The organism is Actinomyces sp. 2119 (genome assembly GCF_003591215.1).
GTDB classification, from domain to species: domain Bacteria; phylum Actinomycetota; class Actinomycetes; order Actinomycetales; family Actinomycetaceae; genus Actinomyces; species Actinomyces lilanjuaniae.
This window is the reverse complement of record NZ_QYRR01000004.1, coordinates 171,600-228,121: the sequence shown is the minus strand read 5'-3', so window position 1 is coordinate 228,121 and position 56,522 is coordinate 171,600. Positions and strand designations below refer to the sequence as shown.

Below are 56,522 nucleotides of genomic sequence, written 5' to 3'. Positions count from 1 at the left end.
GCGTCGCCCCCCGGAGGGTGTGGCACGCTTTGTGTGACGAGACACAGCGAAGTGACGCGGAACGGTGGGTGCTGCGTGACGACTCCCGGAGGCGGTCCCGCTTCTATGACGAGACTCTGTGACGCGTTGACACGCCGGTCTGGGACGCCTCGTAGTCGAACACGTGTTCGGGTACTCTTCTCCACAGACGACGCTGCTGCTTCATGGCTCCACAGGATGTCCAGGGGCAGCCTTACGTGTCAGTGGTCAGGCATACCGTCGTCTGCGAGCCCCGGCGAGGGGACCTCAGCAATGACCAGCCATGCCCGCCGCGGCTGAGAGCCGCCCGACTACCCGAGGTAGAGCACATGCCAGCAGCCACCCAGACCCAGGACCGTTCCAAGGCCCTGGCCACCGCACTCGCACAGATCGACAAGTCCTTCGGCAAAGGCTCCGTCATGCGCCTGGGCGACGACACGCGTCCACCGGTGTCCGTCATTCCCACCGGCTCGGTCGCCCTGGACGTGGCACTGGGTGTGGGGGGGCTTCCCCGGGGCCGTATTATCGAGGTCTACGGGCCTGAGTCCTCGGGGAAGACGACCGTAGCCCTCCACGCCGTGGCCAGCGCGCAGGCTGCCGGTGGCAACGCGGCCTTCATCGACGCCGAGCACGCCCTGGACCCGGTCTACGCCCAGGCCCTGGGGGTGGACATCGACAACCTCCTGGTCTCCCAGCCTGACACTGGTGAGCAGGCCCTGGAGATCACCGACATGCTGGTGCGCTCGGGAGGACTGGACATTATTGTCATCGACTCCGTGGCCGCCCTGGTGCCCAAGGCTGAGATCGAGGGGGAGATGGGGGACTCCCACGTCGGTCTGCAGGCCCGGCTGATGAGCCAGGCACTGCGCAAGATCACCGGAGCGCTGTCCTCGACAGGCACCACGGCGATCTTTATCAACCAGCTGCGGGAGAAGATCGGCGTCTTCTTCGGTAACCCGGAGACCACCACCGGTGGTAAGGCGCTGAAGTTCTACTCCTCGGTGCGCCTGGACGTGCGCCGTACCCAGACCCTCAAGGACGGTGACCAGCCCGTGGGCAACCGGACCCGGGTCAAGGTTGTCAAGAACAAGATGGCCCCGCCCTTCAAGCAGGCTGAGTTCGACATCCTCTACGGCCAGGGGATCTCCCGGGAGGGGAGCTTGCTGGACCTGGGGGTCGAGCACGCGGTAGTGCGCAAGTCCGGTGCCTGGTTTACCTATGGGGAAGACCAGCTGGGGCAGGGCAAGGAGAATGCGCGAGCCTTTCTCAAGGATAACCCCCAGCTCGCTGCGGAGATCGAGGAGAAGATCCTGGCTGCCCTGGGCATTGGCGAGCCCGGGCGCCGGGCTCGTGAGGAGGCCGCCCAGGAGGAGGCACAGGCCGCCCTTCAGGCCGCGGGCGGGGGTGCAGCCGTCTCGCCCCAGACTGACCCACCCGCTGAGACGGCGCGAGCGCGGGGGCGGGGCAGGAAGACCTCGCGGGAGCCCGCAGGACGGGCCAAGGGTCCTGCCACCAGAGGCGGTGGCAGACAGGCCACGGAGGCTGTGACGGCAGCAGCCGCCAAGCCCTCCACGGGCCCCGCAGAGGCCACAGAGACCATCTTCGGCGAGGACGCGGGCGGCTTCTGATGCCGTGGCTTACTGCGGACCCCCGTACCGAGGAGGTCGAGGCCGCCCGTGATATCGTCCTGCGCCGCCTCGATCGCAGCGCGGTGCCCCGGGCCGCCCTGGCCTCCCTGCTGGAGCGCAAGGACGTGGACCCCTCTGTCGCCGCAGAGGTCCTGGACCGGCTGGAGGCGGCGGGAGTTGTTGACGACCAGGCCTATGCCGCCACCCTGGCTCGCACGCGGTTCGCAGAGAAAGGCGTGGCAAGGCGGGCTGTCGCCGAGGAGCTGCGGCGCAAGGGTGTAGAGGAGGCGGCCGTCTCCTGCGCCCTGGAGCAGATCACGCCTGAGGACGAGGAGGCGGCAGCGCTGCGCCTGGCACGCAGGCGTGCGGCCACCATGACCGATCTTCCGACTGCCGTGTGTAGGCGGCGTCTCATCGCCTACCTGGGACGCAAGGGGTACGGCCGCGAGTTGAGCCTGCGTGCCGTCGCCCTGGCGGTTCCGGAGGCCGGAGACGACTCTGAGGAGGAGCTCGCGTAAGGGTGCCCTGAGATGCATTCGCCCCGGTGCCCCTTTTTCAGGGGCTACCGGGGCGAGCTGCATGCTGCCTCTCGCGTGAGCACCGTGGCGGTGCCCAGTGGTGGCGTCAGGTGCAGTCCGGCTGTCGGCTACCCCTCGTCCTCGTGCGTGGAGGTCTCGAAGAGCAGGTTCACCTGCTCGTTGTACCCGGTGAGGGAGGAGGCCGGGACCCCGTTGGCCCACACGTCCTCCATCGCGGGCGTCATGATCGCGGTGACGTCGGAGCCAAAGTAGGTCAGGGGGAAGAAGAAGGTGGTGCCTTCCTCCACGTGCTGGGTGAAGGGCTGCGTGGGCAGGCCCGTCTCCTCGAACACGGCCACAGCCTTCTGGGTGGACGAGGCGATCGCCGGGAAGACCACGCCCTGGGCGGCGATAATGTCCTGCGCTTCAGCGGTGCCCAGGAACGCCACCCACTTGGAGGCGGCCTCGATCTTCGTGGACTGCTTGACGATCGAGTCTCCCAGCCCGTTGAACAGGGAGGCGGAGGTGCCGCTGGGTCCCCTGGGGGTCGTGGTGATCCCGATACTGACGTCCAGGCCCGCGAAGGTGTTGAACATCCAGGCGCCGTGGATCGCCAGGGCCACCTTTCCCGAGCCGATCTGGACATCGGTGCCAGTGGCGTCGGAGAAGGCGCCGTTGGGATTCATGTATCCCTTGCGCACCAGGCCGAAGTACCAGTCGATGGTCTTCTGGAACTCGGGGTCGTCATAGCGGTAGCGGGTGCCCCAGGTCTCCTGGTCGGTGTACATCCAGCTCCCCAGGGAACCGGTGAAGGGGCTCCACTGGGTCTGGCCGTCAGAGCCGCCGGAGTCCTGGATACCGATGCCGTAGGTGGCGACATGTGCAGGGTCGAAGCCTTCCTCGTCCCCGCGCACGCCGTTGCGGTCCACGGTGAGCCTGGCCAGGACCTTCTCGAAGGTGCCCCCGTCATCAGGGTTCCATTCCCAGGTCGCCAGGTCCTCCTCGGTCAGGCCGGCCTCGGCCACCATGTCCTTGTTGTAGAAGACGGCCTCGGTGTCCCAGTCCTTGGGGCAGCCGTACTGGTGGCCGTCCTCGCCCTTCCACAGGTCGATCAGACCCTCCTGGAAGGCCGACTCGTCAACCTCGGCCCAGGCGGGCTGCTCCTCCAGGGGGACCAGGACGTCCAGGTCCGCGAGCTGGGCGAACCGGGCGATGTGGTCGGTGAAGACGTCCGGGGCGGTTCCCGCCAGGAGGCCTGCGGTCAGCTTGGTCCAGTAGTCGTCCCAGCCGAGCTGGGTGATGCGCACCCTGATCCCGGTCTTCTCCTCGAAGACGTCTGCGCACTGCTGGTATCCGGGCAGCTGGCTGGCGTCCCAGAGCCAGTAGTCGATCGTGCTGGAGTCGGTGCTGGCTCCTGTGCTGGAAGATCCCTGGGCGCAGGCGCCCAGGGTCAGGGCGGTGGCGGAGGCGGCCAGGGCTGACAGTGCGGTGCGCCGGGTCAGCAGAAGGCGCGACGGTGTTGCGGCGCTGCCGGAGGCGTCGGTGCGTGCGAAGCCAGTGTGTCTGAAGAATGTGGAGGTCATCGTTGTTCCTCACTTGATCCCGGTGAAGCCGATGGAGTTGACGATGCGCCTGGCCGCAGCCATGAACAGCAGCAGCATGGGCAGGGCTGCCACCAGGGTGGCTGCCATGAGGCCGGACCAGTCGGGACCGGTCTGGGGGGTCTGGGACTTGAAGACGGCCACGGCAACGGTCAGCACCTGGGAGGAGTCGGTGTAGGACACCAGCAGGGGCCAGAAGTAGTCGTTCCAGGCGGTGATGTAGGTCAGGATCGCCAGCGTGGTGATCGGGGCCCTTGCCATGGGAAGGATCAGCTGGAAGAACACGCGGATCTTTGAGGCGCCGTCCAGCAGGGCAGCCTCCTCCAGCTCACGGGGGATGTTCATGAAGAACTGCTTGAGGAAGAAGACCGCAAAAGGGGTCATGAACATCGTCGGCATGGCCACACCCAGCAGGGTGTCGATGAGTCCCAGCTGCCTGACGAGCACGAAGTTCGGCAGGAGGGTGAAGATCGAGGGAACCATGAGCGCGGCCAGGAAGACTGAGAAGACGGTGTCGCGGCCCGGCCAGCGCAGGCGAGCGAAGGAGTAGGCCGCCATGGCAGAGAAGAAGACCTGGCAGACGGTGACCAGGGTGGCCACGATGACGGAGTTGCGCAAGTAGAGCCAGAAGTTCATCGAGGCGCCCGAGCCGCCGTCAGCAATGGCCTCCTCAGTGGACTGCATGCCGAAGACCCGGGCGAACCCGCGCAGATTGGTGTCCACCGGCAGCACGGAGGTGGGGTCCGAGGCCAGCCCGGTGTTGGAGGACAGGGCGGTGCGCAGTACCCAGTAGAAGGGCAGGATCGTCATAATGATGATCAGGGACATGGCGACCCAGGCCAGTGCGCGTCCCAGGTTGAGGCGCCGCTGCTGGGCGGCGACGGTGCCAGGTGCTGCGGCCTGCGAGGTGCGGCGCTCCCGGCTGCCGCTGGAGGCCTCGGCCACGGTGGTGGTGCTGGTGGTGCTGGTGCTCATCGTCGTGCCCCTCTCAGTCCAGGTCCGTCTCGTTGGCGCGGGTCATGCGGTACTGCGCGACCGTGATGACGGCCAGGACCACCAGCAGCCCCACGGCCATGGCGGAGGCGTAGCCGAACTGGAAGCGGTCGAAGGCCATGTCGTAGATGTAGTACTGCAGCACTCGGCTGGCATTGACCGGGCCTCCCTGGGTGGTCACTGACACCGTGTCGAAGACCTGGAAGGAGCCGATCATCGTCATGATGAGCACCAGGGCCAAGATGGGGCGCAGCAGCGGGACCGTGATGCGCCAGAACATGGTCCACTCGCTGGCGCCGTCCACCTTGCCCGCCTCGTAGACGGTGCCCGGGATCGACTGCAGCCCGGCAAAGATGAGCAGGGCGGTGTAGCCCACGTGGCGCCACACGTTAATGACGGCGATGGTGGGGATGGCCAGGGCCGAGGAGAAGAAGTTCACCCGCTCACCGGTCAGGCCCTGGATGAGCTCGTTAGAGATCCCTAGCGTGTTGTCGAGGATCCACAGCCACAGCATGGCAACGACCACGTTGGAGACCAGGTAGGGGGTCAGCACGATGGAGCGCACCAGCGTGGACTGGGTCAGGCGCTGCATGAGCACGGCGATGGCCAGGGCCAGGACCGTCTGGAGCCCGATGTTGATGACGACGTACTCCAGAGTCACCCACACGGCGTTCCAGAAGGTCGAGTCGGAGGCCATGCGCTGGTAGTTGGACAGTCCCGTGAACTCCTCGGGGGTGAGCAGGTTGTACTCGGTGAAGGAGAGCCAGATACCGCGGGCCAGCGGCCAGAGGAAGAAGGCGACCAGGCCGATCGTCGCGGGGACGATGAAGGCCAGGCCCAGCCTGAGGTCGGAGCGGGGACGGCGACTGGCTTGTCGCGCGACCGGGGTCGAGATTGACATCGGGTCTCCAAATCGACGGTGATTATGGACAGACTGTGGACGGGGGCGGTGGTGCGGAAAGAGTGTGGACGGGTGCTCAGGGCCGGGACGGCGCGTGCGGGAGGGTCAGTAGGTCCAGTGGTGTCGGCGGGCTCAGTCCACGGCGGTGGCGCGCACCAGGACCAGGTGGTCGGGGTGGAGGACGGGAAGGGCCAGGCCCGTGGTGGTCAGGAACGAGCCCGGCAGGACGACGCCGTCCTCGCCCATCCACCCGGCCTGCCTCTCCAGCTCTGGGTAGGGGGGCGCGGCTAGGCGGACGTGGTAGCGACGCCGCGGGTCCAGGCCGGGAAGCGGCCGTGGCGCCGTGGGCCATGTCAGGGGCTGGGCCAGGCAGGCGATCTCGAACAGGGCCTGGGAGCCGTCGTCGGCGACAACGCCCTCGATACGCAGGGCCTCGTCCTGGTCGAGGTCGGCGTGGACCGTCCGCCCGGAGTGGAGGACTCCGCGCAGCTCCTTGTGCAGCGCGATGACAGCGGCCAGGCGCTCGCGCGTGGGCTCGTCGGCGGCGGTGAGGTCCCACTCCACGCCCATGTGGCCCCACAGGGCCGTGCCAGCCCGGAAGTCGAGGTCGAGGTCGCGCAGCGTAGTGTGGGCGCGGCCGGAGCCCACATGGGTCCCCACGAGCTCGGGAGGCAGCAGGAGCGAGGTGCCCCGCTGGATGTCATGGCGGTCGTGGGCGTCGATGCAGTCCGAGGCCCACACACGCTGGACCCGCTCTGCCACACCCAGGTCCACGCGCCCGCCCCCGCCCGCGCAGGACTCGATCTCCAGCTCCGGGAAGCGCTCGCGCAGGGCGTCCAGGAGACGGTAGTAGGCCAGGGTCTGGTCGTGCACCGCCGCGGCCCCCGGCCGGGTTCCCAGCTCGGGGTTGGACGTCATGTGTCCCGTGGCCAGGAGGGGGGAGTTGTGGTCCCACTTGATGTAGGCGATGCCCAGGCGCTCCACCAGGGAGGAGATCGCTTCCAGGAGGTAGTCCCAGGCGCCCGGGGCGGTCAGGTCCAGGACCCGCTGGTGACGGTGCTCGGGGGCGCCCCCGGCACCGTCGGAGAGGATCCACTCAGGGTGTGCCCGGGCCAGGTCGGAGTCGGTGCTGACCATCTCCGGCTCGAACCACAGACCGAGCTCCATGCCCAGGCGGTGCACGTGCTCCGCCAGCGGCTCCAGCCCCTGGGGCCAGGCCTGGGCGGAGACCTGCCAGTCACCCAGGCCGGAGGTGTCGTCGCGACGGGAGCCGAACCACCCGTCGTCCAGGACGTAGCGCTCGATACCGACCTGGGCGGCGGCGTCGGCGAGCTCCTTGAGCGTGTCGAGGTCGTGGTCGAAGTAGACCGCCTCCCAGGTGTTGAGCAGCACGGGGCGGGGACGCTGAGGGTGGGAAGGCAGGGACCTCAGCCAGTCGTGGCTGCGGTGGGACAGGGCGTCCAGTCCCTCCCCCCAGGAGAAGTACAGCCACGGCGTGGTGTAGGTCTCTCCCGGCCCCAGAATCACCTCTCCGGGCAGGAGCAGTTCCCCGGCACCGAGCAGCTTGGGGCCTGCGGTGGTGTTCAGTGCCAGGTGGCGGCTGTTACCGGACCAGCCCAGGTGGACCGCGTGGACCCGCCCGCTGCGCCAGCCGAACCCCTGGGAGCCTGCCGCCAGCCAGGTAGCGGCGTCGTGGCCGGGTCGCCCCTCCCAGGACTCGCGGACCCGCGCGCCGGGGGAGAAGGGCGTGCGCACTAGCTGGCGTTCCAGAAGGTGGTGCCCGCTGGTGTCCAGGAGCTCCACCGCTGCGTCGGGCACGGGCATGACCGGGGTGAGCTCGGCGACTACCAGGTCCGCTCCTGTGGTACCGGCAGGGCGGTCGTCGCTGTCTTCGCGGTCGTCACTGACCCAGGCCCGCAGGCGCACCAGGCCGGAGGGCTCCAGCCGCAGCTCGGTGCCCAGGGTGAGGAGGTGGACTGGATCGGTGGCGAGGGAGCGCACCACGTCGGTAGTGCCAGCAGGCCCGTCCTGCCGGGAGTGCTCGTGGGCGACACCGGTGGGGTGGGGGGAGAAGGCATCGCCGTCGGTGCGGGACAGCCCTACTGCCGGACGGGCGGACCAGCCCAGGTGGGGCAGGGGAAGGACCGGCAGGTCGTTGAGTATCCAGTGGGTGTTGCTGCCCAGGCTGGTACGTGAGGCCGCGGCCGCGTCGGCCAGGTCGCCGCCCTCGACGTCGCCGAGGTCCGGCCCCCAGTGGCGCACCACCGGGAGACGGTCCTCGGGGAGGTCCAGGACCAGGGAGGTGCCCGCACTGCGCAGGTGGAGGGTCATCGTTGTCCTTCCAGAGGGGTGGTGGGAACCAGTTTCTTGTAAGCTGAAAAGAAAGGCTAGCACCTCGATGCCTTGGGTCACTCTGTGAGATCAGCCATGCTTGGGGGCAGTGTTCGGGGTGCTGGGCCTGCGGGACGTTGACGGCTATTGTTGCGGGCAGCGTCAGGCAGTGACCAGGGTTCGCGTGAGGTGAGGTGTGAGGTCTCGTGAGGTCTATGGCAGGTAGCGGACGTACGCTGGGGGCGCGGGTCCTGGTGGCCCTAGTGGCGGCCGGCCCTCTCAGCCGCACCGAGCTCGGTGAGCGCCTGGGGCTGTCGGCGGCCACGACGACCCGCACGGTGCGCCCGCTGCTGGAGGCCGGGAAGGTGGCCGAGCGGCCTCCTCAGGAGCAGACAGGTCCGGGTCGACCGACCCGGACCCTGGCCGTGGTGGAGGACTGCGCCACCTTTCTGGGAGTCAAGCTCACGGCCGACCGGCTCTACGCGGTGCTGACCTCGCCGGTAGGGGCCGTCCTGGAGCAGGAGGCTGTCCCTCTGGAGCGCACGGATCCCGAGGCCGTGGTGGCACTGGTGGCCTCGGTGGCTGCGAGTCTGGGAGCCAGGCGGGGGCGGATGCCTGACACCATCGGGATATCACTGGGTGCTGCCGTCGCGGGTGACAGCGTCGTCAAGGTGGCGGCCTTCCTGGGGTGGCGTGACGTCCCTCTGGCTGAGCTGGTCTCGGCGGCCACCGGAGTCGCCTGCACGGTCGCCAACGACGTGCGGGCCTTTGCCTACGCCGAGGCCTGGTTCGGCGTCGGTCGAGGTGCCGACCCCTTCGCCCTGGTGACGCTCGGTGAGGGGATCGGCTGCGGCCTGGTGGTGGGTGGTGAGGTGGTCTCTGGGGCACACGGTGCGGCGGGCAGCATTGGACACCTTCCCGTCGCCGTTCCCGAAGGCCCGACCGGCAGCCTTCACGCCAGCTCTCCCGGTGCCACGGACATACGGTGCGAGGTCGGGCACGTGGGTTGCGCCAGGGCCGTGGCGTCGACGTCGGGCATCACCAGGGCAGTGGCCACTCGACTCGGCCGTGAACTCACCATGGCGGAGGTTCTGGACCCTAGGACGGCGCGCCAGTCGGAGGTCCGGGAGATCCTGCGCACCGCCGCGCGTGCCGCCGGCCGCCTGGTCGGCTCTCTCGTCGCCTTCCTCGACCCTGCCCTCACGGTGGTGTCGGGGGAGGGGGTCGCGGTGCTCCAGGCCCACCGGGACGTCTTTGAGGCGGAGGTCGCCCGGCTGCGGCACTGGTCGGCCTCCCCGGCGGCGGTGCAGCTGCGTCCCTTCGAGTTCGAGGAGTGGGCGCGGGGGGCGGCCGCGCTGGCCGTGGACCGCTGGGCCGACCTGGTAGGTGCCCGGTGACGGGGCCAGGGACGGCCTCCCCACGCTCGGTGCCGTGCTTGTCCTGGCCCGGTGTACCGCTCCTGCGCCCCGGGTCGTCATGGTCGGGGGCGGCTGCATCCGCTTCTGTGGCGGGAACCACGGCAGGGTCGACTGGTCTCGCCTCGCCAAGAAGTAAGGCTACCCTTATAGTCGGGGCGTGAGTCGCACCACTCCTACCACCCTCGCGCTGTCCGCCGTCGGCCTCCTCACGGCAGGTGCCGCGCTCGCCCTGGCCCTACGCCCCAACCGCCCGGTGGTGGCGGGCCAGCCTGCTCCCCGGGGCGGCCTCCGCCCTCCCCGGGTCGTTATCGCCGGGGGCGGGTACGTCGGCTTCTGTACCGCCCGGGCGCTGCGCGCCCGGCTGGGTACCGACCAGGTGGAGGTCGCCGTAGTGGACCCCCGGCCGTACATGACCTACCAGCCCTTCCTTCCGGAGGTCGCCGCCGGCTCCATCCAGCCCCGCCACGTCATCGCCGCCCACCGTCGCTCCCTATCTGGGTGCACCATCCTCACCGGCTCGGTCACGGCCATCGATCACGCCTCCCGCAGGCTTACCGTCACCCCTCCCGTCCCGGAGAGCTCCCAGGAGGCGCCCCAGCCCTACGAGATCAGCTACGACCACCTCGTCCTGGCGCTCGGCGCCGAGGCGCGCACCCTGCCCATCCCCGGTCTGGCCGAGCAGGCGCTGGGCTTCAAGCAGGTCGAGGAGGCCCTGGCCCTGCGCAACCGCGTGTTGTCGCGCATCGAGGACGCCGCCTCCACCTGGGACGCCCAGCGTCGCAGGCGCCTGCTCACCTTCGTGTTCGTGGGCGGGGGCTTTGCCGGGGTGGAGGCCATCGCCGAGCTGGAGGACATGGCCCGTGCCCTGGTGCGCACCATCGACTCGGTGGCGCAGGAGGACGTCCGTTTCATCCTCGTGGAGGGGTCGCGCCGTATCCTGCCCGAGCTGACCGAGGAGCTCTCCGGCTACGGGCTGGAGCAGCTGCGGGAGCGCGACATTGACGTACGCCTCAACACCTTCCTGTCCTCCTGCGTGGACGGGCACGTGGTCCTGTCCGACGGCACCGAGCTCGACGCGGACACCATCGTGTGGACCGCCGGGGTCAAGGCTGCCCCCGTCCTGGCTGACTCCGACCTGCCGGTGGACGCCCGCGGGCGTGTCACCACCCTGCCCACGCTCCAGGTGGCCCGTGAAGGTTGTGTGGTGCCCGAGGCCTGGGCGGCGGGCGACTGCGCGGCCGTGCCGGACGTGACCAGCGAGGACCCGGAGGCGACCTGCGCGCCCACCGCCCAGCACGCCGTGCGCCAGGCCAGGCTCCTGGCCGACAACCTGGTGGCCGTGCTTACCGCCGCGCCCGGCCAGGATCCCCCGCTGGCCTCCTACGCCCACGAGAACCTCGGGACCGTGGCCTCCCTGGGGATAGGCAAGGGGGTGGCGCGCATCCTCGGACACAACTTGCGCGGGTTCCTGGCCTGGACGGCGCACCGTGGCTACCACGTCTACGCCGTGCCCACCCTGAACCGGAAGGTGCGCATCATGATGGACTGGTTCGCCGCCGTGGTGTTCCGTCGTGACCTGGCCTCCTTCGGCTCCGTGGCGGTGCCGGGGGCGGCCTTCGCCCAGGCCACCGCCAACGACGCCCGGATCGCCTCCCGGCGCCAGCAGCCGGGCTGAGACCGGGAGGCGGGAGAAGGCAGCGGCAGGGCGGGTTCCGGTCCCGCTGCGGCTGAGGAGACCAGGCTCAGGTAGCCGCTAGGTCCTCGACAGGGCGCCGACGTGACGCTGCGTATGCGGGCAGGAGGGCGGCGAGCGTGCCGGCGGTGGTGGCCCCAGCCAAGATGGCGGCCAGCTGCCCCCACGGTACGTGCAGGGTCATGTCGACCTCTGATGCTGACTGCCCGAGTGTGGTGATGCCAGCCCATCCGAGGAGGACCCCGGTCACAAGGCCGAGCGCGGTCGACACGATGGCCGTCAGCCCGGCCTCGGTGCAGATCATGGCCATGAGCTGTCCTCGTCCTAGGCCTACTGTGCGAAGGAGCGCGGACTCCCGGCGCCGTTCGATCACTGACAGTGCGGCTGTGTTGCCGATACCGACGAAGGCGATGACGACCGCGACAGCCAGGAGGCCGAGCACCACCATGAGCATGGTGTCAAGGATCTGGTTGTAGTAGGCACGTTCCTGGGCGCCTCCGGAGACGTTGATGCCCTCGTCGAGGGAGGAGATGTCAGTCATGACTGACTGGATGTCGGTGGAGCTCATCCCGTCCTCCAGCCGGAGCTGCAGTCGAGTGACATCTGGGCTGGAGTCGATGTCTACGAGCTCAGACGACGCGACGTGCACGATGCCTTCAGGCACGTTCTCATCCACGACGACCTCCAGCGTCGTCTCACCGCTAGCGCCGCGCGCGGTGATGTGCTGGCTGTCGTACCGGGCGGCCGGGTCGTTCGGGCTCACGTGGACGCTGCCTGCCTGCGGAACGGAGACCTCTGAGTGGGCGACACTGCTCGTGGCCTGCTGGTCCACGCCTTCTGCTACGGCCTGCTGCACAACGCTCGAGGCGCTCTCCAGGTCCACGGCCCCTGTGAGGACCTCCGCGCTGGCGACGACGCCTGGCACATGTGTGATGGCTGCGATCGTCTCTGTGTCCATCGCCTGGCCGGGTGCTGTCTCAGCGATGATGTCAATCGGGCGCCGGTCGTCGATCTGGGCGACCACGGACTCACGTACCGAGCTGACGCCCGTTGTCAGCATCGCGAGCAGGATGCTGCCAATAAGGAGGGCGGCCCCGGTCGTGGCGGTGCGTCGCCTGTTGCGGTTGACGTTTGCTGCGGCCAGCTGCATGGGCGCGGACACGGGCGAGATGAGCATCCCCAGGAGCCTCGTGACCACTGGGAGCAGGACCGACGAGGCCACGAGGACTCCCAGGCCGGCGAGGAGGCCACCAGCCACGGCCACAGTAATTGATCCCCGTCTTGCCGCGTACACCATTGCGACTGCGCCAAGAGCTGTCAGCCCTGGTCCGATGACGGCCGCCGCAGTCGATACCCGTCTCGCGGAGACAGCCTCAAGAGGCCGCAGGGCGACGATGGGGCGTACCTTGGTGGCATTGCGGGCCGGTCCCAGTGCAAAGACCGTGGTCACGACGGTGCCGCATGCGATCGACCCGACCACCATCAACGGTGGTACGGACAAGGCCGACAGCGGTAGTCCGGTGCCGCCCGAGGCGCTTACTGACACCAGTGCTGCTGCGGTACCAATGCCGATGGCGGCACCAGCGGCCGAGAAGACCAGCCCTACAATGCCTGCCTCCAGCAGGATCAAGCGGTACACCTGGGCAACGCCTGCCCCGATGCACCGAAGGAGGGCAAGCTCTCCAGTCCGCTGGGCGACGAGCACACGGAACGTGTTGGCGATGACGAACCCGGACACGAGCAGTGACACCGCCCCGAACACGAGCACCATGCTGGTCAGCAGCGTGCTGGTGCCCGACAGCTGGGCAACCTGGTGCTCGACAGCCTCCTCACGCGTGAAGACTGACAGGGATGAGCCGACATCGACGTGCTCGGCGACACGGGCCGACAGCGTCCCGGGCGAGACCCCCTCCGAGGCGCTCACAAGTATCCCCGTGGTCACAGCCAGCAGCCCAAGCGCCTCGAACGTCGTCTCAGTCGTGATCAGCGTCGGGGTCCCCTGGCTGAAACCAGCGTTGGCCGTCGAGGTGAGCCCCACGACGGCAAGGTCAGAGGAGTCGCCGTCGCCGACCACGTCCGTCACACGGAGGGTGTCGCCCACTGTGACGCCCAGGGCCTCAGCGCTGACCTCGTCCATCGTCACCTCCCCACGGGCACTCGGCCAGTCTCCCCACGACAGCTCCTGCCACCGGTTCTGCGCTGACAGCAGCGGCTCCACGCTCGCGTTGGCGCGTCGCGCGCCGGAAGCGACCTGCACGTAGGACGACCGCTGCGCGTCTGCCGCCGCAACCCCCGCCAGGCTGTCCAGACCCTCCAGAGCGGTAGCGACCTGCTCGTCGATATCAGCAGTCTCAGCGTCGTCGTCGGTGACCGCGACCTGGAGGTCCGCCTGGTCCATCTGGGCTGTGAGGCCGTCAACCATCGTCTGCCTGTAGGACGAGGACAGGAGCAGAGTCGTCACGACGAAGGCAACAGACAGCGTGACCGCGATACCAGTCGCAATCAGCCGACCGACGTGTGCCCGAACAGAGGAGAACAGTACCTGGTTCATGAGGTGTGCTCCTCGTCGCCAGAGTCGTCAGGCTCCAGCCTGCTGAGCGCCTCAAGCACGGCACGCTGCGTCGGCTCCTGTATGGTCTCGCGCGTCTTGCCGTCTGCAAGAATGAGGACCTCATCGGCGTATGAGGCGACCTTGGGGTCGTGCGTCACCATGATCACTGTCTGGCCGAGCTCGGAGACCATGTTTCGCAGCAGCTGCAGGATTCGCGTGCCAGAGTTGGAGTCCAGGTTTCCCGTAGGCTCGTCGGCAAAAACAACGGCTGGTTGTGTCATGACCGCCCTCGCGATGGCGACGCGCTGCTGCTGCCCGCCGGAGAGCTCGTGCGGCCTGTGACTCAGACGGTCCCTGATACCGAGTTCCTTGACAATCAGCGACACCCAGTCCTTGTCCTGCTTCTGGCGCGCGATCTTGAGCGGGAGGAGGATGTTCTGCTCGGCGGTGAGTGTGGGGATGAGATTGAATGACTGGAAGATGAAGCCAATGCGGTCCCGGCGCATCCTCGTCAGTTGACGGTCACGCAATCGCGTGATATTGGTTCCCTCGATCCAGACCTCGCCCGCGTCAAGCGAGTCCAGCCCGGCCATGGTCTGCATGAGCGTGGACTTTCCGGAACCAGATGGCCCCATAACCGCCAGAAAACTGCCGTGAGCGACCTCGAGGTCTACTCCGCCCAAGGCTGTCACCGCCGCCTCGCCCGAACCGTACATCTTCCGGAGATTGACCGCTCGTACTGCTGCCTCGCTTGGCTGCATACTAGTTCTCCCTCGTGTTCTTGAGATCGACGCAGGGCGGCGATCGTTTTGTGTGTTAGTGTTCAGGGTGCTCCTACTGAAGCCGCGCATCATCGGCCGTGGGTACCACGTCTCACTTTCAGGCTCGTCCTCCCGGAGGACCTGAAGGCCATCCTCCAGGACGAGCCGTCGAGGGCTCGCTGCCGGTGCCATCATCTGGTCGCGCCCCGTCCGACATCGATTCTTTGCTGCTGGACCGCAGGTACAGCTCGCTATAGGCGCCGCCTTTTTCAATCAGTTCCCGGTGGCTACCCCGTTCCACCACCCTCCCGTTCTCGATAACGAAGATGATGTCTGCATCAATCACCGTTGACAGCCGATGGGCAATCACCACGCGAGTCGCTGAGAGTTCGTTGAACAATGCAGTCGGCCTGAGACGGACGGGCTGGCGCAGCAGGACAGGGCAGGTTCAGGCCCTGCGGGTACTGGCGGTCAGAAGCAAGGCGAGGAAGCATCCCACGACGGTGCAGGCAGTTTCAGGGCTGTTGACAGGCTCCTCGAAGAGTGTCGAGCCAGGTGGGACCGGCACCAGAGCATCAATGCTCGCAAATGGAAGCAGGCGCGTCACGCCCTCCAGAGTCCCGCCGACCTGCCTGGCAAGAGTCCTCACCGCTGTCTCCGCCACGAACGGTACAGTCAGTATCAGGGTGATTGCCGCAGTCTGTGATCGGGTAGTGAGTACCGTACAGGTGCCAACGACGCCCCAGGCGACTACTGCTGCCGAGCGTCCGAGTATCAGCACGGTCAGTCCTGGAACCCAGAGCCTGCCGTCAAGAAGGCCGGTGCTGACAAGAATTCCCCAGGCTCCGAGGCTGCCGACAAGCGCGACTGCTGCTGAGACAACGGCGGCCCCGAAAACCTTGGACATCACAAAGGTAGTGCGGGACCCGGCCATCATGATCACCATAGTACGGCCGGAATGGGTGTACTCCTGACCTGCGCACATTCGTCGTCGGAGGTGCGTAAGACATGTGCTCCTCTCCGCACGAGCTGTTCCTGGAGGTCCGATGCCCGGCTGCAGGCTACCCGATGTGTCAGTGGTCCTGCAGACAGCTTGAAGTCGTGCATCGGCTCGTCGGTGATGAGCCTGCCAGCGTCAATGAGAAGGACGCGCTGAGCAAGGTGATCGAGCTGGGAGAGGTGGTGGGAGGACAGCAGCACGGCGCCTCCATGAGCTGCGAAATCGATGATGACGGAGTTAATCCAGCGTATCCCGAGGGGGTCCAGGCCGTTGGTTGGCTCATCAAGGACCAGTAGTCGCGGCTGCGGGGCAAGAGCCATGGCAAGGGCAAGCCGCTGCCGCATGCCCAGCGACAGCTGCCCCACCCGCCGACCTTCTAGCGTGCTCAGGCCGACAGTCTCCAGCAGCTCGTCAACGCGCCTTTGTGGCAGACCAAGGCTTTGACACCAGGATGCAAGCAGGTAGCGTGCCCGCAGATCAGGGTGGCTGTCAGGCTGTCCAGGACAGCGCCGACTCGATGAGGACTCGGAGCCCGGTTGCTGCCCCGGTACCCGGCGACCCAGGCTGTGCCGGGACCTGGCAGTGCCCCAAGAAGCCGGTGGAAGAGGGTCGTCTTCCCGGCACCGTTGGTACCAAGGACGCCGACAACCTCGTGCGGCTGCACCTCGAAGGAGACATCGAACAGACGCTGCTGGGAGCCGTAGACGGCTCCCAGCCTGTGTGCTCGCACGGTCACACCCATTGGCTTACTCCTTCTTTTCCTTCTCTGTCGCCCTTGGCGCGGGCAGCCGAAGCGTCGTGGTCGGCTGGAACCCGTCTGGGCTGCCGTGGGCGGCGACGACGACCAGCCTGCCCTCCTCGCGCCACTGGCACATCTCCCGGTTGAGCTCCGCGCGCGCCTGATCGTCCAGGGCGATAAAGGGCTCGTCCAGCATGACGACGTCGAAGTTCCCCAGGGTGCACATGAGGAGCCACAGCTTGCGCTCAGTACCCGAGGAGAGCTCGTCGGCGCGCGTGTCAAGCCAGTCCGCGAGCCGGTAGCGGCCTGCGCGCTCCAGTACGCCGTGGAGCCGGGATCCCGCCAGCTGGCTGGAGAAGGCCAGGTGGTCGTAGACGCTCATCGCCGGGTAGAGGGCGGGCCTGGTCCGCACCACCCTGCGCCAGGGGCGGGCCCTGGGGCTGGAGGCGTCGTGTCCGCACACCAGGACGCGTCCGGCCCCCGGCCTGAGGTAGCCGCTGACCAGCTCGACGAGTGTCGACTTGCCGGAGCCGTTGGGGGCCTGCAAGGCTACGAGCCCCTCGCGCGGGAACCTCATGGAGAGGTCGGTGAAGACCGGCGGGTCGTCCTCTGAGTAGGCAAAAGTCACACGATCGAGAACGACGCGTTCCGGATGACCATGAGGGACACCCACGGCAGACCTCCAAGCAGGACGATGGTGGCGGTGACGGGCAGCGCGGCGGCTGAGGGGGTCAGGACCGAGTAGAGGTGGGGTCCCAGCAGGCCCATGCCCGCCAGCGCCCCAGCCAGGGAGGACCGGCAGCGCCCGTCCGGCAGCTGCGGTGCGGGCACGAGCGCGCTGCCCAGGGGGCCGGCCAGCGAGGCCCCCACTGGCAGCAGGAGCACCGCCGCCGTGGGCGGGACGGCCAGGGCGAAGCAGGTCAGGCCGACGGCGCTAGAGATGAGGAGGCCGTCAAGAAGATGGGCTAGGGTGCTTCCGACGGCCAGCCCGTAGCCACAGGCACCCGCTTCCCAGGCAGCCCGGAGTTGGTAGCACCGGCTGCGCACGCCGTACCAGCTGACGCCTGCCTCCGTGATCGTCAGGGCGGGCAGCACTGCTCCGAGTGCCACGACGCGAGCCGCAGCCTCACCGTTGCGTGCCACCACCGTGCCGATGTCAGGGACGCTCGCTCTGGCGGCGACCAGGACCACGCACAGCAGCAGGGCGAGCGTCAGGGAGCGAACCAGCAGCGCCCGCACCGGAGGCACCCAGCACCCCAGCCGCAGCACCACCAGCGTCCGTACCGCCACAGGCGTCCGTGCGGACAGGGGTGTGCGGCGGCGTCGGCGCCGTGCACGGACCGGTACCCAGGTAGTGCCCGCTACCGTCCGCAGCTCTGCGGCGGCCAGGCCGGTGAGTGCAGTACAGGCACCGGCAAGCCCGAGCTGGCTGGGAAGCATGCTCGGGGCGAGGGCGAGGGCGCCCACAAGGCAGAGCAGCACGGCGGTGAGCAGCTGACGAGGACCGCGCTGGTGCGTCATGAGCTGGGCCATGAGGCCGAGCTCAGCAGCCGTGCCCGCAGCGATGACGAGAAGGGACGGGGCGGCCCAGGTGCTGTCCGCCCCGCTGCCCACGAGCAGGCCGCTGGCTGCCAGCACGGTGAAGGCGCCCTTGACCACCGCTGGTACCGTGAACCGGACCAGGAACCACTGGGGCATCCCCAGGTCCACTGCCCGCATGAATGGTGCCAGCACCGGTGCCGTCAGCTCCTCCCGCTTCTGGGAGAGCGCTGTGTGCGCCAGCTGCCAGACAGCCCAGGCGGCGGCCAGGGCAGGCCAGGGTGGGGTCAGGTCAACGGCGGCGCAGAGCCGACCGACCAGTAGCGCCAGCGCAAGCACCGGCACCACTGCCAGCACGGTCAGCCCGGTGACGACGGCGAGGAGCGTCCTGGGCCTCCATCTCAGGCCGAATCGTGTGGCCGCGTCATAGGCCCACAGGAGCGCCGCCGCTGTCACGGGGGTGGCCGTCATGACAGGCTGCCCCTGCTCAGAAGCTCCTGCTGGGGCGGCTCGCCTCAGCCCGCTCAGCCCAGGTCATGACGGCGAGAACAGCCAGCAGGCCGGAGGCGATGATGCCTACCCAGGCGCTCGGGGTGGGCGGCACCGTCTCAAGAGTGTGCGTGTAGCGCAGCGTCCCGGTGACGGCAAGCATGGTGGCACCGATGAAGATCAGCCACACACCCACCGCGCGCTCGTGGAGCCTGGTCAGCAGCGACACTAGGACCAGCGAGGCACCGGCTCCCGCGACAGCCAGGGGTATTCCGCCCGTGGAGCCCAGGAGCGCCGTGCCGCAGCCGCAGACGGCACTGACTGCGGTCAGTACGAGCATGAGGCGGCGTAGTGGGCGTCCAGCTGTAGGTCCTGTCGTGCGTCGTGCCATGGTGCCTTCTAGAGTGCGACCGGAAACAACGTCATGAGCACCGTAACAGACACGTGTCCCTCGGGTCGAGGAGGTGACGAGCCGCTTCTGGGAGGCCTGGTGTCTAGGACGACCCCGGCCCCTTAGTCACTCCAGTCACTCCCGCCTCCCGGCGCAGCAGGCCGTGGGCGCCCAGGCCGCAGGGGGTGAGCACCGCCAGGTCGGCCGCATCGCCATGGTTGGCGGGCAGCGCGGCAGCGGCGCCGGTGATCGTGTGCCACAGGTCCTCAGCGTCCTCCCAGCCGCAGAACAGCTCGAAGCCGTCCTGGCCGTGGCGCCTGGTGCGGGCCAGGAGCACCGAGTGCCCCGCGGCCGTGGCGCGCACGATGGCGCAGCAGCGCAGGCGCGCCACGATGCCCGTCCCGCACAGGACGTCGGGGACGTCCCCGCCCGGCTCGGTCTGGCCGGGTGCTGGACCCAGGGCCGCAGGGATGCCCGGGCCGGAGCCCACGACGTGGCACAGCACCTCCGGTGCGCGTGGCCCCAAGACCGCGATAAGAGCGGTGTCTAGGGACAGGTCGGTGACACGGGCCCCAGTGCCCGCGCAGCGCAGGACCAGTTCCGCCGCCACGCGCTCGCGGCTGGCGGCACTGGTGACCAGGAGGAACTCCTCCTCGCCGACGTGGTGGACCACGACCTCGTCCAGGACGCCGTCGATGACACCGCCATCAGGACCCGCGATCGCCGAGCAGCCCGATCTGCCCACTGCCAGGGTGGAGACGCGGTCGGCCAGGACCCCGTCCAGCGCTGCTGCCGCTCCTGGTCCCTCCACCCTGACCTCCCCCGTGTGGGACAGGTCCAGGATCCCGGCCGAGTGACGGGCCGCCCGGTGCTCTGCCTGCTCGCCGACGTAGGACCAGGGCATGGCCCAGCCGCTGACAGTGCGCAGACGGGCTCCCAGGCGGTCGTGGGTGCGGTGCAGCGGTGTCTGGCACAGTGAGCTGCTCGACGGCGCGATCATGGTGCGCATGGGCTCTCCTCGGGTCCTCCTGGTTCCATCCCGGGTCCTCCCCGGTCTGTCTGTCCCGTGCCTGGTCCTGGCAGTCTGGACCTGGTGCTGACTGGCGGGTCACACCCGCCCATATCTACGATACCTCGCTGTCGGCTGAGGCTCGTGCCCCCATGCTCTGTCGGAATGCTCTGCCGGAGGTGACGCAGCGGCGAGCACTTCCCATCTGCTGACTGTCACTGCCTGTCTACTACCCATCTGCTGCCGACCCGCTGTCTATCTACCCTCTGTCCGCCGTAGACTCGATGCCGATGACCACGGCAGACACCTCTACCTCCGTTGCCCCCGCCCCGTCCGCCCCGGCCCTGGACGCCCGGGGCGCCAGCACTGCGCCGCGCACCTACCACGTGCGCACGCTGGGCTGCCAGATGAACGTCCACGACTCCGAGCACATGGCCGGCCTCCTGGAGGGGGCCGGCTACCGGCGCGCCCAGGACGTTCCGCAGGCTGCGGCGCGGGCCACCCCTGCCGGTGACGGCGGGGCCGACGTCGTCATCCTCAACACCTGCTCGGTGCGGGAGAACGCCGCGAACCGCCTGTTTGGCAACCTTGGCCAGCTGGCGGAGGTCAAGCGCCAGCGCCCCGGCATGCAGATCGCCGTCGCCGGGTGCCTGGCCCAGCAGATGGGGGAGAGGATTGTCGAGCGGGCGCCGTGGGTGGACGTCGTCTTCGGTACCCACAACCTGGACGTGCTGCCCGCCCTGCTAGAGCGTGCCCGGCACAACCGGGCCGCCGCCGTGGAGCTGGAGGAGTCCCTCAAGGTCTTTCCCTCTACCCTGCCTACCCGCAGGGAGTCGCCCTACGCGGCCTGGGTGTCGGTGGCCGTGGGCTGCAACAACACCTGCACCTTCTGCATCGTGCCCTCACTGCGGGGCAGGCAGCGCGACCGCCGTCCCGGTGACGTCCTGGCCGAGGTTGAGGCCGTGGCCGCCCAGGGGGCCATTGAGGTGACCCTCCTGGGACAGAACGTCAACTCCTACGGAGTGGGCTTCGGGGAGCGGGGAGCCTTCGCCAGGCTGCTGCGGGCTGTGGGCCAGGTCGAGGGCATTGAGCGGGTGCGCTTCACCAGTCCCCACCCTGCGGCTTTCACCGACGACGTCATCGACGCCATGGCCTCCACCCCCACCGTCATGCCTAGCCTGCACATGCCCCTACAGTCCGGCTCGGACACGGTGCTGCGCGCCATGCGGCGCTCCTACCGCTCCCGGCGCTTCCTGGACCTGCTGGAGAAGGTGCGTACCCGTATGCCGCAGGCCGCCATCACCACCGACATCATCGTGGGCTTCCCCGGGGAGACCGAGGAAGACTTCCAGGCCACCCTGGAGGTGGTCGAGGCCGCCAGATTCGCCTCCGCCTTCACCTTCGAGTACTCCCCCCGCCCGGGCACGCCCGCGGCGGACCGTGAGGACCAGGTGCCCACCGAGGTGGTCAAGGAGCGTTACCAGCGCCTGGACGCCCTGGTGCGCCGCATCACCCACGAGGAGAACGCCGCCCAGGAGGGGCGTGTCCTGGAGGTGCTCGTGGCCGAGGGGGAGGGGCGCCGTGACGCCTCTACCTCCCGGGTCTCAGGGCGTGCCGCAGACAACCGGCTGGTGCACCTGGCGCTGCCCGCGGGCCTGGACGCAGGTGACTACGCCGGTGGCGCGCCGCGACCCGGTGACATGGTGAGCGTGCGTGTCACCCACGGCGCCCCCCACCACCTCATTGCCGACTCTGCCCGGTGCCCTGGACCGGCGGGTGCGCACGCCCTGGGGACGCAGGACGGCAGCGCCGGCAGCGTCGGCAGCGCCGGCAGCACTGTCAGTGGGGCTGGGCCGCTGGGCGGACGCCTGTGGCTCGATGACGGTCCGGCCCTCTTCACGGTCCGCCGTACCCGGGCGGGGGACGCCTGGCAGCGCCGCCAGGCCGAGGCCCGCGCGGTCCCGGAGCCGGACTCCGCCCCCGTGGCGATCGGGATGCCGACGATCCGCGTCGGTGCCCCGACGCCCTGAGGACTTGTAGGAGTAACAGGAGTCACGAGGTAAAGAGTTCTGCGGGCAGGTTGCGGAAGCCGCGAGAGACTGACGCAGACCCGTCAGTACGCAGCAGCACGAAGTCGTAGTCAAGCCCCGGGGCGCCCCGGGTGGCCCGGGCCAGGTCCTGGGGCGCGGTGGTAAACAGCGCCGTGGCCAGACCGTCAGCCACGGCGCAGGAGCTGGCCACCACCCACGTGGCCGCTACCTGCTGGACGGGCAGCCCGGTCACGGCGTCGAGGATGTGGTGGAGCCCGTGCCCCCAGGTGCGCCGGTCCGTGCCCGAGCCGCACACCGCGCCCCGGCAGATCTCCACGGCACCCACGACGTGTCCTGACCTGCCCGGCTGTTCCAGCCCTACTCTCACGGGCCGCGACGAGCGCACCAGCAGGTCGCCCGAGGCGTCTACCACAAGCTCCTCCACGCCGTGGTCGGCGAGAAGAGCGCCTACCAGGTCCGCCAGGAACCCCTTGCCCACCGCGCCGACGTCGACGAGGGCCGGAGTCTCCAGCCTGAGCCTGTCGCCCGCGTGGCTCACGGTGGTGCCCCAGGTCGGTCGGCCGTGGGTCGCCCCCAGGCGGTGGGCGGCGCCGTCACGCACCCGGAAGTCTAGGTCGGGGCTGTATCCCAGCTCGACCAGGTCGGCGCCGGCCAGCGGGTCGAGGCGCCCGTTCGTCAGCCGGTACAGGCGGTCGTAGAGGTCGAGCATCCTGGAGCTGCCCGCAGGCAGGTCCACCAGCACGGGGCCGCTGCCGAGCCGACCGTCCGCGGCCTGCCGGACCAGGGAGGAGGGCAGAAACCGCGACCAGGTCCGCTCAAACTGCTCCACGAGCGCAGTCACCGCCGCGCGGGGCTGCGCCTCCAGCGGCTGCCTGGTGCGGACCTGCCAGGTAGTCCCCGTGGCGGGCAGAGACCATGAGCACCTCAGGTGGTCGCCCGGGCCGGGCAGTGGTGGGAGGGCGTCGGCCCGGTCGTCCCGGCCTCCGTGCTGAGCGCGGGCGCACCCAGCGCTGGTCGGTACCACGTTCGACGCCTCCTCCTGCCAGCCTTTGACGAGAGCCATTACCTCAGCATAGTCTTCGCCATAAAGGAAAGGCTCACCTATGCTTCCAGCGACTTATGGCGACGATCCCACAACAGGCTCACGTATGACCTCACCACGACGGTGACACCCTGACCCTGCCACATGAAGGACCCCTCCAGCATGCTCTCAGCCCCCGCAGCCCGTACCGGCCCGGTTGTCGCGGCTTCGCTGCTCCTGGTGGTCCTCGTGCTGTCCCCGGTGGTTTTTGTGGCGGGCGCGCTCTCCCCGGCCCGCGCCTCGGACTCCGATACCGACCACGACACCTGGGGCCAGGCTGCCGCCGTGGTGGACGAGCGCCTGCACTCGGCGCTCACCAAGTACGAGGACGGGGACACCGCCGGCGCCGCCTCCGGCTTCCAGAGCGCCTACCACTCCTCCTACAAGGCCTCCAACATGTCAGCGGCCGTCTCCGAGACCCTCGGGGAGGACGTGGCCGAGGACCACAGGGAGAAGTTTGACGCGCTGCGGACCGCCGCCTACTCCCTGGGCAACGACCAGGTCCTCAGCGAGGGTGTCGCCGGGCTGAGTCAGGAGGTTACTGAGGCCGCCACCCAGCTCGACGCCACCGCCGACCTGGCGGGTCCCCGAGACTACGCCCAGGAGCAGGCTGCCGTGATCGCCTCCCAGCGCGCCGAGATCCAGGCCAGCAGAACCAGCGTCAACGAGGGACGCGGGGACCGTACCTGGACCGTGGTGGCCCAGGAGATGACTGAGCTCATCAACCAGGGCGTGGAGGAGGCCCAGGCCGGGGACGGCGAGGCGGGGGCCGCCCTGGTCAACGACGCCTACTACGGCTACTACGAGAAGCTGGGCTTTGAGAAGACCGTCATGGCGGCGATCTCAGGCAGTCGTGTCTCCGAGGTGGAGAACCAGTTCAAGGTGGTCCGCAAGGCCATGGTGGCGCAGGACTCGACTGGCGACACGGGGGATGTCGCCGAGCAGGCGCGGCTGCTGACCACCATGCTGGCCGAGGACGCCGCCGCCCTGGACGGCGGCGCGGGCGAGATCAGCCCTGTGCGAGCCTTCCTCAGCGGGTCCTTCGGCCAGGCCTTCCTCATCCTGCTACGTGAAGGCCTGGAGGCGATCCTCGTGGTCGCGGCGGTCATCGCCTACCTGGTCAAGGCCGGGATGAGGAACCGCGTGCGCTACATCTACCTGGGGGTGGCACTGGGGCTAGCAGCCTCGGGTGTGGTCGCGCTGCTCTTCTCGGTCCTGTTCAACTCCGCCTCTGCCCACCAGGAGGTCCTGGAGGGCGTGGTGGCCTTGGCCGCCATGGTCATGCTCCTGTTCACATCCAGCTGGATGCTGTCGAAATCCTCGGTGGAGTCGTGGAACAGGTACATCAAGGACCGCACTGAGGCGTCAGTCTCCCAGGGGGGTGTGTGGGCGCTGGCCTCCCTGAGCTTCCTAGCCGTATTCCGGGAGGGAGCGGAGACGGTCATGTTCTACCAGGCGCTCCTGGCCCTCGATCCCGGTGGCAGTGCCAGCGTCTGGCAGGGCTTTGCCGCAGGGGCCGCAGCACTGGTGGCGATCTTCCTGCTCATCCGCTTCACCTCGGTGCGCATCCCCCTGCGCCCCTTCTTCCTGGTGACCTCAGCCATGATGGCGGTTCTCGTCGTCGTCTTCGCTGGCGGCGGGGTCCACGCCCTCCTGGAGGGCGACGTCGTCCCGGCCACCTACATCGAGGGGTGGCCCACCTACGACTACCTCGGCGTCTACCCCTACGTGGAGACGCTGGCCGCCCAGGCAGCCATGGCGGTCGTCGTCGTCGGCCTGGCCCTGGTTTCCGCGGTGCGTCGTCACCGTGCGGCCGTGGAGGCGCAGCCCGAGTCCTCACGGCAGGAGGCCGAGGCGGTCGACAGGCACGGTGCCTACGACAGCCGTGATAGCGAGACCCCGCAGGGCGCGGAAGCCGCCGAGGCCGCAGAGGCTGCGCAGGACGTGGAGGAGGGTACTGGGACTCGCAGACCTGACTCTGACTACTAACCAGGACCCGCCGCCCCGGGAAGGACTGGGGAGCACGGCTGTCAACCCACCCGTAACCGAGCAAAGGATCCCACATGCGCTCTCTCCCGATCACCTCCGCACTCAGTGCCCTCCTCCTCGCGGGCAGCCTCGGCCTGGCCGCCTGCTCCTCCGGCGACTCCGGCAGCTCAGACGACGCCTCCTCCGGGACCGCCGCCTCCGACTCCGCGGCTGACTCCGGCGGCGACTCAGGCGCCGGGTTCGAGGAGTTCCCGGTCGGGGAGGACCAGGAGGCCGTGGACCAGATCAACGTTGCGGTCGTCTACTTCCAGCCCATCGACATGGAGCCGGCTGACTCCGGTCTGGCCGCCAGCGACGCCGACCTCCACCTGGAGGCCGACATCTCTGCCCTGGAGGGCAACACCCTAGGCTATGGTGCCGGCGACTTCATCCCCGGCCTCACCGTCGAGTACGCCATCACGGACAAGGCTAGCGGCGAGGAGGCCACCAGCGGGACCTTCATGGCGATGAACGCCTCGGACGGCCCCCACTACGGAGGCAACATCGCCCTCCCCGACGCCGGCGAGTACGAGCTGACGCTTACTATCGACAGCCCCGAGGGCCAGGGATGGGTGCTGCACGTTGACGACGAGACGGGCGTGGAGGGCCGCTTCTGGACCGAGCCCATCGAGCTCACCTGGGACTGGGACTACACGCCTCAGGAGTGGTGACCTCCTCCGGGCAGGACCGGGGTCAGGACGCCCTCACAGGCCACCCCCTGAGCGGCCTTGCCCCGGCGCCCCGCCGAGACACGATGCTGACACGACGTCAGAGCGCTGGCCTGGCAGGCTGGCGGGCTGCACGAGAGAAGGGATCCTGAGCGGCATGCTGGAGCACTTTGTCTCCGTCGTGGGAGGGATGACTCTCCCGTTCCTGCTGCTGGCAGCTGTCACCGTGGTGCTGACGCCGCCGGTCGTCAGCGGCTGGCCCCGGGCCAGCCGGGCCAGGATGGCTGCTGCGGGGGCGGGGCTGGCCGCTGCCACCGTTTTCGCGCTCCTGCGGGCCGCGGCTGTCCTGCACTCGCGCACCGCCGTCAACCTGCCGACCGCCTCCCTGCTGGTGGTAGCGGACCTGGCTCTCCTGGTCGTCCTGGCGGTGCTGGCGGCGCGGACCTCCTGGGGCTACGAGGGGAGGTTCTCCCTGGCTGCCAGCACGGTGGCCTGTGCCGCCCTGGCGCTGTCCTTCTTCCGTGCCGCCCAGGAGGTCATCCTCCGGCTGACAGCGTTTATCGAGCCGGGGGAGGCAGCCCTGTCAACGGAGACCCTGCTACGCGTCCTGGGCTTCCTGGGAGGCTGGGTGGCGGTGGCGCTGCTCGCCTTTATCAACGCCCGGGCACTGCGACGTGTCCCCAGGCGAGCGGCCCACCTCACCGTCCTGGCCTTCGGGGCGGTGGTGGCGCTCGTCAGTGCCGTGGACCTTCTCCGCCTCCTGCACGCCACCCACCGCATCGTGCTGCACGGGTCCGGCTTCCGGGCACTGACATGGGCCACCAACAACGCGCAGGGAGCAGTCCTCATGGTCGCAGCCGCCTTGCTCCTGGTCCCCATGGTGTCCCTGTTCGCCTCCACCCTGCGCTCCCTGCCCGAGCTGCCCAACCCGGCACGGGTGCGCGCGGAGCGCTCGGGACGGCGGCGCTCGCGACGCTGGGTCATGGCCTCTGCCCTGGGGTTCTCCGCCCTGGTGCTCACGCGTACCGTCGCTGTCGCCAGGGTCAACGAGGTCCCCACCCTGTCTGAGCCTGAGCACTACACCCTGGACGAGACCGCAGGTCTGGTGCGCCTGCCGACCTCCGCCCTGGCTGACGGGCACCTGCACCGCTACGCCTACACCACCGGCACGACCGAGGTGCGCTTCATCGCCATCCTCAAGAACGGCGGGGCCTATGGAGTAGGCCTGGACGCCTGCGAGAACTGCGGCCCCTCCGGGTACTACGAGGCTGATGGCAAGGTGATATGCCTGCGCTGCGACGTCGCTATCAACCCCGCCACCATCGGGTTCCAAGGAGGGTGCAACCCCATCCCCCTCGACTTTGCCGTGGACGGGGCAGACCTGACAATCGCCACCTCCGTGCTGGAGGACAACGCGGAGGTCTTTGCCTGAGATGTTTCTTCTACGTCTGCTCCACCGCTCCTTCACCCGCCAGCTCGGACGCCGCTCGCTGGTCGCGCTCACCGTGGGTCTCAGCGCGGCGGTGTCGGTGGCCATGCTCGGGGTCGTCCTGGACGTGGGCGACAAGCTCAACGCGGAGCTGACCACCTACGGCTCCAACATCGTGGTCCAGCCCCGTTCCGAGGCGGTCGTGGACAACCTTTACGAGACCAGCCAGGACTCCGAGGCCACTTCCTTCCTGAGGGAGGACGAGGTCGCCGGGATCAAGACGATCTTCTGGGCCTACAACATCGTCGACCTGGCTCCGACCCTCGCCGGAGAGGTCCGGGTTAGCGCCGGTCCCGCTGACGGCGCCGCCCAGGAGGGCACTGGACCCACGGTGCTGGCCACTGGGACCTGGTTCGACAAGGATCTGAGCCTGTCAACCGGGGAGACCACCACCCTGGGGGTGACGACCCTGCGCCCGTGGTGGGAGATGGAGGGCACCTGGCCTAGCGACGATGCCGAGGAGGCTGTCGTAGGCACGACCTTGGCCGAGGACCTGGGGGTAGGTACCGGTGACACCGTCACCCTGACCGGCTCGCAGGGGCAGCGCGAGCTGCTCATAGTGGGCGTCTACGCCGCCGGCGACGACGATGACGAGACTCTCTACGCTCCCCTGGCGGTTATCCAGGACCTGGCCGACCACGCGGGCCAGGTCGAGGAGGTCGAGGTCAAGGCACTGACGACCCCGGAGAACGATCTGTCACGCAGGGCGGCCACCAACCCTGCCGTGCTGTCCAGCTCGGAGTGGGAGACCTGGTACTGCACCGCCTACGCCTCCTCTATCTCCTACCAGATCGAGGAGGTCATGGACGGCGCGGTGGCCAAGCAGGTCCGTCAGGTGGCGGCCGTGGAGGGCGACGTGCTGTCAAGGACCCAGGCGCTCATGGTTCTCATGACGGCCCTGAGCCTGGTGGCGGCTGCGCTGGCGGTCGCCTCGCTGACCAGCGCCTCCCTGGTGGAGCGCACCAGCGAGCTCGCCCTGCTCAAGGCGGTGGGGGCCTCCTCCGCCTCCATCAGCCGGCTCATCCTGGCTGAGACCTCAGTCCTCGGGGTGGTGGGCCTGGTAGTCGGGGCTGTGGTCGGATCGGGCCTGGCCCAGGTGATCGGTGCAGCGGTCTTCGAGTCCACCATCACGATGCGGCCTATGGTGTACGTCGTCGTGACCGCCCTGATGGCCCTGGTGCTTCTGGCGGCGACCGGCTCCTCAATGCGCTCGATCCTGCGTATCCAGCCTGCGACGGCGCTGCACGGACGGTGAGGTCGGGTCCGCTGGTGCCTCAGGGCCAGCGACGCGCCAGGCAGCTGGGTCCGCAGGTGCACGGACGGGAAGGGCGGACAGGAAAGGGTATGACTAGCGGTGAGTAGCACGCTGCCGCGGCCCCAGGGCCGCTCACGTACGATGACCAACCGACGCATGTTTGTCACCATGCTTGCCGGGGCCGTCTTCCGGCGCCGCTCCCGGGTCCTGGGTGCGCTGCTCTCCTCGGCCGTGGGCGCGGTGACGCTGTTCAGCCTGGCTGCGGTGTGCCTGGCCGTGCCTGCGCAGATGAGCGCCCAGATGCGGCAGTTCGGCGCGAACCTTATCGTGGTGCCCCTGTCCGTCGGCGCTGAGTCCTCCCGTATCACCCTCGCCGACAAGCAGGAGGTGGCCCAGACGGTCGCGGCTGCCACGGGGCGGCAGGCGGAGGAGCTGCCGCTGGCCGCCTACCGCTACGAGACCGTGCGCATCAACCGTTCCCCCTACCTGCTGGCGGGCGTTGACGTGGAGGCGGTGCGCGGCCTCAACGGGCACTGGTCCCTGGAGGGGGCCTGGCCCGGTGAGGGGGAGGTCCTTGTGGGCAAGGACGTGGCCGAGGCGGTAGATCTGGGTATCGGCTCCACGGTGACCCTGGACTACCTCTCCGACGAGGGCTCCGACCACTCAGGGCACTCCGGCCACTCCGGCCACTCTGGGGACGGCGCTGGCCCCGAGGTCACCAAGGCGGATGAGGCGGCTGCAGGCCAGGCCTCGTGGCGGGTCTCGGGAGTCGTGGACACCGGTGGCGAGGAGGACGACATCGTCTACGCCCCGACTGCCCAGGTGGAGGGGCTCACCGGCACCAGCGACGTTGGCTACGACATCATCGAGATCTCCGTGGACGTCTCCTCGACCTCGATGGACGCTGTTGTGGAGGCCGTCGACGGTGTCAGCCAGGGCGTCCGTGGCGAGCCAGTCTCTAGGATCACCTCGGGAGACGCCCGTATCGTCACCATGCTCAACACCTTGTTCTGGGTGGTGTCCGTGGTGGTGCTCGGGCTGACGCTGGTGGGGGTGTCGACCACTATGACCATGGTGGTCTCACAGCGGCGCAAGGAGATCGGTCTGCGCAAGGCCCTGGGGGCCTCTGGGAGGTCCATCGCCGCAGAGTTCTACTCCGAGGTCGCCCTGCTGGGGGCGCTGGGGGGCGTGGTAGGCGCGGGACTGGGCTACGCCCTGGCGGTAACCGTGTGCCTGGCCGTGTTCGACACCGCCATCGCCTTTAGCTGGCCGCTGGCGCTGGCCTGTGTGCTCCTGTCCGCCCTGGTGGCTGTGGCTGCCTCCTACTCTCCGGTACGCCGTGCCTCACGCATTGATCCCGCGCTTGTCCTCAGGGAGGAATGACATGCTGCTCGAGCTGTCCCACGTGTCCAAGACCTACGGCGACCTGCACGCCGTGGACGACCTCAGCCTCCAGGTACCCAGGGGCCAGTGGCTCTCGGTGGTGGGCTCCTCCGGGAGCGGTAAGACCACGCTGATGAATATTATCGGCTGCATGGACACCCCGACGACGGGCTCTGTCCGGCTGGAGGGCCGTGAGCTGGGTGCCCTCAGTGCCGCCCAGCTGACCGAGATTCGCAAGAACGTCATCGGCCTGGTCTTTCAGCAGTTCCACCTCATCAAGCACCTGACTGCCGTGGAGAACGTCATGGTGGCCCAGTACTACCACTCGATGACCGACCGGGACGAGGCGATGACGGCGCTGGAGGACGTGGGCCTGGCCGACCGCGCCCACCATCTGCCCTCCCAGCTCTCCGGCGGCGAGCAGCAGCGTGTGTGCCTCGCCCGTGCACTGATCAACCACCCCGAGCTGGTCCTGGCCGACGAGCCCACCGGCAACCTTGACGAGGCCAACGGGCAGCTGGTGCTGGACATCTTCCGTCGGCTCCACGAGCAGGGGAGGACTCTCATCGTGGTGACTCACGACCCCTTCGTGGCCTCCTGTGCCCAGCGGCAGATCCTCCTGGACCACGGCAGGCTGGTGGGGGAGAAGCAGGGGACCGGCCTCGGTGGCGCGGTCGGGCGGGAGGAGGCGGATATGCTGGGTCTCTGCGCGAGCAGCACTGCCAGCCAGGAGGAGACATGACCAGCCCGTACCACGACGTCCAGGACCCGCAGGGCACCTCCTCTACTCCGTGTGCTCCCTCCCGTGAGCCGGGTGCCTGCCGCCCGCCTGCCTACCGTGGTGCCCGCACGGCGGTCGCGCTGGGCACGGCGCTCCTGGCTGCTGCGGGCCTGGCGGGGTGCGGTCAGGAGGCTGCGCCCTCCCAGGACGAGTACGCCGGACGGCCCCAGGACGGCGGTACCGCGTCCGTGCCCGGGACGGGAGCCCCGAGCACGGAGGTCTCCGGGGACCCCGCAGCGCCCGCCGCCTCACCGACGGCTGGCCCCTACGCGGACGGCTCCTACAGTGTCAGCCAGGCCTATGGCGCTGTGGACGAGCTGGTGGAGGAGGACTCCATCGACGTCACGCTCACCATGTCGGACGGTCTTGTCACTCAGGTAGAGGTCGTTGGCAACGTCATGACGTCAACCTCCCAGGAGCACGTGGACAGCTTCTCGGAGGCTATTGACGAGGCCGTCGTGGGGCGCAGTGTCGAGGACGCCCACGTCCACGCGCTGGCGGGCGCCTCCAAGACCTCGGAGGCCTTCAACAAGGCTGTGGACGCGATTGCCGAGCAGGCTCGCCAGGCTGCCGCACAGGCCTCCTGAGCCAGCCGGGACGGTTGCGCTGACGGTGGAGTCCCGGCTGCGGCCGTGGGCTGAGTGCAGGCGTCCTACTAGGGTTGTGCCATGCCATCCTCGACCACGCCCACGCCGGTGGACGCTGAGCGAGTGCGGGCGTGTGTCCAGGCCCTGGGTCTGCGCTACTTCGTCGACGACGAGGGCGATGTCGGCATCCCCTGGCGCTACGTGACGGTCCACGTCATCTTCCAGGACACCCGTGCCGTCCAGCTCCGGGGAGTCTGGCACCGTATCGCGGACACCGATCACCTGGAGCAGATGCGGGCGCTGGTGGAGGAGTGGAACGTCACCCGTATCGGTCCCAAGGCCTACGTGACCGTCGCTGACGGCGGCGTGGTGCGTCTTCACGGGGAAGTGACCTACCCGCTCAAGGCCAAGATGACCGACCAGCAGCTCTCCGACTTCGTCTTTAACGGCTGTCGGCTTATCGTGACTCTTATGCGGGAGGCGGAGAACCTGTTTCCTGACCCCCTGAGGGGTAGGCTGGAGCCCTGATGGTACGGCGTAAGCACCGCCTGGGTGGTCTGGTCAGCGGCCTCGTAGCGCGGCTGCTGGGCAAGGAGTGGGACCTGCGTGCCCAGGGCGTGTCTGCTCCTGGGCACTGGGACCGGGCTGCCAGGACGCAGGATACCGTGGGTCGCCTCGGCAGCAGCGAGCAGGGGGGCGGTTCCCAGGGGCGTCGGGGGGTCTCCGGGAAGATCGACCGCGACTCTGCAGCTGCCGCAGCCGACTCTGGCCGGGACGTACAGGGTCCCGGCCGTGTCGGTGGGCGGGACGAGGACGGGCAGGGGGCTGCCAGGCAGGTGCCGCAGGGTCGGCAGCGTGCCGACAGGCCTGCACGTCAGGTCCAGCCCGCAGCCGGTGCGGCCACCAGCGCTGCTGACGGCGTCATGGGCCCGCTTACGTGGTCCACGGGGATCTGGGAGCCGCGTCCCTCTGCGGACACGGTTCAGGAGATCACCCTGAGCCGGGTCAGGAACATGCTCACCGGCCCCATGGGGTACCGAGTCCAGGACCGCAGCGACCACAGCCAGCCCCACCTGCTGGGGGTGTGGGACTCCTTCCCCTTTGTCATCGAGATCCCGGAGGGCCACGACGGCTGGCTGCTGGTGTCGGGAGACTGGGAGGAGGCAGGTCCCCTCTCTCAGCGGGACGAGATCGCTGCCTCCGTCAACGACTGGAACCGTGACAAGTTCTTCCCCACCGTCGGCGTGGTTGACAGTCCCACCGGTCCGCTGGTGCGTGCCACCTACCTGATGGACCTGGGAGCCGGCGTAACGGACAACCAGCTGCGTATCCATCTTGGCACCGCGTTGTCGGCCTGTACGCAGGCGCTGACCCAGGTGGGGCCGCTCCTGCCTGAGCTGTGAGGACAACGATGGGCACTCGTGGAGCACGTGTCGTCGTTGCGGGTCCTACTGCCTCAGGAAAGTCCGCCCTCGCCCTGGACCTGGCTGACCGCCTGGGGCCAGGATCCTCCCCTGGCGACACTACGTCCCAGGGCAGCACTGCCAGGGCCTCCTGCGGGCTCGGGGACACTCGTGGTTGTGGCCCCTGTGGTCCTGGCCGTATCGAGGTGGTCAGTGCCGACGCCTCCCAGCTGTACCGGGGTATGGACATCGGTACCGCGAAGCTGCCCGCCGACCAGCGCCGTGGCTATCCCCACCATCAGATCGACGTGCTCCACGTGACCCAGGAGGCCAGCGTCGCGGCCTACCAGCGTCACGCCCGTGCCGACCTGGATGCCATTGAGTCGCGCGGCAGCAGGCCGCTGGTGGTAGGCGGGTCCGGCCTCTACCTGCGTGCCCTCACCGACAGCCTGGACTTTCCTGGAACTGACCCGCAGGTACGTGCCCGGCTGGAGGAGCGTGTCCAGGAGGAGGGGACAGCGCGTCTGCACACCGAGCTGGAGGAGCGTGACCCACAGGCGGCCGCTCGAGTCAGCCCTGGTGACAGCCGCCGGATCGTGAGGGCGCTGGAGGTTCTGGAGGTTACCGGCAGACCCTTCTCCGCGTCTCTACCCCGTTACGAGGACGTCAGCCCCACCGTTCACCTGGCCCTGCGACCCCAGCGGGAGGCCCTCAGCACGCGTATCACGGCCCGGGCTGAGGCCATGTTTGCCTCCGGACTGGTGGAGGAGACGCAGGCGCTGGTAGGTGAGGGGCTGCGCGAGGGGCCGACAGCCTCACGCGCCATCGGGTACGCCCAGGCCCTATCCGTCCTGGACGGGCGGTGCAGCGTGGAGGAGGCTGCGGCTGACACGGCCCAGGCCACTCGTCAGCTGGCCGCCCGTCAGCTCAAGTGGTTTCGTCGCGACCCGCGCGTGCACTGGCTCGACGTGGAGCTGGCCCCCGACGGCGAGCCTGTCCAGGTTCAGTGGCAGCGGGTCGTGGACCGTGCGGTGGAGCTCGTCCAGGAGGCTGACTCCCGGGTGGTAGCCGGGTAGTGGTAGACGCAGGGGGATCCGGGTCCAGTGACCTGTGACGACGTGGTACCGGTGGGACAGGTGGTGACGGTCGCGAGTTCACCTAGGCTTGGAGGCATGGCAGGTACCTCAGCAGGCACTCCGGCAGGTATGTCGGGTCTAGCAGGACACGAGCTGGTCAAGGGGCACGCGACTCTGAACGACTTCCTCGTCCTTGTGGACCCTGACTGTGAGATCGAGCTGAGCGTGACGGATGTCGTGGCGGTGTGCGACCGTCGCGGCGGCATCGGGGCTGACGGGTTCATCCGGGTGGTGCGGACCTCGGCCCTGCCCGGTGCGAAGCAGCTGGCCTCGGCCGCGCCCGAGGCCCGGTGGTTCATGGACTGCTACGCTGCCGACGGCTCGGTGCTGGGGGCGTGCGGCAACGCCGCGCGCCTGTTCGCCCGCGTCCTGGAGACGGAGGGGCTAGAGCCGCTGGGCGACGGGGACTCGGTGACCATCGGTACCAGGGCGGGAGCGCGTACGGTTACCCGGCTGGGAGACCTGTGGACGGTGGACATGGGGCCGACCGGGCTCGCCCGTGCCCAGGAGGCCCAGGCCGAGGGCTGGGACACGGCGGTGGTCGTCCCGGGGCTTGAGGGCGCACGCGCTGGCCTGAGCGTGACCGTGTCCAGTCCCCACGTCCCTCATGTCGTGGTCGCCCTGGGGGAGGAGTCCGAGCTGGAGGCCGCAGAGCTGGACCTGAGAGGCTCGGCGGCGCCGGTCCGCTACGAGCCTGAGCCTGTCCCGGGGGTGAGCCTGGACCTTGTCGTCCCCCTGGGTGAGGAGACCGACCCCGCTACGGGCCAGGTGGTGAGCTGCGCACAGGTACGCGTGCTGGGGCGGGGGGCGCAGGAGGTCCTCTCCAGCGGCACGGGCTGCTGCGCCGCAGCTGTCGCGCTGCACCAGTGGGCGGGAGAGACGGCCTCACGTCATTACCAGATCCGGACCCGTGGCGGGCATCTCGGGGTCCATGTGGAGGCTGACCCGCTGGCTGAGGACGCGGCCCTCCTGCTGACGGGACCCGCTGCCGTCACCGGACGGGTGCGGGTGGCCTGACGCAGGGATGGCGCTTGCGGGAGCCTGGTACCCGGCAGCGGCGCTGCCGGGCTGGCCTACGGTACCCAGGCGCCGTAGGCCAGCCAGCGGTCAGTCGTCGCTGACGGTCACGAGCACCTCAATGTTGCCACGGGTGGCGTTGGAGTAGGGGCAGACCTGGTGGGCCTGGTCTGCCAGGGCCTGGGCCTCGTCGTGGGGGAGGTCAGGGATGATGACCTCCAGCTCGACAGCCAGCCCGAAGCCCTCGCCCTCCTTGGCCACGGACACGCGGGCGCCTACGGAGCTGTCTCCCAGCTTCTTGCCAGCAGTACGGGCCACGGCCTGCAGGGCGGAGTGGAAGCAGGCAGCGTACCCGGAGGCGAAGAGCAGCTCTGGGTTGGGGGCACCGCCCTTGCCGCCCATCTCCACGGGGACGGCCAGGTCCAGGTCCACCAGGCCGTCGGTGGTACGGACGTGGCCGTTGCGGGCGGCACCGGTGCTCAGGGCCTCAGCGGTGTAGATGGCTTCCATGGTATTGCTCCTTTCTGCGGGTCCTTCCGCAGGACCTGCTGTGTCTGGGTAGCAGGGCGGCACTGCGATCCTGCCCGGCAGGGTCGCTGCAGCCAGTTCGTGCGGCCGGCCCCTGTAGGCGGCCGCCGCCAGGGTGCCGGTATCGGGCTGACGTGCCTGCCCGGCCCGAAGAATTGTACACAACTAAGTTGTGCTCCTGAAGAGACGGTATGCTTGTGTCATGGGATCCCAGGGTGCCGCTATGGCTGAACCGCTCCTGGAGGACTGGCTGTGCCTGGCTCTCTACCGGGCCTCGCGCGCCGTTATCCGCTCCTACGGGCCGCTTCTGTCCGATGCCGGGCTCACCTACCCCCAGTACCTGGTCATGACGGCCCTGTGGCAGGAAGACGGGCCGCTAGGTGTGAGTGAGCTCGGGAGGCGTCTGGGCCTGGACAGCGGGACCCTCACCCCTCTGCTGCGCCGTCTGGAGGAGCAGGGGCGGGTGGAGCGGCGCCGGATTGACACCGACGAGCGTAGGGTGATGGTGCACGTGACACCCGCGGGTCAGGACCTGCGCAGGCAGGTGGGACATGTGGCCCCGTCCGTCGCGCGACGCTACCCCCTCAGTACGCAGGAGGCCGCCACCCTGCACGCCCAGCTGTGCAGGGTCACGCGGGTCTTTGAGGCCTCTGAGGGGTAAGGGGACCCCCGGGAGCCGGTGCTGGGGGTGAGCAGCCAGGGGGATGGTTCGTGCGGGCTCGCACGACGCCACGCTCCCTCAGCCGGTCCCTGTCAGTCCACGAACGGGCTCGGGTCTGCCTGGTCCTTGCCGGGGGTGCGCGGCCTGTTCTCGGTGACCTCCTCCGGCTGCGTCGTGACGACGACCTTGCCCCGGGTGCCGCCCGCCTGCAGCTGGGCGAGGGCCTCGCGAGTCCTCTCAAAGGGCAGCACCCGACCGACCTGGGGGCGCAGAGCGCCACTGTCAACGATCTTGGCGACGGTACGCAGTACCTCCCCGTCAGGGAAGAAGAACAGGAAGCGGTAGCTGGCGCCCCGCGACCGGGCGCGTCGGCGCAGCCGGTGGCTGAGCACGGTCACGGCGAGCCTGAGCACTGGGCCGGCGCCGATCTGGTCAGCGACACCAGGGTCGGGGACGCTGGCCAGGCCGATGACCATGCCGCCGGGGCGCACGACATCCAGGGAGCGGTAGATGACGTCCCCGCCCTGGGTGTCCAGGACCAGGTCAACCGGTACACTCTTCAGCCGTTCGACGAAGTCCTCGCTGCGGTAGTCGATGACAAGGTCGGCCCCCAGCTCGCGGGCGTAGTCGGCGTTGGCGGCTGAGGCGGTCGTGACCACGGTGGCCCCCAGGTGCTTGGCCAGCTGGATGGCGACCACCCCGACGCCTCCGGTACCGCCGTGGATGAGGACTACCTGCCCGGGACTCAGGTGCCACAGCCCGGTAAAGGCGCGCCAGGTGGTCAGGGCAGACAGGGGTAGAGAGGCCGCCTCAACCAGGGAGACCGAGGATGGCACCGCTGCGACAGCGGCGGAGTCGATGGCCACGGTCTCCGCGAAGGAGCCCATGGCGGTCATCCCGGTGTAGCCGTAGACGCGGTCGCCTACCGCGAAGTCAGTGACGGCGGAACCGACCTCCACCACCTCTCCGGCCAGCTCGCTTCCCAGGACCTTGGGCAGGTTGAGACGGAAGATGTTCTTGAACTCTCCTGCCCGGACGCGCTCGTCGACGTGGTTGACGCCGCTGGCCACCATACGCACGAGGACCTCGTGCGGGGCAGGGGAGGGGGTGGGGATGGTGGCGGGTCTCAGCGGGGCGCCGTACTTGTCCAGCATCAGTGCGTGCACGTGTCCTCCTCGTAGTAGGTTGGGTCGGTGGTGACGTGCTGGTTATATTCTGCACCGGCGTGGTGGCGCGTGCCGGGGCTCCTAGGTCGTCTGCGCCCTACGCTCTCCGTCTCCCCAGGTGCCTGGCCAGGTAGCGGCCTGTCACCGAGGTCGGGGCGGCGGCGACCTGGGCGGGTGTGCCCGTGGCGACCACGCGGCCGCCGTCCTGGCCACCTCCCGGTCCCATGTCGATGATCCAGTCGGCGTTGGCGATCATGTCCAGGTCGTGCTCAATGACAACGACGCTCGCCCCCTGCTCGATCAGCCTGTCCAGCACCCCCAGCAGCACGCGTACGTCCAGCGGGTGCAGCCCGATGCTCGGCTCGTCCAGGACGAACAGCGTCCCGTGCTGGTCGCGTCCCAGGTCCTCGGCGAGCTTGAGACGCTGAGCCTCCCCGCCTGACAGTGTCGTCGTAGCCTCGCCCAGGCGCAGGTAGCCCAGTCCCAGCTCGACCAGCAGCTCCAGGCGCCGCCGGGCGCTAGGCAGGTCGCTGACCGCCTCACAGGCCTGCTCCACCGTCATGGCCAGCAGACTGGGCAGGGATGTCGCCTCTGCCTGGCTGCCGCCGCGTCTGACCCGGCGGTACTCCAGGGCCTGCACCCGGTAGCGGCTGCCCTCGCAGGCAGGGCAGACGATCTCCACGTCAGGCAGGAACTGTACGTCGAGGACCACCTGGCCGGTCCCGTCGCAGGTGGGGCATCGCAGGGACCCGGTGTTGTAGGAGAAGTCCCCCGCCTTCAACCCGGCCTGCCGGGCCTGGGGCAAGGCCGCCCAGGTGCGGCGCAAGGAGTCAAGCACCCCGGAGTAGGTGGCGACGGTAGAGCGCACGTTGGCGCCGATCGGTGTGGAATCCACCACCACGACGCGGCGCGTTCCTCCGGTCTCGATGCTCGTGGCTGGGCGGGGCAGCGGCTCGTCTCCCGCCAGGGAGGCCAGGGCGGGCACCAGTGCCTCCAGCACCAGGGTCGTCTTGCCCGAGCCCGAGACCCCGGTCACCGCGGTCAGCCGCTGCTCGGGCAGCTCCACGTCAAGGGCGCGCACCGTGTGGACCGGGGCGGTCTCCAGACGGACCCTGCCGTGGTCGAAGACCTCCTCGGGTGCGGCGGTGTCACGTACCAGGACGTCCTCGGTGCCGGTGAGGAACCCGGCCACCTGGGAGGCAGGGTCGGCCAGGGCCTGCTCCAGCGGGGCGCAGATCACCACCTGGCCGCCCTGCGCGCCCGATCCGGGGCCGATCTCGAGGAGCCAGTCGGCCTGTGCCAGTAAGGCGGCGTCGTGGTCGACAACAAGCACCGAGTTGCCGTCGGCCAGGAGGTCGCGCATGACGGCCAGGAGGCCCGCGACGTTGGCCGGGTGCAGGCCGATGCTCGGCTCGTCGAGCACGTAGAGGACCCCGGTGGTGCGGTTGCGTACCGCTCGGGCCAGCTGGACGCGCTGGCGCTCACCGGTGGACAGCGTCGAGGAGGCCCGGTCCAGGCTGAGGTAGCCCAGTCCCAGGTCGAGCAGCCTGGTGGCGGTCACCGTCAGCTCGTCGACGATCTGGCGAGCCATGGCGGCCAGGTCGTCCGGCATGGTCCCCGGAATTCCCGCCGCCCACTCCACCAGGTCGCCCAGGGGCATGACGCAGGCCTGGTCCAGGCTGATGCCGCGCACCATTGTGGAGCGCGCCAGCTCAGACAGGCGGGAGCCGCCGCAGTCCGGGCAGCTCGCCTCGTGGAGGAACTTCTCCACCCGCCTCATGCCCCGTTCGTCCTTCACCTTGGCCAGCGCGTTCTCCACGGTGTGCACCGCGCTGTAGTAGGTGAAGTCCATCTCGGCGGCCACGCCGGTCTTGTCGTTGACGTAGAGGATGTGCCTCTTCTCGGCGGGGCCGTGGAGCACGATGTCCCGCTCCCGGGCCGTCAGCTCGCGGAACGGCACGTCCGTGCGCACGTCCATCTCACGGACGATGTCCTTCATAAGTGACCACATCAGGTTCTGCCAGGGGGCGACGGCGCCCTCGTCAATGGTCAGGGAGTCGTCGGGCACCAGGGTGGACTCGTCCACCGTGCGTACCACGCCCGTGCCCTCGCACCGGGGGCAGGCACCCTCAGAGTTGAAGGCGAAGGACTCCGCACTCGGCGGGGAGAACTGGGTGCCGCACGTGGTGCAGCGCAGGGGGCGCTCGAGGGCGACGTTAGTGGTCGGCTCGTTGACGTGGCCCTGCGGGCACGTGTGGTGGCCTAGCCGGGAGTAGACCAGGCGCAGCGAGCTGAGCACCTCGGTTGAGGTGCCGAAGGTCGAGCGCACCCCGGGCACGGGTGGGCGCTGGTGCAGGGCCAGGGCAGCAGGGACGTGAAGCACCTCGTCGACGGCGGGGCGGGTCGCCTGGGTCAGGCGCCGTCGCGTGTAGGTGGACAGGGACTCCAGATAGCGGCGGGCGCCCTCGGCGTAGAGGACTCCTAGGGCCAGGGAGGACTTGCCCGAGCCGGACACGCCAGCCACGGCGACCAGTCGCCCCAGGGGTACCTCCACGGTGACGTCCTTGAGGTTGTGGACGCGGGCGCCACGCACGGTGATTGCGGGAGGGGCCACAGACCGGGCAGTCATACGGGCAGCCTAGATCCCTGCCGCGAGCCACAGCGTGAGGGCGTCCAGAGTCAGCGTGTCTGACAGTCCAGCGGTCCCAGCGACCGGTCCGTGTAGAACAGCAGGTCGGTGTCGGATCCCTTATGGTCTCGCCCGTGGCGACGGGATGGTCTCGCCCGTGGCGACGGGGCCGAACACCCTGACCCTGGAGGCCGACCTCTCCGGGCAACAGTGCTGGCGGCTCGTCCGCCAGGGGCGGGCCAGCGCCGACTCCTTCGAGCCGGTGCGTCGCTGGCTGGCGCCTGCACCTGCTGCCCCGCTCCGTCGTGTACGCAGCCGCCGGGCTCGGGCCCGCCTGCAGCCCAGACCTGTCCCGGCTGCTGCGGTATCGGTGGTCACGGCATCGTCGGGCGGGGAGGGGTCACAGGAGGTCGTCGGCTCCCCCTGGTGCTACCTGCGTGCGGCGCAGGTCTCCCCGGAGGAGGCTGTGGGAGGACCTCCTGGAACGCTACGGCGTGGTCTGCCGGGAGACGGCGGCAGCGGGCGGCGTCCGTGGCGGCCTGACCCCGCTTCACGCGGTCCTGCGTCGTATGGAGGACACCGGGGCGGTCCTGCGGGGGCAGTTCGTCGAGGGGCGTCGAGGGGCTCGGGCCTGTCCAGTTCGCCCGGCAGGACGCTGTCGAGCAGCTGCGCGCAGTCGGTGCCTGCCAGGACAGCGGCTTCGTGCAGCCGACCTCCGCTCGCGCGTGCCCCGTGCTGAGCAGTTGCGATACCATCACGCGGGTGATTCGTTCAAGTACCGTGTCCCTAGCTTCCCCGTCCTCCCGGTCCTTCCCTCGCGGCCTGCGGGCTCTGAGGCTTGCGCCGCTGGTCGCCCTCCTGGTCGGCCTCCTGTCGCTGGTGGGCTCGTGGCTCCTGGTCGCTCCTGCCGTCGCTGCCGAGGACGACCGCCACGTCGACATGACCGTGACCCTGCACGAGGAGGAGGCTGTTGACATCGCCATCTTCTTTGCCCAGGAGGGCGCGACCACCTCGGAGACGGAGGACGGCTGCGACCCGGCGGACTTCGAGGAGGACGCGGAAGAGGTTAGTGGCACGATGACCGTCGAGGTTGCTGAGCTCGACGGCATGCCTGCCTGCTCCGTGCGTTTCACGGGTCTGCGCCTGCGGGACGTGGAGGAGCTCTTCACCGACAGCATCACCGTGCGCCACACCGACAGTGCCTACGAGGTCGTCCTGGACGAGGACTTCTTCTACAACTTCGATCAGGCGCGTCTGACCGTCCGCTTCCCGGGCGGCGTGGAGTCCGCCTCCGGTGCCAGCGAGATCGACGGCTCGACTGTGACGTGGGCCGACGCTGCCTCCGAGGACAGGATCCGGGTGACCGGCGGCGACTCGGAGGGGCTGCCCTGGCTGCTGCCCGCGCTGATCGGCGGTGGGGTCCTCCTGGCGGCCGTGGCGGGGGTCGTCGTCTTCCTGGTGGTGCGTCGTCGTCGCTCTGCGGCGTCAGCACAGCCCTTGGTGCAGCAGCCCGCAGCGGGCTACGGCGTGTCGGCACCGGGTGCTCCAGGTGCTTCCACCTACCCGGTGCCGGGCCAGCCTCAGGCGCCCGTCCAGCCGCAGGGCGGCTACAGCGCCCAGCCTCAGGCCGCCTACCCCCAGGCACCTCAGGTGCCGTACACCTCGGGCCAGGGCCAGGTGCCGCCGACCGGTTATGCCCCGGGCCAGGGACAGGCTCCCGCTGGGCCACAGCCCCCGGCGCAGCCCGGGCAGGGCGTGTGGCCGCCCCAGGACCTGGGCGCCTCGCAGTAGGCCGGGACAGGGCAGGGCTGTGCGGGACCGCACAGGACTGGGCGGCCCCTGACGGCAGTGCCCACGCGACCCACGCGGTCTACACACTCTGCGCGCTGGTGCCAGCCCGGCGGGGCGGCCCTTCCCGTGCTCCCTGGTCAGGAGCGCGCGACCCGCAGCACCCGGAAGCCCTTGGCCGAGGCACTTTTGCCCGCCTGCCAGCCCTCCTCGACAAGCCACCTGGTCAGGGAGTCAGCGCCCAGGTTCTTATTCACTACCAGCCAGGCCTCACCGTGCTCAGACAGTAGGGACAGCCAGGTGGTGAGCAGGTCGTGAAGAGCCCTCTTGCCGACCCTCACCGGGGGATTGGACCATATGAGGTCCAGCCTCCGCCCGGACTGCGTCAGTCTGCGCTGGAGGTCGCCTGCCAGGTAGGGGCTGACGTTGGTCAGCCCTGCGCCTGCGGCATTGCGCTCTGTCAGCTCCACCGCCCGCTCGTTGACGTCCGTGGCCAGGACGAGCGCCTGCGGTGAGGCCTGTGCCATGGCCAGGGCGATGGGGCCCCACCCGCAGCCTAGGTCCAGGAAGGTGCCGTGCGCTGGAGGCTGTGGCACGTGGTCAAGCAGGACGCGGGTCCCCCGGTCCAGGCGGTCTGCGGAGAAGACTCCGGAGGCGGTGACTACCTCGTACTCGGTGCCGCACACAAGGACCCGCCGGGTGCGCTCCTGCACGGAGCCGCTGGGCGAGGCGGTGAAGTAGTGCTCGTTCACGGCTCAAGGCTACCGGGCAGGGTGCCTGCTCCCTCATTCTTCCGGGGGCTATCCGCTTCCTGTACCGAGTGGTCCGTGCGCCGCACCGGCTCAGGCCGCTCGACGAGCCAGCAATGGGGTGCAGGCTAGCAGGAGCGCGAGCACGACGACGGCACCCACCAGGCGGGCGCCGTCGACCCCGGCGGTCGTGGGAGCGACGAGTGCCGTGGTGAAGGTTCCCAGCGCCGCGCCCCCGGCAGTGGTCGCCACGGTCACCGAGGTCGCCGCACCGGCCTCGGAGATCCCGTCCTCATGGCCCTCAGGTGGCTGGCTCACGCACCGGATGAGCGTGTCCTGGTGGGTGAGGCCCATCCCTGTGCCCGCCAGGCCGAAGCCCACGTGCAGCCACCACCAGGGCGGTGCTGCGGTGAAGGCGAGAGCCATCAGCGCGGCACCGCCGGTCAGGCACGCGGCCCCGGCCGTGGTACGTGCCGTGTAGTGGCGCGTAGCCCGCGCCGGTCGCGCCCCGCACCACATGGCAGTGACGGACCACAGCACCCCTGCGCAGGTCAGTGCCCAGCCGATCGGCCCCGCGCCTAGTCCCAGGACGTCGTGGGCGCCGGGAGAGACCAGGAAGTCTAGGGAGAAGTAGGCCGCACACACCCAGGCCAGTGTGGCTACCGCCGCCCGGCGCCCCGGGGCCAGACGCATGGTTCCCGGCGGAAACACCCGGGCGCAGGCCCAGACCACCGTGGCGGCACCAAGGAGGCAGCCGGGCCAGAACCACCAGCGTCCCGCCGGAGCCAGTCCGATCATTCCCACTCCCGCAGCCAGGGCGAGCGCCGCCGTCCACGGTGCGGCGGCCCCGTCGTCCTCGACGTGAAGCCCCCGGACCTCTCGGGACATAACCAGCCGTGCCGCCACCAGCAGGGGCACGTAGGCCACCAGTGCCCACCTCCACCCCCACAGCGTGCTCGTGGTAGCGGCGTAGGCGGGACCTAGCAGGGAGGAGACCACCCACGTCGCTGAGCTGGCTGCCAGGAAGAGGCGCTTCCAGGCCTCGGGCAGCCCCGCGACAAGCACCCCCATAGTGACGGTGGCCAGCGCCCCGGCGGCCAGGCCGCGCAGGACCTCGGCCGCCACGTAGATCTCGATGCTCGGAGCCAGGGCTCCCCAGGCCGCTCCGGCCACCAGGACGGCGGTCAGGGCAGTCATGAGCCGGTCCGCCCGCCACCGCACCAGCATCGCCCCGCCCAGGGGCATGGTGAGGAAGGCCGGTACCTGGGCAGCGGCCGTCACCAGGCCGTAGTGGTCGCGGGCGTGCAGGTCGGTGGCCAGCAGGGGTAGGACCGTCTGGTTGATGTAGACCTGCATCCCGGCCAGCAGCTCGACCACGAGCATGGCAAGTACCAGGTGGCCCAGGCGGGTGAGCAGCAGGGTCCGGGGCGTGGGGGCGGGGGTCGTGCTCACGCTGGTTGCGACAGCCGGGAGGAACGCAGCCCCAGGAGCACGACGACGCGCCTGAGCGCGGTCACGACCAGGGCGGGCACACCGATAAGCATGGCGACCCACATCTTCAGGACCAGCAGGAACAGGGGAGTCATCCAGATGAGGACGACCACGACGAGGTTACTTCCCCAGGCGCTGTAGCTGGTACCTAGCGCGGACCAGAACCGTAGCGCCCGCCACCCGAAGGGCCATTCGGCGCCAATGACAGTGAAAGTGAGCGCGCCGCCGACCTCGGACCACGAGCGCGTGAGGGCGTAGAAGGCCGCAGCCCCTGCGATCGCACCGACTACCACCATGACGGTGTCCGTGACGGCTCCTGCGACCTCCTGGGAGGTCTTCGCGGCAACGCACGTGGGGCAGCCGACGTCGGGGCGCCGGGCGGCGCACTCGTGGCACAGAGCGGTCCCGCACTCGCAGACGAGCGCGGCTGGGGTCTCAGGATGGTGGAGGCAGTTCATACAGTCACCCTAGGAGCACCCTAGGAGATGACCCTAGGCGACACAGGCGGTCAGGATGGCGGGAACACCGAGCTGCGGGCGGTCTGTCTTCCCGTTTCCCGTGCCTGCCACACGGCCCACGGACCTCGCGGGCAGTCCTGGGCGGGGCTCCGGGCACCTCTTACAGGCACCCGGGACGAGTGGCAGGTTGTGCGGACCAGGGCAGGGAGCTATGCTGAACTCATGTGGATTCTGCGTATGCGCTGAGCCGGAGAGGCGGCCTTGCCGACGGTCATCGTTGACGGTCGCGGTCCCACCCCGGCTCCGTCCTGCACCGAACCGGGCCCGGACGCACCGGGAAGGTCTGTTGAGCCCACGCTCCGGGCCGTGTCTACGCATACTGCAAGGAGTCTCAAGGTGACCCGTTCTCGATCCACTGTTCCTGCCGCGCATGCCGACTCTCAGCGCGGCGCCCGCACCGAGTCCCCTGACGTCCCCGATGACGTCGACGGTGGGCTCCCGCAGCTCCCGCCCGCTCCCGAGGACGTCGTGGCCCGTGTCCTGTCCCGGGCCGGAACCGCCCTGGCCTCGACGTCGGGATCCTCCTCCCGTGATGGCCTGGGCAGCCTCGCTGACCTTGACGGAGAGCATGACGACGGCTCGCTGGAGCGTGAGGCCCGTGCCGGCCTGCGACGTGTGGCCAGCCTGTCCACCGAGCTCCAGGACGTCTCCGAGGTCGAGTACCGCCAGGTCCGCCTGGAGAAGGTAGTTCTTGTCGGCCTGGACCTCTCCCGGTCCCGGACCGGGGAGAGGGGCGATCACCGTGCCCGCGGTGCCACCGGCGTAGACCGGGCCGACGCCGCCGGGTCCCAGGATATCGTGACCTCTCTGCGCGAGCTGGCCGCCCTGGCACAGACCGCCGGCTCCCAGGTCCTGGACGCGGTGATCCAGAGGCGTGACCACCCCGACCCCGCCACCTACCTGGGCAGCGGTAAGGCGCGCGAGCTTGCGGAGGCGGTGGCCGCCTCGGGGGCGGATACGGTCATCGTCGACGACGAGCTGTCCCCCTCTCAGCGCCGCGCCCTGGAGGACGTCGTCGGCGTCAAGGTGGTGGACCGTACCGCCCTCATTCTGGACATCTTCGCCCAGCACGCCAAGTCGCGCGAGGGCAAGGCCCAGGTCGAGCTCGCCCAGCTGGAGTACCTGCTGCCGCGCCTGCGTGGCTGGGGCGAGTCCATGTCCCGGCAGGCCGGCGGACGCGTGGCCGGCGGCCAGGGGATCGGCTCACGCGGCCCCGGAGAGACCAAGATCGAGCTCGACCGCCGACGCATCCACACCCGCATGGCCAGGCTGCGACGCGAGATCAAGGAGATGACTCCCTCCCGCCAGGCCAGGCGCGGCTCGCGGCGGCGTGGCGGCATCCCCTCGGTAGCGATCGCCGGGTACACCAACGCGGGCAAGTCCTCCCTCATGAACCGCCTCACCGACGCGGGCGCCATGGTCCAGGACGCGCTGTTCGCCACGCTGGACCCCACCGTGCGCCGGGCTGAGACTGCTGAGGGGCGCACCTACACCCTGACGGACACGGTCGGCTTCGTGCGCAACCTGCCCCACGAGCTCATTGAGGCGTTCCGCTCCACCCTGGAGGAGGTGGCTGAGGCGGACCTTCTCCTCCACGTGGTTGACGCCGCCCATCCGGACCCCCTGGGCCAGGTCGCGGCGGTGCGTCACGTCCTGTCGGACGTACCTGGTGCCCTGGAGGTGCCTGAGCTGGTGGTGCTCAACAAGGTGGACCTGGCGGACCCTGTCGTCGTGGCGACCTTGCGTACCGCCCTCCCTGGTGCCGTCGTCACCTCGGCACGCACCGGAGAGGGGCTGGCTAGGCTGCGTGAGCGTGTGGAGGAGGCGCTGCCGCGTCCCGACGTCGTCGTGGACGTCGTCGTCCCTTACTCACGCGGTGACCTGGTCTCCCGTGCCCATGCCGACGGAGAGGTCGACTCCGCCGACTATACGGAGGCCGGGACCCACCTGGTCGCCCGGGTAGGTCCGGCACTGGCCGCGGAGCTGAGGTCCGCCTGTGCCGAGGATGCCGGTGCCGACGGGCACGTGGCGAAGGCAGACGAGGAGCCCGGGACGGCTGATGGCTGAGCCGACCGGGGCTGAGCCGACGGGCCGGGCACAGGACAGCCAGGACAGCCAAGACAGCATTGTGTCCGTCCTGCGGTCCGCGGTCAACGAGGTGGGAGGCAGCCCGCGCCAGGGGCAGGCCACGATGGCGGCAGCGGTGGGGGAGACGCTCCAGGACGGGGGCCACCTTCTGGTCCAGGCGGGGACGGGTACTGGTAAGTCCCTGGCCTACCTGGTACCGGTTATGCTCGACTCGGTCGGCGCCGGTCACCGGGTCGTAGTCTCCACAGCCACCCTGGCGCTACAGCGCCAGGTCCTGGCCAAGGATGCCCCTGTAGCGGCGCAGGCGGTAGAGCGTGCTACCGGGTCGAGACCCCGGGTGGCGCTGCTCAAGGGCTGGCACAACTACCTGTGCCGCTACCGGCTGGAGGGGGGCTACCCCGCCGAGGACGACGACGTCGGTAACGCCCTCTTCGGCGCCGGGGAGGTGCTGTCAGGGCCGGGAGTCGGTCAGGCTGGCGCCCTGGGTCTGGGGGAGCAGGTGGTCAGGCTGCGGGAGTGGGCCCGGACCACCGACAGCGGTGACCGTGACGACCTCGTACCGGGCGTGTCTGACCGGGCCTGGAGACAGGTCAGCGTCTCACGGGCCCAGTGCCTGGGGCACTCCTGCCCGGTCAGGGACGAGTGCTTCCCCCGTGCGGCCCGGTCGCAGGCTGCCCAGGCTGACATTGTCGTCACTAACCACGCCGTGCTGGGTGTCGTGGCTGCGGGCGGTCCCGGGGTCCTGCCCGACCACCAGGTCCTGGTGGTGGACGAGGCCCACGAGCTGGCCGAGCGGGTGCGCTCCCAGGGTACTGTCTCGCTGTCGGGTGCCGCAGTGGCCCGGGCCGCCACGACCGCCCGCAGGTACGCCTCGGTGCTGGTCTCCGACCTGGAGGCAGCAGGTCAGGGGCTGGCAGGCGTTCTGGACGAGCTTCCTGACGGCCGACTGGGGCAGGGGCTGCCGCCGTCACTGCGCAGCGCCCTGGTAGTCCTGGACGACGCGGTCCGCCAGGTTGCTGCCGACGTGCGTGAGAAGACTCGTGGTACCGCTGCCCGCGCCCAGGAGGCCGGGGGCCTCAGCATGGCCCGTCAGGCCCTCGCCGACCTGGTAGACACCGTGGACCGTCTGACCTCGGACGCGGTGGACCAGGGGCGGGAAGTGGCCTGGGTGGAGCGGCCTGGAGCCGGGGAGGAGCCGCCACGGCTCATGCTGGCACCCGTTGACGTCGCCTCGCGGGTGGCGACCACCCTGCTGGCGGGCCGCAGCACGGTGCTGACCTCCGCGACCCTGGTGTTGGGCGGAGGCTTTGGGCCGATGGCCCGCACCCTCGGACTGACCCTGGCGGGGGAGTCCTGGCGAGGCTTTGACGTGGGCTCGCCCTTCGACTATCCGCGTCAGGGCATCCTGTACGCGCCTACGCACCTTCCTCGTCCCGGCTCCGGTGTCTCGCAGGCCGCGCTGGAGGAGATGCTGGCCCTGGCGGAGGCCTCCGGGGGAGGGATGCTCGGCCTGTTCTCCTCGCGTCTGGCGGCACAGGAGGCGGCGGAGCTCCTGCGCTCATCCACCAGTCTGCCCGTCTACGCCCAGGGGGAGGACCAGCTGCCCACGCTCGTGGAGGCCTTTGCCTCCGACGACACAGCCTGCCTGGTGGGCAGCCTCAGCCTGTGGCAGGGGGTGGACGTGCCTGGGCGTACCTGCCGCCTGGTCGTCATCGACCGCATCCCGTTCCCCAGACCTGACGACCCCGTGGTCCAGGCACGCACCCAGGCTGTGGCCGCTGCGGGCGGCAACGGCTTCATGAGCGTGGCGGCGACGCACGCGGCCCTGCTGCTGGCTCAGGGCGCGGGCCGCCTCATCCGCCGTCGCCAGGACCGGGGCGTAGTCGCGGTCCTGGACCCCCGGCTGCGCACAGCCCGCTACGGGGGCTTCCTCTCCCGCTCCCTGCCGCCGCTGTGGCCGACCTCGGACCCGCAGGTCGTCCTGGGCGCGCTCACCCGTCTGGCCGCCCACGACTGAGCCGTTACGGCTCAGGTGCCAAGAGTCCCTCGGTGCGGCTGGTGGGACCACGTAGGGTAAGACCCGGGGAACCCGTTCCCCTTACCGCTGATCGAGTCGGAGGAGACACCGTGTCCGAAGCTACCATCACCAACACCGCTCAAGGCTCCTACCCCACTGCCCACTCAGGGCGCCCGTCCAAGGTCGCTATCATTGGTGCGGGTGCTGTCGGGTCCACGCTTGCCTATGCCTGCGTCACCAAGGGCGTGGCCCGCGAGGTGGTGCTCCAGGACATTGCCAAGGAGAAGGTGGAGGCGGAGGCCCTGGACATCGCCCAGGGCATCCAGTTCACCTCCGCAGGTGCAGTCTCCGGCTCCGACGATCCGGAGATCTGCCGCGACGCTGACGTTATTGCCATCACTGCCGGTGCCAAGCAGAAGCCTGGCCAGTCCCGCCTGGAGCTGGCGGGCGCCACGGTGGGCATCATGGAGAAGATCCTGCCACGGCTGGTGGAGGTTGCTCCCCATGCCATCTTCCTGCTCGTGGCCAACCCGGTGGACGTGGTCACCTACTGCGCCAAGAAGATCACGGGTCTCCCGGAGAACCAGCTCTTCGGCTCCGGCACCGTCCTGGATACCGCCCGTATGCGTTACCTGGTCTCCCTAGAGACCGGAACCGCCACGCAGAACATTCACGGCTACATTGCTGGCGAGCACGGGGACTCCGAGGTCCCGCTGTGGTCGTCCACGGAGATCGGGGGGGTGCCGGTCACCCAGTGGGGCCAGACTCTTGACGGAGGCGTCTTTGACCAGGCCAAGCGCGACCGTATCGCCCACGACGTCGTCCGCTCCGCCTACCGCATCATTGAGGGTAAGGGAGCCACGAACTACGCCGTGGGCCTGGCGGTCCAGCGGATCATCTCCGCGGTCCTCAACGACGAGCAGCGGGTGCTGACGATCTCCCCGCTGCTCACCGACTGGCACGGGATCTCTGACGTGTGCATGGCGGTGCCCACCATCGTGGGCAGGGAAGGGGCGGGGCGGCGCCTCGAGCTCCCGCTGACCCCTGGTGAGAAAGAGGCCCTCACGGCCTCGGCCGACCACCTGCGCGAGGTGGCTCGCGGCCTGGGCTACTGACCCCCGACCGCCGTTTTTGTCGGCACCCCTGGATGACGGCCTCGACCGGCAGCCCGGCCGCTCTGCCGTGGTACCGGGTGCCACCCGGGCCGCAGCAGCGTGGCAGTCGTCCCCTCTCACCCGGAGGGGCGCCCGAGGGGGCGACTGCTCGGGGGCTGCCGCAGGGGCCATGCTGCGGGGTGTTGCGGAGGTGTTGTGTCGGGGTCGGTCACAGGGAGCGTAGGACAGCGACTACTTTGCCCATGATTGTGGCCTCGTCGCCGTCGATGGGGGCGTAGGCGGGGTTGCGGGGCAGGAGCCACTGGTGCCCGTCACGCCGCGAGAGCACCTTGACCGTCGCGCTGGCGCCGTCCGGCTCCTCAAGCATGGCAGCCACGACCTCGCCAGTCTGCGCGTCGGGCTGGGCGCGTACCACAACCCAGTCGCCGTCACAGATGGCTGCCTCGGTCATGGAGTCGCCCTGGACCCTGAGCATGAACAGGTCCCCGCCCCCCGTCAGGCGACGAGGCAGGGGCATGACCTCTTCCCAGTGCTGTTCCGCCAGGATCGGGGCGCCTGCGGCGACGTGGCCGACGAGAGGGACAGGTACTGTCTCCTCTACCTCCGTCTGCGGCTCTCCCCGTGGCTCCCCGGTGGACGGCAGGTCGCGGGGAGGGCGGGGTGCCCCGTCTGTGCGTGACGGTGCCGGAACCTGGGCTGGCGTCCCCGCCGAGCCCCTCCGGTCTGCCCGGTCGGTGCTCCCGCTGCCGGGGAGCACCACCTCCATGGCGCGGGGGCGTCGGGGGTCGCGGCGCAGCAGCCCCAGCCGCTCCAGCTTGTCCAGCTGGTGCTTGACGGAGGAGGGGCTGGTCAGGCCCACAATGGTGCCGATCTCTCGCAGCGACGGCGGGTAGCCGCGGGACTCGACAGCATCTTGGACCGCCTCGTAGACAGCCCGTGCCCGGATGTCGAGGTCTGCCAGGAGGCTGTCAGCCGCAGGCGTGGTGGTGCCGCGCATCCTGGTGGTCCCGGCGGCGCGTCCGCTGTGGCCGGTGGTCGTGCTCATCGCCGTGCCTTCCCTGAGCTCGCTGCTGCCTGCCGCCGCCCTGCCCGACAGCCTGGTACCCCGCTGGCGGAGCCAGGTGGCCGCGCCCCTGGTGATCCTGCAGGCCTAGGGGCGGGGCCGGCCGGGCATTCGTGTCGTAGGCCCGTGGTGGTCTTGGTGCCCCAATCCTAGAGCCGATCGGACACGCCTTCAAACACGTGTTCGAAGAATGGTGGACGTGTCGGCTCTGGGGCGCTAGTCTATCGAACAGACGTTCGTCGAACATGTGTTCTGGAGGAGCTCGTGAGTGCAGCAGCCGTCCCACCGTCGTCCCGCCCCACCCAGAAGGTACGTGGCTGGGCTCCCGCTCCCCGGATCCGTCCCCGGCACCTGAGCCTGGTTCCTGCCGCGCCCGGGGGTGAGGAGCAGCGTCGTCCGCACCGTACGGGCGCTCGTCGCGGGACCGGGCGCCCGACCCACCTGCGGCCGGTACCTGACGTGGCCGCCCCTGTGCGTCCTGACGGCGGCGGTAGCCGGGAAGGTGGCCAGGCAACCCCCCGACTGCTGGAGATGCCCCCTCGGCGGCCGGGTGCTCCTCTGGTCGTGCGCGCCCCCGCAAGGCGCCCCTCTCGGATGTCGCCCGCTCACCCGGCGGTCCGTGCTGGACGACATCGGCTCCAGCGCGGGGGCGGGATGGCGTCCAAAGCTGTGTCCACCGCCCCGGGAGCCGAGGGGGTGTGCGCCCCGTCTGTACCTGCTGCGGTGCGGTACCTGGCCGCAGGTCTGGTGGTCACCCTCGTGGTGGCGGTGCTGGTTGCCGGGGGCATCGTGCTGTCGGCGCTGGGCCAGCCGGGCTACACCGGGACTTCCACGGCAGTTGTCCAGCCCGGGCAGTCCCTGTGGGACGTGGCCTCCTCGACGGGGAGCCCGGACGTCGCCGAGACGGTGGCCGTCATTGTCGAGCTCAACAACCTGGAGACCCCGTCGGTGCGTGCTGGGCAGCGTCTCGTCGTGCCGGTCTCCTGAGAGCCTGGTGCTGTACCAGGGTGTCTGAGGCTTGCGGTGTGACGCGGCTGGCGTTTAGTCTCCAAGGTGTCGGTCAAGCGATCACCTGGAGGTCGGTCACGTGCACTGCCCCTTCTGCCGCCATGACGGCTCCCGGGTCGTGGACTCACGAACCGCTGAGGACGGGACCTCGATACGTCGACGACGTCAGTGCCAGCACTGCGGTCGACGTTTCACCACCCTGGAGACAGCCAGCCTCTCGGTGCGTAAGCGGTCGGGGGCAGTAGAGCCGTTCAGCAGGGACAAGGTCATGGTCGGTGTCCGTCGGGCCTGCCAGGGGCGTCCGGTCTCTGACGACGACCTGGCCCTCCTGGCCCACAAGGTCGAGGAGGAGGTACGCGCCAGCGGGCAGGCTCTCGTGGACTCCCACGAGGTCGGTCTGGCCATCCTCGGTCCGCTGCGCGAGCTGGACCAGATCGCCTACCTCCGGTTCGCCTCTGTCTACTCCTCCTTTGAGTCCCTGGAGGACTTCGAGGCTGCTATCGCCAAGTTGCGGCAGGTCGGTTCCCAGGACTGAGGGTACGACCTGAGGAGCCGATCTGGCGCGCTGGCCCGGGGGCGTGGGGCCCGGACGGGCTCTTGCGCCTGGCGACTGGTGGCACACTGGGCACCATGCGCGTGCTCATCGTGTCTGACTGCTACGCCCCACGCCTGGGTGGGATCGAGACCCAGGTGCGGGACCTGGCCAGGAACCTCCTGCGGCACGGGCACGAGCCCGCTGTCGTTACCGCGACGCCAGCGGGCACTCACCGGGGGCGGGAGGTGGAACGAGCGGACGGCTTTCCCGTATTTCGTACTACCGTGCCCCTTCCTGCCGAGCTGCCTGTCCACCCTCGGGCGCGCGGGGAGATGACGTGGCTGATGGAGCACCTGCAGCCCGACGTCGTCCACGTCCACGTCGGCGTGGTCTCGCCCTTCGCCTGGCCGGGCATCGCGGCCGCGCGCCGCTGCGGCGTGCCGACAGCGATCACCTTCCATTGCGTGCTGGGAGGCTGGTCGCGGGCTGTCGGACGGCTCGGGGGCCTCAGCCCGGTCCGGTTGTGGCAGGAGGCGGGGGCCGACCTTACGGCGGTGTCCTCCATGCTGGCGCAGCAGGTACTGCAGGCGGGTGCCCGTGAGCCGGTCACGGTGCTGCCCAATGGCATCAGCCTGGCTGACTGGCACCCGGGCCCGTCAGGGGAGGGCCGACCACCCGGGGCGCCGCTGCGGGTCGTGGCCTCGCTGCGCTGGATCGGGCGCAAGCGGCCGCTGCAGGTGGTACAGGCCTTTGCTGAGGCGGTGCGGCGCTCAGGATGCCGTGACGCGGTCCTGGATGTCTACGGTGACGGCCCCCTGCGGCATCGGCTGGAGCAGGAGGTCGTCGATAGTGGCATGGCGGAGCGCATCACCCTTGTGGGACGCGTGGACCGTCCCGAGCTGGCGCGTGCCTTCGCCCAGGCGGACGTCTACCTGCAGACCTCTCCGGCCGACTCCTTTGGGATCAGCGTCCTGGAGGCCCGCACCGCCGGGCTGGCCGTGGTGGCGCTGGGCTCCTCGGGGGTCGGAGACTTCATCGAGCACGGCGTGGACGGGCTCCTGGCGGACGACGACGCAGGCCTGGCCGAGGCCCTGGCCGGGCTTCTGGCGGACCCCCAGCGCCTGGAGCGCATCAAGCACCACAACAGGACTGTTCCTCCCACCCCGGAGTGGGGCAGCGTCACGGGTATGAACCTGTCGGCCTACCGGCGGGCGGGGGCGAGAGGCTGAGCGGGGGATGACCGGGTGTCAGCGGTCCTCGTCGTGGCGCAGGGCCTCCGACAGGCGGCGTGCCGCGGCTACGACGACGGCACCGTGGGTCCGTCCGGGCTGACGGCCCATGCGGTCGATCGGTCCGGAGATGGAGATGGCGGCGACGACCTTCCCGCTGCTGCCTCGTACCGGCGCGGACACGGAGGCGACCCCGGGCTCCCGCTCCCCCACCGACTGGGACCACCCGCGCCGTCGCACCGCAGACAGCATCGTGGCGTTGAACCGGGAGCCGACCAGGCCGCGGTGGAGACGGTCCGGCTCCTCCCAGGCCAGCAGGACCTGGGCTGCGGAGCCGCCCTGCATGGACATGGTGGCGCCCACCGGGATCGAGTCACGCAGCCCGATCGGACGCTCGGCGTTGGCCACGCACACGCGTACGTCTCCCTGGCGCCGATAGAGCTGGGCGGACTCGTGGGTCTTGTCGCGCAGTGCGGCCAGGACCGGGCCTGCGGCCACCAGGAGGTGGTCCTCGCCCGCGGCCCTGGCCAGCTCTGCGAGCCGGGGGCCTAGGACGAACCTGCCCTGGGAGTCGCGGGTGACCAGGCGGTGGTACTCCAGGGCCACCGCGATGCGGTGGGCGGTGGGGCGGGCCAGATGGGTCGAGGCAACCAGGTGCGCCAGGGTGGCGGGGCCGGACTCCAGGGCGTTGAGCACCTGCGCGGCCTTGTCGATGACGCCGACGCCGCTGCTGCTCTCAGTGGGGTTGTCCATATTCTGATACTGCCATTTCAAGGTATGAGACTTCAAGTATGCTTGCCTACGAGAAGTGGCGTGGTGTCAGCATAACGTCCTGAGCGGGACGTGGAAGCGGCGACGTCCCTTGGGCCGGGGGCCGCGCACCACCGGGCCCGTGCTCGTGCCTCAAGGAAAGGAAAGGACGGCTGCGCGATGGGAATGACTCTGGCCGAGAAGGTCTGGCGCAACCACATCGTGTCCCAGGGTGTTGACGGGGCGCCCGACCTGCTCTACATCGACCTGCACCTGGTCCACGAGGTCACCAGCCCCCAGGCCTTCGAGGGCCTGCGCCTAGCGGGCCGTCAGGTCCGCCGTACCGACCTGACCCTGGCCACCGAGGACCACAACACCCCGACCCTCGACATCGACCTGCCTATCGCCGACATCACCAGCCGCGCCCAGATCGAGACGCTGCGGGCCAACTGCGCTGAGTTCGGGGTGCGTCTGCACTCCCTGGGCGATGCCGACCAGGGCATCGTCCACGCCGTCGGCCCTCAGCTGGGGCTGACCCAGCCGGGGATGACCGTCGTCTGTGGTGACTCCCACACCTCGACCCACGGCGCCTTCGGGGCGTTGGCCTTTGGTATCGGCACGTCCCAGGTGGAGCACGTCCTGGCCACCCAGACCCTGCCGATCGCGCCGTTCAAGACCATGAGCGTCACTATCGACGGGGACCTGCCCCCCGGCAGCGGTGCCAAGGACATCATCCTGGCCATCATCGCCAAGATCGGTACCAACGGGGGGCAGGGGCACGTTATTGAGTACCGCGGCCGCGCCATCGAGCAGCTGTCCATGGAGGCCCGTATGACCATCTGCAACATGAGCATTGAGGGTGGTGCCCGGGCAGGCATGATCGCCCCTGACCAGACCACTTTTGACTACATCCGTGGTCGTCCCCATGCCCCTCAGGGGGAGGACTGGGACGCGGCGGTGGAGTACTGGTCCTCCCTGCGCACCGACCCCGATGCCGTTTTTGACACCGAGGTGGTCTTGGAGGCCAGGGACATCGAGCCTTTTGTCACCTGGGGAACGAATCCGGGCCAGGGGCTGCCGATCTCGGGCAGTGTCCCGGTCCCGGAGGAGATCGCCGACGAGACCGAGCGCCTGGCTGCCCAGCGTGCTCTGGAGTACATGGACCTTGCCCCGGGCACGCCCCTGCGTGACATCAAGGTGGACACTGTCTTCCTCGGCTCGTGCACCAACGGGCGAATCGAGGACCTCCGTGCTGCCGCCGAGGTGATCCGGGGCCGGGAGAAGGCCGACGGCCTGCGCATGCTGGTAGTTCCGGCCTCCGCGCGCGTACGGCTCCAGGCCGAGGCTGAGGGCCTGGATCAGGTGTTCACCAGTTTTGGCGCGGAGTGGCGCAACGCGGGGTGCTCCATGTGCCTGGGTATGAACCCTGACCAGCTCAGCCCGGGCGAGCGTGCCGCCTCCACCTCCAACCGCAACTTCGAGGGCCGTCAGGGCAAGGGCGGACGCACCCACCTGGTGTCCCCGGTGGTGGCGGCCGCCACGGCGGTGCGTGGTCGTCTGTCCACGCCCGCCGATCTGCCTGACGTCCCGCCAGAGGCAGAAGGAGCCTGATCAGATATGGAGAAGTTTGTCCGTCACACCGGGGTCGGTGCCCCGCTGCGGCGCAGCGCCGTGGACACCGACCAGATCATTCCCGCCGTCTACCTCAAGCGCATCACGCGCACCGGGTTCGACGACGCCCTGTTCGCCTCGTGGCGTGCTGGTGAGCCTGACTTCGTCCTCAACCAGGAGGCCTACAGGCGGGCCTCCGTGCTCGTGGCGGGGCCGGACTTCGGGACGGGCTCCTCGCGCGAGCACGCGGTGTGGGCGCTCAAGGACTACGGGTTCAGGGCGGTTCTGGCCCCTCGCTTTGCCGACATCTTCCGGGGCAACTCCGGCAAGCAGGGGCTGGTGACCGGGGTGGTGACCCAGGAGGACTGCGAGCAGCTGTGGAAGATCCTGGAGGCGGAGCCGGGCACCGAGGTGACGGTGGACCTAGAGCACCGCAGTGTGGAGGCGGCGGGCTTCCGCTGCTCCTTCCAGATTGACGACTACGTGCGTTGGACCCTCATGGAGGGCCTGGACGATATCTCCCTGACCTTGCAGCACGAGGACAAGATCCAGGCCTACGAGCAGGGTCGCCCCGCCTACAAGCCGCGGACCCTGCCCGCCAGGCACCTGCCCAAGGAGCAGGTCGTGTCGGCGCGCTCGACGCAGGCACCCTGAGACTGCCAGGTCTCAGGGACCTTCCCTGAGTCCAAGGACACCCTGGCCGGAGCGTTCTACGGCCAGCCTGGCCGGGAGCGCACGCCTATGCTGGGACGGCCCCGGCTGTGAGCCGTTCCGGGGCCGGGGCGGTTGCCACCGCGTCGCGCTCGGTCTGCACGTGATGGAGGAACACATGGTCGATGGTCTGCTCCAGGTGGAGGGAGGGCGTCCGCTCAACGGCGAGATCACTGTGCGCGGTGCCAAGAACCTGGCTCCTAAGGCCATGGTGGCTGCGCTGCTGGGGACCACCCAGTCGGTGCTGCGCAACGTCCCCCTCATCCGTGACGTCGACGTCGTCTCCGGGCTGCTGAGCCTGCACGGGGTGTCCATCGACTACGACCAGCGTGAGGGCGTGCTGCGCCTGGACCCCTCCAAGGTCGAGGCGGCTCACGTCGCAGATATTGATGCCCACGCGGGCTCC

The 56,522-nt window shown here is 69.4% G+C and carries 50 protein-coding genes (2 of these 50 cut by a window edge); 28 read left to right on the top strand and 22 right to left on the bottom strand.

Annotated elements, in window-relative coordinates:
• The 3 genes from D4740_RS06455 to D4740_RS06445 all read left to right on the top strand — a co-directional run.
• Positions 1-122, top strand: the 3' portion of a protein-coding gene (locus D4740_RS06455; protein WP_119836119.1) for a DUF3046 domain-containing protein. It extends 124 nt beyond the left edge of the window; 122 of the gene's 246 nt are visible here — the last part of the coding sequence; its start codon lies off the left edge, out of view; its stop codon occupies positions 120-122.
• 225 nt (positions 123-347) lie between these two features.
• On the top strand, positions 348-1,646 hold the full coding sequence (gene recA / locus D4740_RS06450) for a recombinase RecA (RefSeq protein WP_119836118.1): 1,299 nt from the start codon (positions 348-350) through the stop codon (positions 1,644-1,646).
• A complete protein-coding gene (locus D4740_RS06445; protein ID WP_119836117.1) occupies positions 1,646-2,164 on the top strand; it encodes a regulatory protein RecX in 519 nt (172 codons plus the stop codon). The genes recA and D4740_RS06445 overlap by 1 nt, the downstream gene beginning before the upstream one ends.
• A 128-nt stretch (positions 2,165-2,292) precedes the next feature.
• Here D4740_RS06445 and D4740_RS06440 read toward each other — a convergent pair whose 3' ends face one another.
• From D4740_RS06440 to D4740_RS06425, 4 genes are all read right to left on the bottom strand, one after another.
• Positions 2,293-3,747 (bottom strand): sugar ABC transporter substrate-binding protein, encoded by a 1,455-nt coding sequence (locus D4740_RS06440; protein WP_119836116.1) that lies wholly within the window; start codon positions 3,745-3,747, stop codon positions 2,293-2,295.
• Between the two features lie 9 nt (positions 3,748-3,756).
• Positions 3,757-4,740, bottom strand: a complete 984-nt coding sequence (locus D4740_RS06435; RefSeq protein ID WP_119836115.1) for a carbohydrate ABC transporter permease — start codon at positions 4,738-4,740, stop codon at positions 3,757-3,759.
• Between the two features lie 13 nt (positions 4,741-4,753).
• A complete protein-coding gene (locus D4740_RS06430) occupies positions 4,754-5,659 on the bottom strand; it encodes a carbohydrate ABC transporter permease (RefSeq protein WP_119836114.1) in 906 nt (301 codons plus the stop codon).
• A gap of 132 nt (positions 5,660-5,791) precedes the next feature.
• Positions 5,792-7,990 carry an alpha-galactosidase gene (locus D4740_RS06425; protein WP_119836113.1) on the bottom strand — a complete coding sequence of 733 codons (2,199 nt, stop codon included), beginning with the start codon at positions 7,988-7,990 and terminating at the stop codon, positions 5,792-5,794.
• 215 nt (positions 7,991-8,205) lie between these two features.
• Between D4740_RS06425 and D4740_RS06420 the strand changes: the two genes are divergently transcribed.
• Both D4740_RS06420 and D4740_RS06415 read left to right on the top strand, forming a co-directional pair.
• Positions 8,206-9,387, top strand: a complete 1,182-nt coding sequence (locus tag D4740_RS06420) for an ROK family transcriptional regulator (protein WP_119836112.1) — start codon at positions 8,206-8,208, stop codon at positions 9,385-9,387.
• Between the two features lie 178 nt (positions 9,388-9,565).
• Positions 9,566-11,083: an NAD(P)/FAD-dependent oxidoreductase gene (locus D4740_RS06415; protein WP_119836111.1), complete on the top strand. Its 1,518-nt coding sequence runs from the start codon at positions 9,566-9,568 to the stop codon at positions 11,081-11,083.
• Positions 11,084-11,150: 67 nt separating this feature from the next.
• Here D4740_RS06415 and D4740_RS06410 read toward each other — a convergent pair whose 3' ends face one another.
• From D4740_RS06410 to D4740_RS06365, 9 genes are all read right to left on the bottom strand, one after another.
• Positions 11,151-13,652: an ABC transporter permease gene (locus D4740_RS06410; protein ID WP_119836110.1), complete on the bottom strand. Its 2,502-nt coding sequence runs from the start codon at positions 13,650-13,652 to the stop codon at positions 11,151-11,153.
• Entirely contained in the window at positions 13,649-14,413 is a 765-nt protein-coding gene (locus tag D4740_RS06405; RefSeq protein ID WP_119836109.1) for an ABC transporter ATP-binding protein, read from the bottom strand. The genes D4740_RS06410 and D4740_RS06405 overlap by 4 nt, the downstream gene beginning before the upstream one ends.
• A gap of 448 nt (positions 14,414-14,861) precedes the next feature.
• Positions 14,862-15,350 carry a hypothetical protein gene (locus D4740_RS06395; RefSeq protein WP_147392858.1) on the bottom strand — a complete coding sequence of 163 codons (489 nt, stop codon included), beginning with the start codon at positions 15,348-15,350 and terminating at the stop codon, positions 14,862-14,864.
• Between the two features lie 2 nt (positions 15,351-15,352).
• Positions 15,353-15,802, bottom strand: a complete 450-nt coding sequence (locus tag D4740_RS13520) for an ATP-binding cassette domain-containing protein (RefSeq protein WP_396027233.1) — start codon at positions 15,800-15,802, stop codon at positions 15,353-15,355.
• Positions 15,799-16,155, bottom strand: a complete 357-nt coding sequence (locus tag D4740_RS06385; protein WP_119836105.1) for an ATP-binding cassette domain-containing protein — start codon at positions 16,153-16,155, stop codon at positions 15,799-15,801. Before D4740_RS06385 ends, D4740_RS13520 begins: the two co-directional genes overlap by 4 nt.
• A gap of 4 nt (positions 16,156-16,159) precedes the next feature.
• A complete protein-coding gene (locus D4740_RS06380) occupies positions 16,160-16,780 on the bottom strand; it encodes an ATP-binding cassette domain-containing protein (protein WP_119836104.1) in 621 nt (206 codons plus the stop codon).
• Positions 16,777-18,162 (bottom strand): hypothetical protein, encoded by a 1,386-nt coding sequence (locus D4740_RS06375; RefSeq protein ID WP_119836103.1) that lies wholly within the window; start codon positions 18,160-18,162, stop codon positions 16,777-16,779. The genes D4740_RS06380 and D4740_RS06375 overlap by 4 nt, the downstream gene beginning before the upstream one ends.
• A gap of 16 nt (positions 18,163-18,178) precedes the next feature.
• On the bottom strand, positions 18,179-18,520 hold the full coding sequence (locus D4740_RS06370; protein WP_119836102.1) for a hypothetical protein: 342 nt from the start codon (positions 18,518-18,520) through the stop codon (positions 18,179-18,181).
• A gap of 154 nt (positions 18,521-18,674) precedes the next feature.
• On the bottom strand, positions 18,675-19,580 hold the full coding sequence (locus tag D4740_RS06365) for a hypothetical protein (RefSeq protein WP_119836101.1): 906 nt from the start codon (positions 19,578-19,580) through the stop codon (positions 18,675-18,677).
• A gap of 290 nt (positions 19,581-19,870) precedes the next feature.
• Between D4740_RS06365 and miaB the strand changes: the two genes are divergently transcribed.
• Positions 19,871-21,610 carry a tRNA (N6-isopentenyl adenosine(37)-C2)-methylthiotransferase MiaB gene (gene miaB, locus D4740_RS06360; protein ID WP_119836100.1) on the top strand — a complete coding sequence of 580 codons (1,740 nt, stop codon included), beginning with the start codon at positions 19,871-19,873 and terminating at the stop codon, positions 21,608-21,610.
• 22 nt (positions 21,611-21,632) lie between these two features.
• Here miaB and D4740_RS06355 read toward each other — a convergent pair whose 3' ends face one another.
• Positions 21,633-22,694: an FAD:protein FMN transferase gene (locus D4740_RS06355; protein WP_119836099.1), complete on the bottom strand. Its 1,062-nt coding sequence runs from the start codon at positions 22,692-22,694 to the stop codon at positions 21,633-21,635.
• Between the two features lie 141 nt (positions 22,695-22,835).
• Here D4740_RS06355 and D4740_RS06350 point away from each other — a divergent pair, with 141 nt between their 5' ends.
• The 11 genes from D4740_RS06350 (at position 22,836) to D4740_RS06300 (ending at position 34,459) form a co-directional block, all read left to right on the top strand.
• Entirely contained in the window at positions 22,836-24,701 is a 1,866-nt protein-coding gene (locus D4740_RS06350) for an FTR1 family protein (protein WP_119836098.1), read from the top strand.
• 74 nt (positions 24,702-24,775) lie between these two features.
• Positions 24,776-25,411, top strand: coding sequence for an iron transporter (locus D4740_RS06345; RefSeq protein ID WP_119836097.1), 636 nt, complete (start codon positions 24,776-24,778; stop codon positions 25,409-25,411).
• Positions 25,412-25,565: 154 nt separating this feature from the next.
• Complete coding sequence (locus tag D4740_RS06340) at positions 25,566-26,840, top strand: DUF2318 domain-containing protein (protein WP_119836096.1); 1,275 nt, start codon at positions 25,566-25,568, stop codon at positions 26,838-26,840.
• A gap of 1 nt (position 26,841) precedes the next feature.
• Positions 26,842-28,152 (top strand): ABC transporter permease, encoded by a 1,311-nt coding sequence (locus D4740_RS06335; RefSeq protein ID WP_119836095.1) that lies wholly within the window; start codon positions 26,842-26,844, stop codon positions 28,150-28,152.
• Between the two features lie 99 nt (positions 28,153-28,251).
• Positions 28,252-29,535 carry an ABC transporter permease gene (locus D4740_RS06330; protein WP_259390698.1) on the top strand — a complete coding sequence of 428 codons (1,284 nt, stop codon included), beginning with the start codon at positions 28,252-28,254 and terminating at the stop codon, positions 29,533-29,535.
• A 1-nt stretch (position 29,536) separates the two neighbouring features.
• Entirely contained in the window at positions 29,537-30,277 is a 741-nt protein-coding gene (locus D4740_RS06325; protein ID WP_119836094.1) for an ABC transporter ATP-binding protein, read from the top strand.
• Positions 30,274-30,903 carry an FMN-binding protein gene (locus tag D4740_RS06320; protein ID WP_243106677.1) on the top strand — a complete coding sequence of 210 codons (630 nt, stop codon included), beginning with the start codon at positions 30,274-30,276 and terminating at the stop codon, positions 30,901-30,903. The genes D4740_RS06325 and D4740_RS06320 overlap by 4 nt, the downstream gene beginning before the upstream one ends.
• Before the next feature lie 81 nt (positions 30,904-30,984).
• Positions 30,985-31,431, top strand: a complete 447-nt coding sequence (locus D4740_RS06315) for a YbjN domain-containing protein (RefSeq protein ID WP_119836093.1) — start codon at positions 30,985-30,987, stop codon at positions 31,429-31,431.
• The gene (locus D4740_RS06310; protein WP_119836092.1) at positions 31,431-32,306 is read left to right on the top strand and encodes a YbjN domain-containing protein; all 876 of its coding nucleotides are present in this window, start codon (positions 31,431-31,433) and stop codon (positions 32,304-32,306) included. Before D4740_RS06315 ends, D4740_RS06310 begins: the two co-directional genes overlap by 1 nt.
• Positions 32,307-32,314: 8 nt before the next feature.
• Positions 32,315-33,382 carry a tRNA (adenosine(37)-N6)-dimethylallyltransferase MiaA gene (gene miaA / locus D4740_RS06305; RefSeq protein ID WP_119836091.1) on the top strand — a complete coding sequence of 356 codons (1,068 nt, stop codon included), beginning with the start codon at positions 32,315-32,317 and terminating at the stop codon, positions 33,380-33,382.
• A 96-nt stretch (positions 33,383-33,478) separates the two neighbouring features.
• Positions 33,479-34,459 carry a diaminopimelate epimerase gene (locus D4740_RS06300; RefSeq protein ID WP_243106676.1) on the top strand — a complete coding sequence of 327 codons (981 nt, stop codon included), beginning with the start codon at positions 33,479-33,481 and terminating at the stop codon, positions 34,457-34,459.
• Between the two features lie 90 nt (positions 34,460-34,549).
• Here the strand turns inward: D4740_RS06300 and D4740_RS06295 are convergent, their stop codons facing one another.
• Complete coding sequence (locus D4740_RS06295; protein ID WP_119836090.1) at positions 34,550-34,969, bottom strand: organic hydroperoxide resistance protein; 420 nt, start codon at positions 34,967-34,969, stop codon at positions 34,550-34,552.
• Positions 34,970-35,189: 220 nt separating this feature from the next.
• On the opposite strand from D4740_RS06295, the gene D4740_RS06290 reads away from it, so the two are divergent.
• On the top strand, positions 35,190-35,648 hold the full coding sequence (locus D4740_RS06290) for a MarR family winged helix-turn-helix transcriptional regulator (protein WP_220475020.1): 459 nt from the start codon (positions 35,190-35,192) through the stop codon (positions 35,646-35,648).
• A 92-nt stretch (positions 35,649-35,740) separates the two neighbouring features.
• On the opposite strand, the gene D4740_RS06285 is transcribed toward D4740_RS06290, so the two are convergent.
• Positions 35,741-36,814 carry an NADP-dependent oxidoreductase gene (locus D4740_RS06285; protein WP_119836088.1) on the bottom strand — a complete coding sequence of 358 codons (1,074 nt, stop codon included), beginning with the start codon at positions 36,812-36,814 and terminating at the stop codon, positions 35,741-35,743.
• Positions 36,815-36,911: 97 nt separating this feature from the next.
• Positions 36,912-39,443 carry an excinuclease ABC subunit UvrA gene (locus D4740_RS06280; protein WP_119836087.1) on the bottom strand — a complete coding sequence of 844 codons (2,532 nt, stop codon included), beginning with the start codon at positions 39,441-39,443 and terminating at the stop codon, positions 36,912-36,914.
• Positions 39,444-40,205: 762 nt separating this feature from the next.
• Between D4740_RS06280 and D4740_RS06275 the strand changes: the two genes are divergently transcribed.
• Positions 40,206-41,234, top strand: a complete 1,029-nt coding sequence (locus D4740_RS06275; RefSeq protein WP_147392856.1) for an LppM family (lipo)protein — start codon at positions 40,206-40,208, stop codon at positions 41,232-41,234.
• A gap of 137 nt (positions 41,235-41,371) precedes the next feature.
• Here the strand turns inward: D4740_RS06275 and D4740_RS06270 are convergent, their stop codons facing one another.
• The 3 genes from D4740_RS06270 to D4740_RS06260 form a co-directional block, all read right to left on the bottom strand.
• Positions 41,372-41,983, bottom strand: coding sequence for a class I SAM-dependent methyltransferase (locus tag D4740_RS06270; RefSeq protein WP_119836085.1), 612 nt, complete (start codon positions 41,981-41,983; stop codon positions 41,372-41,374).
• Positions 41,984-42,073: 90 nt separating this feature from the next.
• Positions 42,074-43,432, bottom strand: a complete 1,359-nt coding sequence (locus tag D4740_RS06265; protein WP_243106674.1) for an MFS transporter — start codon at positions 43,430-43,432, stop codon at positions 42,074-42,076.
• Positions 43,429-43,929 (bottom strand): B-box zinc finger protein, encoded by a 501-nt coding sequence (locus D4740_RS06260; protein WP_119836084.1) that lies wholly within the window; start codon positions 43,927-43,929, stop codon positions 43,429-43,431. Before D4740_RS06260 ends, D4740_RS06265 begins: the two co-directional genes overlap by 4 nt.
• Before the next feature lie 396 nt (positions 43,930-44,325).
• On the opposite strand from D4740_RS06260, the gene hflX reads away from it, so the two are divergent.
• The 3 genes from hflX to D4740_RS06245 all read left to right on the top strand — a co-directional run bounded on the left by hflX (position 44,326) and on the right by D4740_RS06245 (position 49,209).
• The gene (gene hflX / locus D4740_RS06255; protein WP_119836083.1) at positions 44,326-46,056 is read left to right on the top strand and encodes a GTPase HflX; all 1,731 of its coding nucleotides are present in this window, start codon (positions 44,326-44,328) and stop codon (positions 46,054-46,056) included.
• Complete coding sequence (locus tag D4740_RS06250) at positions 46,049-48,094, top strand: ATP-dependent DNA helicase (RefSeq protein WP_243106673.1); 2,046 nt, start codon at positions 46,049-46,051, stop codon at positions 48,092-48,094. The genes hflX and D4740_RS06250 overlap by 8 nt, the downstream gene beginning before the upstream one ends.
• A 110-nt stretch (positions 48,095-48,204) precedes the next feature.
• The gene (locus tag D4740_RS06245; protein WP_119836082.1) at positions 48,205-49,209 is read left to right on the top strand and encodes an L-lactate dehydrogenase; all 1,005 of its coding nucleotides are present in this window, start codon (positions 48,205-48,207) and stop codon (positions 49,207-49,209) included.
• A 208-nt stretch (positions 49,210-49,417) separates the two neighbouring features.
• Here D4740_RS06245 and lexA read toward each other — a convergent pair whose 3' ends face one another.
• On the bottom strand, positions 49,418-50,254 hold the full coding sequence (gene lexA / locus D4740_RS06240; RefSeq protein WP_119836081.1) for a transcriptional repressor LexA: 837 nt from the start codon (positions 50,252-50,254) through the stop codon (positions 49,418-49,420).
• Positions 50,255-50,536: 282 nt separating this feature from the next.
• Between lexA and D4740_RS13265 the strand changes: the two genes are divergently transcribed.
• The 3 genes from D4740_RS13265 (at position 50,537) to D4740_RS06225 (ending at position 53,044) form a co-directional block, all read left to right on the top strand.
• Positions 50,537-51,259: a LysM peptidoglycan-binding domain-containing protein gene (locus tag D4740_RS13265; RefSeq protein WP_259390697.1), complete on the top strand. Its 723-nt coding sequence runs from the start codon at positions 50,537-50,539 to the stop codon at positions 51,257-51,259.
• 100 nt (positions 51,260-51,359) lie between these two features.
• Positions 51,360-51,815 carry a transcriptional regulator NrdR gene (gene nrdR / locus D4740_RS06230; RefSeq protein ID WP_119836079.1) on the top strand — a complete coding sequence of 152 codons (456 nt, stop codon included), beginning with the start codon at positions 51,360-51,362 and terminating at the stop codon, positions 51,813-51,815.
• A 95-nt stretch (positions 51,816-51,910) separates the two neighbouring features.
• Positions 51,911-53,044 (top strand): glycosyltransferase family 4 protein, encoded by a 1,134-nt coding sequence (locus D4740_RS06225; protein ID WP_119836078.1) that lies wholly within the window; start codon positions 51,911-51,913, stop codon positions 53,042-53,044.
• Positions 53,045-53,062: 18 nt separating this feature from the next.
• Here D4740_RS06225 and D4740_RS06220 read toward each other — a convergent pair whose 3' ends face one another.
• Positions 53,063-53,797, bottom strand: coding sequence for an IclR family transcriptional regulator (locus D4740_RS06220; protein WP_119836077.1), 735 nt, complete (start codon positions 53,795-53,797; stop codon positions 53,063-53,065).
• 177 nt (positions 53,798-53,974) lie between these two features.
• Here D4740_RS06220 and leuC point away from each other — a divergent pair, with 177 nt between their 5' ends.
• The 3 genes from leuC to murA all read left to right on the top strand — a co-directional run.
• Positions 53,975-55,405, top strand: coding sequence for a 3-isopropylmalate dehydratase large subunit (gene leuC, locus D4740_RS06215; protein WP_119836076.1), 1,431 nt, complete (start codon positions 53,975-53,977; stop codon positions 55,403-55,405).
• 6 nt (positions 55,406-55,411) lie between these two features.
• Positions 55,412-56,059 carry a 3-isopropylmalate dehydratase small subunit gene (leuD, locus tag D4740_RS06210; protein ID WP_119836075.1) on the top strand — a complete coding sequence of 216 codons (648 nt, stop codon included), beginning with the start codon at positions 55,412-55,414 and terminating at the stop codon, positions 56,057-56,059.
• Between the two features lie 175 nt (positions 56,060-56,234).
• A protein-coding gene (murA, locus tag D4740_RS06205; RefSeq protein WP_119836074.1) for a UDP-N-acetylglucosamine 1-carboxyvinyltransferase crosses the window boundary here: on the top strand, positions 56,235-56,522 show its 5' portion. It continues 1,035 nt past the right edge of the window; 288 of the gene's 1,323 nt are visible here — the first part of the coding sequence; its start codon is at positions 56,235-56,237; its stop codon lies beyond the right edge, outside the window.

What these genes read in the sequence shown, in the direction of transcription:
- D4740_RS06355 (WP_119836099.1), bottom strand. Translation starts at nt 22,694, where the DNA reads ATGGCTCTCGTCAAAGGCTGGCAGGAGGAGGCGTCGAACGTGGTACCG.
- D4740_RS06315 (WP_119836093.1), top strand. Translation starts at nt 30,985, where the DNA reads ATGCCATCCTCGACCACGCCCACGCCGGTGGACGCTGAGCGAGTGCGG.
- D4740_RS06310 (WP_119836092.1), top strand. Translation starts at nt 31,431, where the DNA reads ATGGTACGGCGTAAGCACCGCCTGGGTGGTCTGGTCAGCGGCCTCGTA.
- leuD (WP_119836075.1), top strand. Translation starts at nt 55,412, where the DNA reads ATGGAGAAGTTTGTCCGTCACACCGGGGTCGGTGCCCCGCTGCGGCGC.
- D4740_RS06295 (WP_119836090.1), bottom strand. Translation starts at nt 34,969, where the DNA reads ATGGAAGCCATCTACACCGCTGAGGCCCTGAGCACCGGTGCCGCCCGC.
- D4740_RS06375 (WP_119836103.1), bottom strand. Translation starts at nt 18,162, where the DNA reads ATGACGGCCACCCCCGTGACAGCGGCGGCGCTCCTGTGGGCCTATGAC.
- D4740_RS06225 (WP_119836078.1), top strand. Translation starts at nt 51,911, where the DNA reads ATGCGCGTGCTCATCGTGTCTGACTGCTACGCCCCACGCCTGGGTGGG.
- D4740_RS06325 (WP_119836094.1), top strand. Translation starts at nt 29,537, where the DNA reads ATGCTGCTCGAGCTGTCCCACGTGTCCAAGACCTACGGCGACCTGCAC.
- D4740_RS06350 (WP_119836098.1), top strand. Translation starts at nt 22,836, where the DNA reads ATGCTCTCAGCCCCCGCAGCCCGTACCGGCCCGGTTGTCGCGGCTTCG.
- D4740_RS06395 (WP_147392858.1), bottom strand. Translation starts at nt 15,350, where the DNA reads ATGATGGCCGGGTCCCGCACTACCTTTGTGATGTCCAAGGTTTTCGGG.
- D4740_RS06405 (WP_119836109.1), bottom strand. Translation starts at nt 14,413, where the DNA reads ATGCAGCCAAGCGAGGCAGCAGTACGAGCGGTCAATCTCCGGAAGATG.
- miaA (WP_119836091.1), top strand. Translation starts at nt 32,315, where the DNA reads ATGGGCACTCGTGGAGCACGTGTCGTCGTTGCGGGTCCTACTGCCTCA.
- miaB (WP_119836100.1), top strand. Translation starts at nt 19,871, where the DNA reads ATGACCACGGCAGACACCTCTACCTCCGTTGCCCCCGCCCCGTCCGCC.
- D4740_RS06250 (WP_243106673.1), top strand. Translation starts at nt 46,049, where the DNA reads ATGGCTGAGCCGACCGGGGCTGAGCCGACGGGCCGGGCACAGGACAGC.
- D4740_RS06220 (WP_119836077.1), bottom strand. Translation starts at nt 53,797, where the DNA reads ATGGACAACCCCACTGAGAGCAGCAGCGGCGTCGGCGTCATCGACAAG.
- D4740_RS06365 (WP_119836101.1), bottom strand. Translation starts at nt 19,580, where the DNA reads ATGCGCACCATGATCGCGCCGTCGAGCAGCTCACTGTGCCAGACACCG.
- D4740_RS06290 (WP_220475020.1), top strand. Translation starts at nt 35,190, where the DNA reads ATGGGATCCCAGGGTGCCGCTATGGCTGAACCGCTCCTGGAGGACTGG.
- D4740_RS06420 (WP_119836112.1), top strand. Translation starts at nt 8,206, where the DNA reads ATGGCAGGTAGCGGACGTACGCTGGGGGCGCGGGTCCTGGTGGCCCTA.
- D4740_RS06345 (WP_119836097.1), top strand. Translation starts at nt 24,776, where the DNA reads ATGCGCTCTCTCCCGATCACCTCCGCACTCAGTGCCCTCCTCCTCGCG.
- D4740_RS06335 (WP_119836095.1), top strand. Translation starts at nt 26,842, where the DNA reads ATGTTTCTTCTACGTCTGCTCCACCGCTCCTTCACCCGCCAGCTCGGA.
- D4740_RS06260 (WP_119836084.1), bottom strand. Translation starts at nt 43,929, where the DNA reads ATGAACTGCCTCCACCATCCTGAGACCCCAGCCGCGCTCGTCTGCGAG.
- D4740_RS06340 (WP_119836096.1), top strand. Translation starts at nt 25,566, where the DNA reads ATGCTGGAGCACTTTGTCTCCGTCGTGGGAGGGATGACTCTCCCGTTC.
- D4740_RS06430 (WP_119836114.1), bottom strand. Translation starts at nt 5,659, where the DNA reads ATGTCAATCTCGACCCCGGTCGCGCGACAAGCCAGTCGCCGTCCCCGC.
- lexA (WP_119836081.1), bottom strand. Translation starts at nt 50,254, where the DNA reads ATGAGCACGACCACCGGCCACAGCGGACGCGCCGCCGGGACCACCAGG.
- D4740_RS06385 (WP_119836105.1), bottom strand. Translation starts at nt 16,155, where the DNA reads ATGGGTGTGACCGTGCGAGCACACAGGCTGGGAGCCGTCTACGGCTCC.
- D4740_RS06410 (WP_119836110.1), bottom strand. Translation starts at nt 13,652, where the DNA reads ATGAACCAGGTACTGTTCTCCTCTGTTCGGGCACACGTCGGTCGGCTG.
- D4740_RS06300 (WP_243106676.1), top strand. Translation starts at nt 33,479, where the DNA reads ATGGCAGGTACCTCAGCAGGCACTCCGGCAGGTATGTCGGGTCTAGCA.
- D4740_RS06440 (WP_119836116.1), bottom strand. Translation starts at nt 3,747, where the DNA reads ATGACCTCCACATTCTTCAGACACACTGGCTTCGCACGCACCGACGCC.
- D4740_RS06425 (WP_119836113.1), bottom strand. Translation starts at nt 7,990, where the DNA reads ATGACCCTCCACCTGCGCAGTGCGGGCACCTCCCTGGTCCTGGACCTC.
- D4740_RS06280 (WP_119836087.1), bottom strand. Translation starts at nt 39,443, where the DNA reads ATGACTGCCCGGTCTGTGGCCCCTCCCGCAATCACCGTGCGTGGCGCC.
- leuC (WP_119836076.1), top strand. Translation starts at nt 53,975, where the DNA reads ATGGGAATGACTCTGGCCGAGAAGGTCTGGCGCAACCACATCGTGTCC.
- D4740_RS06370 (WP_119836102.1), bottom strand. Translation starts at nt 18,520, where the DNA reads ATGCTCGTACTGACCGCAGTCAGTGCCGTCTGCGGCTGCGGCACGGCG.
- D4740_RS06435 (WP_119836115.1), bottom strand. Translation starts at nt 4,740, where the DNA reads ATGAGCACCAGCACCACCAGCACCACCACCGTGGCCGAGGCCTCCAGC.
- recA (WP_119836118.1), top strand. Translation starts at nt 348, where the DNA reads ATGCCAGCAGCCACCCAGACCCAGGACCGTTCCAAGGCCCTGGCCACC.
- D4740_RS06445 (WP_119836117.1), top strand. Translation starts at nt 1,646, where the DNA reads ATGCCGTGGCTTACTGCGGACCCCCGTACCGAGGAGGTCGAGGCCGCC.
- D4740_RS06320 (WP_243106677.1), top strand. Translation starts at nt 30,274, where the DNA reads ATGACCAGCCCGTACCACGACGTCCAGGACCCGCAGGGCACCTCCTCT.